The sequence below is a fragment of the Caulobacter sp. AVps16 genome (genome assembly GCF_058681455.1).
In genome coordinates this window covers 1,461,544-1,518,931 of the sequence record NZ_CM178739.1, presented here as the reverse complement: position 1 = coordinate 1,518,931, position 57,388 = coordinate 1,461,544, and the positions used below count along the sequence as shown (strand labels likewise).

Below are 57,388 nucleotides of genomic sequence, written 5' to 3'. Positions count from 1 at the left end.
GACTGACAGCGGACATTGGCCCCGCTGGACAGGGCCAGTTCGAAACCCCCGTCGATCCTGGCGATACGGTCGACGCCGGTCTCCAGCCGCAGCTCGCAGCGGGCGGCCTCCATCTCGGTCAGCAGCATGGTGACGATCTGCTTGGCCGAGCCGTCGCAGAAGAGCTGGCCCAGGGTCTTTTCGTGAAAGGCGATGGCGTGCTTCTGGACCAAGCTGATGAAGTCTTTCGGGGTGTACCGACGCAGGGCCGAGACGCAGAACTTCGGATTGGCCGACAGGAAGTTGGCCGGGGCGGTGTGGATATTGGTGAAATTGCAGCGTCCACCGCCGCTGATGCGGATCTTCTCGCCAGGAGCCTTGGCGTGATCGACCACCAGCACCGAGCGGCCACGCTTGCCCGCCTCGATCGCGCACATCATGCCGGCCGCGCCGGCCCCGATCACCAAGACATCGAACTGTTCCATCGCGTTCTTCCATAGGACGCGCTCTGCGAAGTCAATCATGCCCTTGAACCGGTGCCCGCCAGCCGCTACGACGCACGCCCCCCGCATCCGCAGATTGGCCCCGCCCATGACGTCCGTCGTCCCGCCGACGATCGGCATCGATTTTGGCACCACCAATACCGTCGTCTCGATGACGTACGGCGATGGCCCTGCACGCCTGGTCCGTTTTCCGACCACCGAGGGCGACCTGTTTGCCTTCCGGTCGGCCCTGAGCTTCCACAATCTCCAGGGACAGGGCGGCGAGGCCAACGAGCGGGTGGTCGAGGCCGGCCCCTGGGCGATCGAGGCCTATCTCGAGGATCCGCTGGAAACGCGGTTCATCCAGTCGTTCAAGAGCTTTGCGGCCAGCGCTGCCTTCACCGAGACCCGCATCCTCAACAAGCGCTACCTGTTCGAGGACCTGCTGGCCGCCTTTCTGTTGAAGGTGCGCGAGCATGCGGGCGAGGCCATGGCCGACCTGCCGCCCCGGGTTATCGTCGGACGACCGGTCACCTTTGCAGGCGGAAATCCTGATGAGGCCCTGGCCCTGCAGCGCTACGAGGCGGCCTTTGCGCGGCTGGGCTTCACTGACATCCGCTATGCCTATGAGCCCGTCGGCGCGGCCTTCTTTTTCGCTCGCCAGTTGAAACAGGACGCCACTGTGCTGGTCGCCGACTTCGGCGGCGGCACCAGCGACTTTTCTCTTGTCCGGTTCGAGCGCGAGTCCGACGGCACCCTACGCTCGACGCCACTCAGCCATTCCGGCGTCGGCGTGGCCGGCGACGCCTTCGACTACCGCATCATCGACCAGCTGGTTTCGCCGGCCCTGGGCAAGGGCTCACTCTATCGCGCCTTCGATAACCGCCTGCCGATCCCGCAGCGCTACTATACGGCCTTCGCCCGCTGGGATCAGCTGGCCCTGCTGCGGGCCTCGCGCGACATGCGCGACATCCGCTCCCTTGAAAAGACCGCCCTGGAGCCGGAAAAGATCAGTCGCCTGATCGAGGTGCTGGACGACAATCACGGCTACGCCCTCTACCGCGCTGTGTCGGGCCTGAAGGAAGCGCTTTCGGCCCATGACCGCGCGACCTTTCGCTTCGAGGCTGGCTCGATCCTGATCGAACAGGAGGTCGAGCGGGCAAGCTTCGAGGGCTGGATCGCCCCGGAACTGACGGCCATCGAAACCGCGGTGGACCAGGCCCTGGCCCGGGCCAATCTGCCGCCCCAGCAGGTCGACCGCGTCTTCCTGACCGGCGGCAGCTCGTTCGTGCCCGCCGTGCGCGAGATCTTCTATCGTCGCTTTGCAGCCGACCGGATCGAAAGCGGCGGCGAATTTGAGTCCATCGCTTCGGGCCTGGCCCTGATCGGCCGCGAAACCGACCTCGGCCTTTGGACCATGCAGGCCGCCGTCCACTCCGCTGCCTGATCTGCAGGGCCAAGGCCTCCGCCCCACTGCTCTACTTTGTCGCGTGGACCGAATCTCGCATTCGACCTAGCGTGAAGGTTAATCTTCTCGAAAGGCGAGCCGCGTCGCCGCAGCGACAGGCCTGCGACTTCGGTCAGGACGAACCCTTTGCCGATCTCCTACCTCTCGGCCGCGCAGATCGCAGCGCTCCCGACGACGATCATCGATGATCTGTCGACGACGAAGCTCGCGACGCTCAGCAGCACCCAGGTTGGGGCTATCAACGCCAGCGGCGTCGCCGTGCTCGATGCGACCCAGGTCGATGCCCTGTCGTCCACACAGGTCAAAGGCCTTTCGGCCAGCCAGATCCCCAGTTTCGGCGCGGGCGTAGCCTTCAATGCCGACCAGCTCGCGGCATTCAGTGGTGAACTGGTCGGAGCCATGACCTCGACCCAGTTGGCCGGGCTCGATGCGGCAAAGCTGGATGTCCTGACCTCAACCCAGATCGGCGCGCTCTCGGCCACGCGCTTCTCCGGACTGAACGCCACCCAGATCGCCTCGCTCGAGGTCACCCAGCTGACCGGCCTGACGGCCAGCCAGATGGCCGGCCTGTCGACGACCGATATTGGCGAGCTGGCTGCCAGCCAGATTGGCGGACTCGCGGCCAGCCAGATCGGGGCCCTGGAGGCAGCGGCCATCGCCGCCTTTGCCGCCGCCCAGCTGGCCGGCCTGTCGACCACCCAGATCGGCGGCATGACCGCCAGCCAGATCGGCGCCCTGAGCGCCACCCAGATGGATGTGCTGACGACCAGCCAGATCAGCGCCCTATCCTCCGCCCAGGTCGCCGGTCTGAGCGGAACCCAGGTCGCGAGCCTGTCGGACACCAAGGTCGGGGTCATGACCGCGACCCAGCTCAGCGGCCTGAATGCCACTGGTCTTTCGGCCCTGACCGCCACCCAGGTGGCCGGGTTCAGTGCTACCCAGATCAGCGGCCTGACGACCACCCAGATCGCAAGCCTTAGCACCACTGATTTTGCGGAGCTGACGACGACCCAGGTGGGCGGGCTGACGGCCTCGCAGCTCGGCGCGCTGTCGACCACCAATCTCAATGCTCTGACCAGCACCCAGATCGGGGCGCTGACCAGCACCCAGTTCGCCGGACTGACGGCGATCCAGATGGGCGGTCTTGGCACAAGCGACTTTGCGGAACTTTCGACGACGCAAATCGCCAATCTGACCGCCAGTCAGCTGGGCGGCATTTCAAGCAGCAATTTTTCTGGCCTGAACGCCACCGAGGTCCGGGGTCTTTCGACGACGCAGCTGGGCGGCCTGACGGCAAGTCAGCTGGGAGGCCTGAAGGTCACCGACATTGGCGAGTTCTCGGCCACCCAGATCGGAGGCCTGACAGCCTCGCAAATGGGTGCCCTGTCCGTGACCAGTCTGGCGGCGCTGGATACCACCCAGATCGGGGCGATCAGTCCTACGGCCATGCGCGGCCTCACGGCCTATCAGGTGCGTAGCCTGACCCTCGACGACTTCAACGGCCTGAACGGGACGCAGATCGGGGCCCTTAGCGCCGCCCAGGTCTCGGCCCTGTCGACCACCGTGATCGACGGCATGACCACGACCCAGATCAGCTATCTGACGCCGGACCAGATCCCTGGTCTGACCAGCACCCAGTTGGAATGGCTGTCGACAACCAGCATTGCCGCCATGAGCCCGCTCCAGGTGGGTGCCTTTACGCCAGACCAGCTGGATTACCTTTAGACTCGCCACCTCTTCCCCCCAGGGCCGAGGTGAGAAAGACCGTGAGGGCTTCGACGCGCGCCGGTCTGGGACCGCCAGGCGGCATGACCAGGTGAAGCGCGATGGGAGGCGGTGTCCAGTCCGGCATCACCGCCTCAAGCCGGCCATCGGCCAAGGCCGCGCGCGCGATGAAATCCGGAAGAACCGCCAGGCCCAGTCCCGCGAGCAGGGCGGGTAGAAGCGCGTCAGCATTGTTGACCCTGAGGGGGCCGGCCGGGCGAACGGACGCCTCCTGCCCTGCCCCATTGACGAACCGCCAGGTGTCAGGAGTCGGAAGATAGGCATAGCCCAGGCAGCAGTGCTCGGCGAGATGCCCGGGATGGCTTGGCCGCCCCCTCCGCGCCAGATAGCTCGGCGCGGCCACGACGAGGCGTTTCACCGGCCGCAAACGCCGGGCCACCATGGAAGAATCTGGCAGATCCGCGATCCGCAAGGCCGCATCGAAGCCCATGCCGATCAGGTCGACCATGGCGTCGCTGAGATGCAGGTCGACGGAAACCTCCGGATAGGCGGTCAGAAACTGCGGCAGGACCGGTGCCACCTCGGCAAGGCCGAATGACATGGGTACGGCCAGCCGCACGAGGCCTCGCGGCGCAGCCGACTGGGCCAGGGCGGCATTCTCAGCCGCTTCGCCCTGGAGCAGGACCCGGGTCGCCGGCTCGACCAGACCCTGACCTGCATCCGTCAGGGCCAGGCGGCGTGAGGTGCGATTGAACAAGCGGGCACCCAGCCGCGTTTCCAGACGGGTGACCGCTTTCGAGACCGTCGCCTTCGACAGGCCCAGGTCCTCAGCGGCCCCGGCAAAGGACCGCAGTTCCACCACCTTGGCAAAGATCGCCAAGCCTTCGAGGTCAGGCAGCTTGCTCATTTTGGAAACAATGGATTTCAATAGTTTCTATTTCGATCGCGATCCTGATCGCTATCTTCACCTCAAGCAAGGGGTGTCGATGGCGACACCCCGAGGTTCACAGAGGTTCAAGGTCATGATCGATCGCAGACCCTTCGACAGGCTTGGCGGAGCCGACCACGGCTGGCTCAAGGCCAAGCACCATTTTTCGTTCGCCAGCTATTACGACCCCCGCAACATGAACTGGGGGGCCCTGCGAGTGTGGAACGATGACGAAATCGCCCCCAACACCGGCTTCCCGCCCCATCCCCACGCCGACATGGAAATCATCACCTATGTCCGGAGCGGTGCGATCACCCACCAGGATAACCTTGGCAATAAGGGCCGCACCGAAGCAGGCGACGTTCAGGTCATGAGCGCCGGCACGGGGATCCGTCACTCCGAGTACAATCTGGAGAGCGACACCACCCGCATCTTCCAGATCTGGATCGAGCCCAACCGCACCGGCGGGGCCCCCTCCTGGGGGGCCAAGCCCTTCCCCAAGGGTGAGCGTTCCGGCCGGTTCGTGACTCTGGCCAGCGGGTTTGCCGAAGACAGCGACGTCCTGCCGATCCGCACGGATGCCAGGGTCCTCGGCGCGACCCTGAAAGCCGGCGAGAGCACGACCTACGACCTGGGCAAGACGCGTCATGCCTATCTGGTGCCGGCGGTCGGTTCGGTCGAGGTCAACGGCGTGCGGCTGGACGCCCGTGACGGTGCCGCCATCACCGGTGAGGACGCTATCACCGTCACCGCCCTGGACGATGCTGAACTGGTTCTGGTCGACGCCGCCTAGGGCGTCGCTTGCCTTCAATCCCAGGGCGAGACGGAACGCAAGGTTTCCCTCGCCCATTCCTCCCTCACCTTCCCCCCCAAGGAGGCCATCATGGCCAAGGTTCTGGTGCTCTACTATTCGTCCTACGGCCATATCGAAACCATGGCCCGGGCCGTGGCCGACGGGGCCCGCGAGGCCGGCGCAACGGTCGATATCAAGCGCGTGCCCGAAACCGCTCCGCTGGCGGTGGCTCAAAACGCCCACTTCAAGCTCGACCAGGACGCGCCGATCGCCACGGTCGCCGAGCTGGCGGACTATGACGCCATCATTATCGGGACTGGCACGCGCTTTGGCCGGATGTCATCTCAGATGGCGGCCTTCCTGGATCAGGCCGGTGGCCTTTGGGCCCGCGGTGCCCTTAACGGCAAGGTCGGTGGCGCCTTCACCTCGACGGCGACGCAGCATGGCGGTCAGGAAACCACCCTGTTCTCGATCCTCACCAACCTGCTGCACTTTGGCATGGTGATCGTGGGGCTCGACTATGGCTTTGCCGGCCAGATGACCCTCGACGAAGTCACCGGCGGCAGCCCCTACGGTGCCACGACCATCGCCGGCGGCGACGGCGCGCGTCAGCCCAGCGACAACGAGCTGGCCGGTGCCCGCTATCAGGGCCGCAGGATTGCCGAGACCGCGATCAAGCTGCACGGCTAGGCCGCGCCGCTTGCCCCTCCCCGCTGCCTGGCAGCCCGGAGGGGCAAGACCCTAGTGCGCCGGATCGAAGTCCGGGGCCTGGGCCTGGACATAGGACTCCCATTCGGCCCGCGAGTGGAAGTCGAGGCCTTTGTCCCAGGCCGCGCCCATATAGTAGACGAACGGCTTGCCGGGCTGGACCCGGATCAGGACCAGATAGTTGTCAAAGTCCTGCCGGACCTCAACGACCGTGGCCGGGTCGACCATAAGGGCGACACCCATCGTGCCCTTGTCGGGATCGGTCGGCTGCCAGTAGGACACGCGCCCCGGGGCCAGGTCCTTGACGAAGACGCCACTGCCGGTAGGTCCCTTGCGCTTTGCGATCCCTATGCCCACCACCAGCGGCTCAGCGGTATCCGAGCTGATGGTCGAGACCATCCGCGTGAAATTGGTTCCCATCGGCAGGGTGAAGGTCCGGGTCTCCCAGACCTTGCGGCCCACATCGACCGGCCATGGCGCATAGTCCACCTTGAACGCGGCGGTATCCGGCCCGTCCTTGAGGATCGCGTAGGACTTCCAGTTTCGCGATACCCACAGCTTGTTGTCCGCCCAGACGCCCAGGCCACCCGCCCCGCGCGAGGTGTCGACATTGTAGAAGTCCAGACCCTCTCCGTGGAAATCGTGCTGCTGGCCGGTCTTCAGCTGACGCGCCATGAAGGGCCAGCGCACGAACTTGCCCCAGGCGTCGATGCCGGAGGTCGATGGCGGCTCATAGGCCTGCAGGGCGGGACCATAGATGCGGTGGGCCGTACGGTCGTTCTCCCAGAGAATGTCGTCAAAGCGATAGGGGGCATAGACGACCGTCGCGCGAGGTTTCTGGCCCTCAGTGTCCGGCTTCTCCATCTTGGAGATCAGTTTCGGCGGGACCGGCACGCTCTGGGCTGCCGCCGCCAGCGGCAGTGCCAGCAGCCCGACCATCATCATACAGAGAGGTCTCGACATTTTTTGCTCCTTGAGCGGCGGGCGCGGGGTCATTGGACGTGATCGGCAAATCGCGCCAGCGCCGCCCTGGCACACTGATCGGCGATGTCATGGGGCGCGTCGGCGACAGCCAGGCCGCCCACCAGTCGGTCACCGACATGCAGGGGCAGAGAGCCGCCGTGCGCATTGAACCGCTCTGGCTCAGCGGCGATGCGGGCGCCAAAGGCCGGGTCTGTCTTTTCGCGCGGTTCCATCACGCTGCCGGGTGCGTCGAAAAAGGCGGCAGTTGCCGCCTTGCGCGGCGCGGCCACCGGCGGCTTGGGACTATCGGGGTGGCGAAGGATCACCAGGGCGACTCCTTTGGCGTCGGCCACGCTGGCGCTGGCGGGGTAGCCACGGGTCGCACAGATCTCGAGGGCCGCTTGAGCCAGATCGATCGCCAAAGGGAGGCTCAGGTCGGACGCCATCGGCTTTGCTACCGGTGTCATCGCGAGGGCGACTCCGAACGCGAACATGGCCAACATTACGCTTCCTCCCAGAAGTCTTACGGTCTGGATGCGCGAGTCCGCGCCGGATCGCCAGCAAAAAGGTTTGGAGCCGCCGCGGAGTCGTCCTGTAACGCGGCGGCTCCTCGTCCTTAGCGGCCGGCGACGATGGCCACGGTGATCGTCGAACCATTGGGGCCAGGAGCGGTCCAGCTATCGCCGACCTTCTTCTCGGCCGTCGGGCTGCAATTGGCCGCCATGCCGGCGGGCGGGGCCGGCTCGGTCTGGCTGAAGCAGGTGTTGCCGCCTTCGATCTTCCAGGTGCCCTTGGACGAGGCACCATCGGGAGTCTTGGTCACATAGGTCCCGTTGGCGTCAATGTGCATCTTGGCCACTGCGCCATTGGGATAGGTGATCGTGACGGTGTTTCCGTAGGCGCTGGCCATCGGATCGGCCAGGGCAGTGCCGCTGATCCCCAGGGCCAGAACGGCCGCCATCATCAAGGTCCGCATAGGTGTTTCTCCCACTGTGCATGCCCCGTCTGCGCGGGGATGCCGGAGCTTAACCATGACGCGCGGCAAATCGATAACAATGTTCGAAAACGACAAAGGGGCGGCCGCCTTTTCGACGACCGCCCCTGATTGCCCAGCCTTTAGAAGCCTATTTGTTGGCCAGGGCCGCCTGGGCGGCCGCAAGACGGGCGATCGGCACGCGATAGGGCGAGCACGACACATAATCGAGGCCAACGCTTTCGCAGAAGGTGATCGAGGCGGGGTCACCGCCGTGTTCTCCGCAGATGCCCAGCTTGACGTCCGGACGGGCCGCGCGGCCGCGTTCGGCAGCGATGCGGATCAGGTCGCCGACGCCTTCCTGGTCGAGGCTGACGAAGGGGTCCTTGTCGAAAATGCCCTTATCGATATAGGCGCCCAGGAACTTGCCGGCATCGTCGCGGCTGATGCCGAAAGTGGTCTGGGTCAGGTCGTTGGTGCCGAAGCTGAAGAACTCGGCATTGGCGGCCAGATCGCCGGCCCGCAGGGCGGCGCGGGGCAGCTCGATCATGGTGCCGACCGTGTACTCGATCGCGATGCCCTGCTCTTCCAGCACCGCCTTGGCCGTGCGGTCGGTCAGGTCGCGCAGGTACTTCATCTCTTCGCCCTTGGCGACCAGCGGGTGCATGATCTCGGGGATCGGAGCCGCCTTGCCGGACTTGACGATGTCGCAGGCCGCCTCGATGATGGCCCGGACCTGCATTTCGTAGATCTCGGGATAGGAGACGCCCAGGCGGCAGCCGCGATGGCCCAGCATGGGGTTGGTCTCATGCAGTTCCTTGGCGCGTCGCAGCAGCTTGCCGGCATCCAGGCCGGTGGCCTGCGCCACGGCGGCGACGTCTTCCTCGGTGTGCGGCAGGAACTCGTGCAGCGGCGGATCCAGCAGGCGGATCGTGACCGGCAGGCCCTCCATGATCGTGAACAGCTCGACGAAGTCCGCCTTCTGGAAAGGCGCGATCTTGGCCAGGGCCGCGCGGCGGCCCTTCTCGTCGTCGGCCAGGATCATTTCGCGCACGGCGGCGATCCGGGTGTCGTCGAAGAACATGTGCTCGGTACGGCAGAGACCGATGCCCTCCGCCCCGAAACCCCGGGCGGTCTTGGCGTCCAGCGGCGTCTCGGCATTGGCCCGGACCTTCAGGCGACGGACCTCGTCGGCCCAGCCCATCAGGGTGGCGAAGTCGCCGGTCAGTTCCGGTTCGATCATCTTGGGCGAGCCCATCAGGATCTCGCCGGTCGAGCCGTCGATGGTGATGATCTCGCCGGCCTTGAACTCACGACCGCGAACCCTGAACAGGCCTTCCTTGGGGAAGATCGACACGTCACCGGCCCCTGAAACGCAGGGCCGACCCATGCCGCGCGCCACAACGGCCGCGTGGCTGGTCATGCCGCCGCGGGCGGTGATGATGCCCCGCGCCGCATGCATGCCGTGAATGTCTTCCGGGCTGGTTTCTTCGCGCACCAGGATCACGGCTTCGCCGGCGGCAGAGGCCTTTTCGGCGGCGTCGCTGTCGAAGACGATCTTGCCGGTGGCCGCGCCGGGCGAGGCCGGCAGGCCGGTGGCGATCACGTCCCGCTGGGCCGAAGGATCGATGGTCGGGTGCAGCAACTGGTCGAGAGACGCCGGTTCAACCCGGTTGATTGCCTCGGTCTTGGAGATCACGCCCTCGGCAGCCATGTCGACGGCGATCTTCAGAGCCGCCTTGGCCGTGCGTTTGCCGTTGCGGGTCTGCAGCATGTAGAGCGTCCCCTGCTCTACCGTGAACTCGATGTCCTGCATGTCGCGATAGTGACGCTCGAGCGTCTCGACCACTGACTTGAACTGGGCGAACACCACCGGCATCGCCTCTTCCATCGACGGCACCGTGTCGCCCATCTCTTCGCGGGCGATCTTGGTCAGGGACTGCGGCGTGCGGATGCCCGCGACCACGTCCTCGCCCTGGGCATTGATCAGGAACTCGCCATAGAGGCGGTTGTCGCCATTGGAGGGATTGCGGGTAAAGGCGACACCGGTCGCCGAGGTCTCACCCATATTGCCGAACACCATCGACTGGATGTTCACGGCCGTACCCCAGGCTTCGGGGATGTCGTGCATGCGGCGATAGAACTTGGCCCGGTCGTTCATCCAGCTGGCGAAGACGGCACCGACGGCACCCCACAGCTGCTCCTGGGCATCCTGCGGGAACGGACGCCCCAGTTGCTCCAATACGGCGGCCTTGTAGTCCTTGATCACCCCGGCCCAGTCGTCAGCCGAAAGGCCGGTATCGACATGGATGTCCAGGCGATCCTTGTGATCGTCGAGGATCTCTTCGAACATGTGGTGCTCCAGATCGAGCACGACGTTCGAGTACATCTGGATGAAGCGGCGATAGCTGTCATAGGCAAAGCGGCGGTCGCCCGACAGGCGGGCCAGGCCTTCGACGGTCTCGTCGTTGAGGCCCAGGTTCAGGACGGTGTCCATCATGCCCGGCATCGAGGCCCGGGCGCCAGAGCGCACCGAAACCAGCAGAGGATTGGCGACATTGCCAAACAGCTTGCCGGTGATCTTCTCGATCGTGGCGAGGCCGTCGGAGACCTGCTGCGCCAGCTCGGCCGGATACTGCTTGCCGTTGGCATAGTAGTGCACGCAGGCCTCGGTCGTGACCGTGAAGCCAGGCGGCACGGGCAGGCCCAGGGACGACATCTCGGCCAGGTTGGCACCCTTGCCCCCCAGCAGATTCTTCATCGAGGCGTCGCCATCAGCGCCGCCCCCTCCGAACGAATAGACCCAACGTGACTTGGTCAGCGTCTCAACCGGCATAATCGAATTCACCCTGCGATAAGTGAAACAGGCCGCGACCTTCTGGGTGGTCGTCTTGCCTTGGGACATTGCGTGCAATGGTGATCCCGCACTGCAATATCCGGGGCGTTCACTAGCACTTTGGTCAAGAACGCGTCCACCGGCGCTTTGCGTTCCGGGATAAACTCCCGAAATTCGGCAAATATTTCCAATGACAACGTTGTCTTGACTGAGATTTCACGGAACGCGACGGAATCGTGATCCGGGAAACTCTCTCCGCATCCGAATAAATCCCGTCCTCCCGCGCATTTTCGGGAGGACGGTGAACTTTAACCCGCAACCAGCGAGAAGTCCGCGACCTGACCCATGGCGTCGCGCACGGCGGCCAGGGTCTTGAGTCGGTTGTCGCGCTCGGCGGCGACCTCGGAATTGACGAACACGCCGTCCAGGAAGGCGTCGACCGGACCCCGCAGGCCGGCCAGTTCGGTCATGGCCGCCGTGAAGTCTTCCCGGGCCAGGGCCTCGGCCAGGGGCTTTTCCAGCAGGCGCAGGGCATCATGCAACTGCACTTCCGGCGCCGAGGCGTCGTCCAGCAGGCCGCGTTCGCCCTCGGCCTTCCAGCCCTTCTTCTCCTCGGCCTTGAGGATGTTGGAGGCGCGCTTGTAGCCGGCCATCAGGGTCTTGCCGTCGTCGGTCTTCAGGAAGGCGTCCAGCGCCTCGACCCGGGCGACAATGCGCACGAGGTCGTCGTCGCCCAGAGCGAACACGGCGTCGACGAGGTCGTGGCGCTTGCCCTGGTCCTTCAGCGCAACCTTCAGACGGTCGGCGAAGAAGGCCAGAAGATCTACCTGGCCAAATTTCGCCAGCGACAGACGTAGGTTATTCTCCAGGATCGTCCGGATAACCCCCAACGCCGCCCGACGCAGCGCGTAGGGGTCCTTCGACCCCGTCGGCTTCTCGTCGATCGCGAAGAACCCGACCAGCGTGTCCAGCTTGTCGGCCAGGGCCACCGCCACGCTCAGAGGTGCGGTCGGGACGGCGTCGGCCGGGCCCTGCGGCTTGTAGTGGTCACGGATGGCGTCGGCGATCTCGGGGTCCATCTGGCCTTCGCGGGCGTAGTAGCCGCCCATCAGGCCCTGGAGTTCGGGGAACTCGCCGACCATCAGCGAGCTCAGATCTGCCTTGGCCAGGCGCGCGGCGGTGCCCGCTTTTTCCACATCGGCGCCGACCAGCGGCGCGATCTCGCGGGCCAGGGCCTCGATGCGCTTCACCCGCTCGGCCATGGTCCCGAGCTTGGCGTGGAAGGTGACGCCGTTCAGCTTCTCGAGCCATTCCTCGAAATTGCCGGCCTTGCGGTCCTCGTCCCAGAAGAAGCGGGCGTCGGACAGGCGGGCCGACAGCACCTTGGCATTGCCGGCGGCGATGACCTTGCCGCCGTCAGCGGCGGCGATATTGGCGATGGTGATGAAGTGCGGGGCCAGACCCTCACGGGCCGGATCGCGGACGGCGAAATACTTCTGGTGCGTCCGCATCGAGGTGCGGATCGCCTCGGCCGGCAGGTCCAGGAACGACGGATCCATGTCGCCCAGCACCGGCGTGGGCCATTCGGCCAGACCCGCGACCTCTTCCAGCAGGCCCAGGTCCTCGACCAGTTCCAGATTGCGGGCAAAGCACAGGGTCTTGCAGCCCTCGAGGATACGCGCCTTGCGCTCCTCGACGTCCAGCACGACGAAGTGGTCGTTCAGGCCCTTGGCGTATTCGTCGAAGTCGCGAACCCGGAACGGCTGGGCGTCGCCCATGAACCGGTGACCTTCGGAGATATCGCCGCTCTCGATGCCCTCGATGCTGAACGGCACGACCTCGCGGTCGAAGACGCACAGGATGCGCTTCAGCGGTCGCACCCAGCGCAGCTTGCAGGTGCCCCAGGTCATCGACTTGGGCCAGGCGAAGCCGCGCACGATGGCCTCGACCATCTCGGCGATGATTTCGGTCGTCGGGCGGCCGGTCTTCTCGATGAAGGCCATATAGACGCCGTCGCGTTCGACCAGCTGGTCCTGGGTCAGGCCCGCCTTGCGCAGGAAGCCTTCCATGGCCTGCGGCGGCGCGCCGACGCGCGGCCCCTTCAGCTCTTCCTTGCGGTCGGCCTGGGCGATCGGCAGGCCCTCGACCACCAGGGTCAGGCGGCGCGGACCGGCGAAGGTCTTCAGGGCCTCGGGCAGGAAGCCGGCGGCGGCCAGATGCTCGCGCGCCATGCGTTCCAGATCGCGCGCCGCATTGGCCTGCATGCGCGCCGGGATTTCTTCAGAGAACAGTTCGAGGAGAAGTTGGGGCATGTGACTTACGCGGCTTCCTGCTGCTTCACCCACTCAGAGGCGCACAACTTACAAAGGTCGCGGATGCGTCCGATGTAGCTGGCGCGCTCGGCGACGGCGATCGCGCCGCGGGCGTTCATCAGGTTGAAAAGGTGGCTGGCCTTGAGGACCATGTCGTAGGCGGGCAGGACAAGCGCCTTGCCCTGGTATTCCCGGGCCAGCATCAGCGGAACCTGACGCTCCATGTCCTCGAACTGGCCTTTCAGCACGGCCACGTCATAGCCGTGGAAATTGGCTTCCGAGTGCTGGCGCTCGTTCTCCAGGAACACGTCGCCATAGGTCATGGCCCCCAGCGGCGAGTCCGGGTCGTTGAACGGCAGATCATAGACGTTGTCGACGCCGAACACGTACATCGCCAGACGTTCCAGGCCATAGGTCAGCTCGCCGGCCACCGGCGAGACGTCCAGGCCACCGACCTGCTGGAAGTAGGTGTACTGGCTGACTTCCATGCCGTCGCACCAGACTTCCCAGCCCAGGCCCCAGGCACCGACGGTGGGGTTTTCCCAGTCGTCCTCGACGAAGCGGATGTCGTGCAGGCGCAGGTCCAGGCCGATGGCTTCCAGCGACCCCAGATAAAGGTCCTGCATGTTGGCCGGGTTGGGCTTCAGGATCACCTGGTACTGGTAATAGTGCTGCAGGCGGTTTGGGTTCTCGCCATAGCGGCCATCGCCTGGACGGCGCGAGGGCTGCACATAGGCGGCGTTCCAGGGCTTGGGACCGAGGGCCCGCAGCACCGTGGCCGGATGCAGGGTCCCTGCCCCCACCTCGATGTCGTGCGGCTGCAGGATCGCGCAGCCATGTTCGCTCCAATAGTTATGGAGCGTCAGGATCAGGGCTTGAAACGAGGTGGGCTTGGGGCGCGACATCAGTGTCCGAACAGGGCCAGAAAAAAGTCGGCGGACCATAGGTCCAGCGATGGATTGCGTTAAGGGATTAATTTGGCTCAGCCATTTGGAACCTTGCTAGATCGAGCCCTAAAGAACACCCTAAAAGTTGGCGCTGGAAAGGAACGAACAGCAAGCTGCCAGGCCGCTTTCCAAGCCTCCAACCAGGATGGATGCACTGAATTTCGGGGGCCTGACTACACCGTCCCCAACCTCCGTCCAACAGCCCCGTGATGCCTTTCTTGTGTTGCCGGGCCAAGCAGCACAGCCAACTGCCGCCCTGCTTGCGATGAAGCCACCCCCAGGGCGTATCGACTGAGCTCTACGGCAACTGGAAAAGGTAGGGCCTCGAAACAGGTTCTGGGGCGTTCGGGAGGCGGACTGACCACCAAGATCCGCGTGACAACGGCGCCCCTGCAAATGGGGATGGCCAGATTGTTCCGGACGTCGGACCATCCCGGCCCCTGCGGCGTAAGTTTCTGAAACGACTTCTCCGGTGTTCAACCGCATGATTTTCAAATTCGCCCCGATTGCGGCCTTCTTGATGCTGGCGGGACTCGCGGGCGCGCCGAGGGCCGCGCCAAGATGCGACGCGATCGCCAAACTGCATCATTCGATGTTTCAACAGATTGATCCGGCCACCGTCGAGGCTGCTCGCAAGCGCCTTAAGGCCGGAAGTGAGCCCGATCTCGGCGACGCTGATGTCGTGATCCGCTTCTTTGCTCCGCCAGGGTTCGGCGGGGACATTTCGACCTGGACGACGGCGCGGCGTGTTAACGGCACCTGGCATTTTGTGCGGGACGATTATTCCAGAATCCCGCATCCGCCGCCGCCACCGCCAGCGGACCTTACGGAGCCGATTTGGGACATGAGGCGGGGGGGTGGTCGGCCACAATTTCATCGCCTGCAGGGCCGGCTGGAGCCTGGTCTCGCCGCCGTGCTTGAAGCCGCGCTGGGTGACCCTTGCCTGTCCCGGGAACCTGACCTTGGACCTGCAGTGCTGCGACTTCGGAGCGGCAAGAAAGAACCCTGTTTCGACGGTGCGCCATTCTACCTGCAGATAGAAACGGCGCAGGGTGTCCGGACCATGGTCCACATCTGCCAGACACGCTGGCTGGCGGGATCCATCATGCGGGCGCTTGAGGTCCCGAAGGGGGTGCCGGACGAGGTCACGCGTTCAACCGAGTTTTCGCCGCCGGAATACTTCGATGAAGCCGGCCAGAGGGTCACAGATCCGTCCCAGATCCGGACGACGCCATTGCGCCTAAGGGTTTCAGGGGATTATGCCGGGCGGGCGATGACAATCATGATCGCAGAAAGACGGTTGTACGAGAGCGCCACTGACGCGAAGCCGACCTCGTCTGGCTGGTTACTCTATCCCCCCATCAATCCACCGCCGGGATCGATGCTGGTCACTATCGAAGGCTGCGATGCGCCGGCCGCCCTGGATGTCCCGGACGCTGACGCCATGATCGCCATCAACCAGTGCCGAGTAGAGTTGAACCGTGATGCCCAGCCTTGATCCATTCCCTGTCACCGGTCGGTGGTCCTCGGCCCTGACGCGGATTTGTCTCTCCACGGTGTTGGCCGTTCTCGTCGTCGGCCTGGGCGGCGCCCGAACCGGGGCTGAAGCGGCCACGCTGGAGCCGATGACCCTGCCCGGGATGTGCCTTTCCATGAGCGGTGAGGACGGCCAAGCGGAAAGCCGGGAATGCGACGGCGGTCCGACACAGGACCTGATCTTCCCGATGGGGACTGGCCCCATCGGGCATGCCGGTCGATGCCTCGCCCCGCGCGACGGCGGGCTCTATCCCGAACTGTTCGCGACGGACTGCAACGGCTCGCCCGGACAGACCTGGTCCATGGCCCCCGGTGGTGAAGTCCGCAACGCCGCCGGCCAGTGTCTGGCCGTGCTCGGGCTTTCCAGCCGTTCGGGTGAACGGATCTATGCCGGTTCCTGCTCCACCGTGTCGGGTCCGCAGCGCTGGCGCAAACAGGTCTCACCACCGCCATATCGCAACGCCGTCGGAGGTCTGGAAACCGCCGGACACAGCGGGGAGTGCCTAGCCTGGATCGAGGCTGGATCCTTTATCGGACTGGCCGCATGTGATGACAGCGCAAGTCAGCGATTCAGCCGTCGTCAGGACAGCTTCGGCCATTGGCGAAGCAAGGGCGGATGCCTGACAGGGTCGGGTCTCGGTGAGGTCCTGACGATCGGGGCATGCGGATCCGGTAGAGCGATGATGTGGCTGTTCAGGCCGGACGGTCGGCTTGTGGACGGCTTTGGGCAGTGCGCTGAAGCGCGTGACGAGCACGGGCGCATCGTCGTTCGCATGACCGCCTGCGGCACCGACCCCCGACAGGCCTGGTCACTCCGGACCAGCGGGTGATGGCATCAACCGGGATGTGACTCACCGGCTACCGCTGTTGGCCCTTTTGGACCTGAGGACGGCGACTGATCCAGTGATCGGCGAACAGGGATCCTACCGGGTCAGTCCCGGCGGCTACGAGGGAACCAGGATGCGCTTGCGTCGTCCAGCCAGTCCTGTAGGCCATCGGGGGCATTTGAGCGACACCAGGTTCCTTCTGGCGCATCATAGTTGGGTGGCCAGTAGGCGAAAGGCAGTCGATAACTCCCGCCCGCCTGATAGCCCGCATCGCTGATACTTACGATCAACAGCTTGTCGCGTGGCTCGACGATCTGGTTCACCGTCTGCACATAGTAGTTGGAGCCGGCGGGCAGGCCCTGTGGCTTCGGACGGATACAAAACGGTGTGTCCGTCAGGTTCTCGATGTAGATAACGACCGCCCACCCGTCACCGCCGTTGACCGTCGCATGCGCCGCGCTCTGCCGAAGGCCTCGGAATTCGCCATCCGAGGATGCAGCGTACCACATATTGGTGTCGATTGAGAAACCGCTGGTTGTACCCCTGTCGGCCATCCCCTTCCGGATCGCGTCGGCAGCGACGTTTTGGGCGGAGGCTGCCGAGGCGGCGGCCAGCGCCAGGCCGAGGCCGGTGACAGCCAGTCGGAGACAGTTGAACGATTTCACCGGAGAGTCCTTGTCCTTCCTGCGTGCCGTTTGGCTATGGCGGTGGTTCCACCAGTCCGGAGCGGCCGGCGCGGTGAGGCCCCAGTGTCGGTCTGCGGAGCCTCCGTTCGCATCCCCATTTGTACGGTCTTCATTGCTCTGCGGGCCGGCGGCGCTTCACCCGATCAGGTGAAGGGATGCGCGCCGTTTCCTGCTCGACCGTGGCGGGTCTGCAGGAATGGCACACACAGGTCTCATCTCCGACCCGGCGCTGAACCATCAGAGGCCTTGAAGCGGCTGGACCTAGCGGGGAGCGCCTGGCCGGGGAGGCCCGGATCAGCCTGCAATCGACCGATACTCTTGACGCTGGCTTGCGCGCAACAGGCTAAAGCCTGCTCCGGGCAACGCGATATATGGCCGGGTCAGAGCCGCTGAGGACGTGTATCTGGCAGGATCAGACGGGCGTGAAGCCGAACCTGTTCTGTGGCGTCGGATAGACGCAGCTGCTCAGTTCCAGGTCTCCCGTTCACAGTTTTGGCGGAACTGCGCCGAAGGCTGGCGCTCGGTTGGAGGGCGCCCCTTCCTGCCGGATTGGCCCAAGTCTGCAGTTGTGGGACTGGCTGCCCGCAAGCTAGGAAAAGCGACCGGGCCACGATCCCAGCCCCGTCAGAGTTAGACTAGATGAGCAAAGTGCCAGGGGCGGATGCCTTGTGTGCCGGGCGCTGGTGGCCTGATCGCCATCCAGACGACTTGTCCTTCCCGATGCAAGATCGAATGCTTGGAGAGCGCCTGCGGCATTGCTTGTCAGCAGCCGCCTGGCTTCGCGGATGACGACCGTTTCGGCAGCTCTCACCCAGATCGGCCTTTTGCTCTCGGACGGTTCGATCCTCGATGATGACGACGGATTCCTGGCCGCGATCAGGCCTTTGGATCGCGCGCACCTTGTCGAGCTGGCCCGCACAAGTCCGGGCGTCACATCTTATGAGGTCGTCGACAGCGGTGGCGGCGCAGCTGTCGTGGTCGCCGTGGGTTCGCTCGAACAGGCTCGGACCTGGCAGGTGCGCGACCTAGCGGTGTCGGCCTCCGCCTCAAAGTGCGCTGTCGCCGTTTGCCGTCTTTCGCAGCTGGGTGTGCAGCGACGGATCTACGCATTCGGAGAGGCCTTTGGTCTGTCGCCGGCGGTGATGCGAGTTCTGGTCGCGCTTTATGAAAACTGTGACGTCAAGGATGCCGCCGCCGCTGCGGGCGTCAGCTTCAATACGGCGCGGGGATATCTGAGCGAGGCGCGCGCCACGGTGTGGGCACCTAACCTGCCACGACTGATCACCTGGGCGGGAGTGGGATCCGTCGGCGCGGACTCAAGCGGTGAAAGTGATCACCCTGCCGCCGAGTTGTTTTCGTTATCCGAACGTCAGCGTCAGCTGGCCGGCTTGATTGCCGATGGATCCAGCCGCATCGCGGCCGCCCTGACCCTCGGCATATCCGATGCAGTCGCCAAAAAGGAGCTGGCCGCAGTCTACGCGGCGACTGGCGTAACGAACGCAACGGGGCTTGCCCGGATTTTTGCCGATCTGCGGGGCTTGGCGATCGTGACCCGGTCCCACAACGGGCCGTCGGAACCCCATCCGCCGCCGCCAAGCCGCAACCTGATTCTAACCGACAGCGATGGGCGCCGTATCGCTGTCAGTGACTATGGCCCGAGGGGCGGCAAGCCGATCCTGGTTCTGCACAACACGATGAACTGCCGGGGTGTCGACCGCTCTCTGGTCAGTGCCCTGCAAGCCAGTGGCTATCGTCCGATCTCCAATGATCGCCCAGGCTACGGGGACACCGACCCGCCACCTCAGCACTGCCATGGACAGGCTTATCTTGATGTCTGCGTGGAGGACATCGCCCTGATCTGCGAGGAAATGCGCTGGAGCCAGATTTCGGTCATTGCGCATGGGCCCGTCCACGTCGCGCTGGCCCTCTATCGTGCAAAACCTGATTTGATCGAGGGGATTGTCATAGACGCACCCGAGCCGGATTCTGCGTACGGCTCGGCTCCGGGCGGGATGCTCAGCGAACTGAAGAGGCAGTTCGCTCGGCGACCTTGGGCGGTCGCATCCGTGGTCAGGATTCTGAGCGCGCTGGCCAGCTTTGACCGCGTCTCATCATTCATGCGCGATTGGACCGCGAAAAGTCCCTCTGACCGTGCGGCGATGAGCGACCCTGCCCTGATGATGGATTTCTATCGGAAGCTCCTTCCATTCCGAAAGGGCAGGATCGACGGCTTTGTTCGCGAGCAGGTGTTCCAAGCGACTATGGGAAAGCCGTCGACCGTCCCGGGAACATCAAGCATCACACTCGTCATTGGCCAGACCGATTTCATGCACGATGCCGACGAAAACCTTGCTTACTGGAATGAGGTCCTGCCCGACGCGCGCCTTGTGAAGGTCAGCGATGCAGGGCGTTTCATTTCCTATTCCCATCCTGAGCGGCTGGTTTCAGAACTGGGGAGATTATCTTAGTTCACGGCCGCCAAGGCTTGGGCCACGTGGTCAAAGCCCTCGGCTGAAAGCGCCTTGAACGTCAAAGGGTCCAATGCCCACCAGCGGCCGTCTGATGAGCGACCAGCAAACCGAACCGAAGACAGACTGTCGCAAGTCCATGCCTGACCGGGTGCCTCGGAGGGTTCCCGCACGATCTTCGACCACTTCCGGTTTGGAAGCTGTTCTGCGCCTAGAAGGGCAATGGCCATGGCCTCAAGGCACCGCCGTTCCGAGGTCAGGTCCACACTGGCAATTGCCTTGTCGCCCATTTGCGGGCCGACGCTCCCATCGCTCAGCAGGGGAGCTGCGATCGAAGGCGCACCGACATATGCTCGCTTCCAGAGCACAGCCGAGACATCTGCTCCGTCCAGGTGCAGGGGCACAAGCGCGCTGAACTCCGTTACCTGGGCACTGCCCGATGGTAGCTTGACCAGCGTTACACCCCGGTTGCTCGCAAAGGCCACGGCCTGATCGCCGGCGAACGCCCACTCGGTGTCTGAGGGCAGATATCCTGCCTTTGGGTAGATCAGTCCGCCCGCCGTATCCTGAAGCCGCCACCCCAGTCCGGGCGCGCAGCGCAGGTAGGCGTCCGGCGCACCACCCCTGGAGACAATTTCACAGTCCTCAGTGAGCTGAAGTGTGTAGCCCTCGGGCGCGTAGGGCGCTCGGATTGTCTGGGCGACGCGAGGCTCTGCGACGGCTTGCAGCGAAAGGCTCAAGACAAGGCACGGCCCTAGCAGCCATGCACGCCATTCACTGCGGTCGAACTGACGATGGGGCCCGGTATCAGAATTCATCGCGCTCACCGCTAATCTCCATCTGTTTCTTGTCAGCGACCTCGCCAACATTGACCATCAAAAAATGGAGAGTTTCAGCATCGATGCTGTCATCTATCTTGACGATGAAACAGAGATAATTGTCCAAAATTGCCCAATAACCAAGCGATGCCCCACCGTTGTTTTCCAGCAATCGTAGCGCCGATGGACCGCCCAATTTGTCATTACCGATTTGAGCTACAGGGGACCATATCGTGCGAATATTGATCCCCAATAATGGCTTTGTTTCTCTATTTATAAAAACTTGCTGCCCGCGACCTTTCGTCGATGTTTTGAATGCCGCGCGTATGTTTTCATGATCATCGACATCGAATATGACGCCGCGTTCCTTCAGCTTGGCGCCGGCCGTATCAATTTGTGCGCTGGCTACGCTTGCCCATACCAATGCTATAGCGATCCCGCCAGCATAGGCATGTTGCAAGACTTTGGACGGTGCCTTTAGGCTCCCGCGCTCTGCAAAGATCGGCGAGGCTGCCCGCGCAAGGCGGCATAAGAAGCTGATCATGAGCTCACCTCCGGGGGCCTTGTTTGTGCGGCAGGGCCAAATGGGTGGTCATCCCCAAATGTAGGGGCCGGAGACAGTTTCACGTGACGTCAGGTATCCCCACACGGGCAAAAGTCCCGGGGTATCTGAGCTGACGGAAAGTTCCCCAATGCCGGTAGCCCTACAAATGGGGCTACCAGCCGGATCGACCCTGGCGAAAACTGGCGGATGAAAGCCGCGCGCCGTGGTCATGTTAGCCCTGGTTGCGGCCCCCTGGAGGGTGCTGAACACATGAAAATCATCCCTGGCCGGATGGGCTTTTTGGCCCTTGGTATGCTGGCGTCGGGAGCGGTCCTTTCTGCGTCATACGCCGCTGAGGTTCAGCGTGTGTTTCAACTCAAGGCCGACGGATTTGCGAGTGTTGCCAGTGAGTTGTCGCTAAGGCAGACCTTGGACAAAAAGGCTCGCGGCAATTGCCAGATGGCACTGGCCCGCGACGGCTACACACTTGGAGAGGTCAGTTGTTCCGTCGTGGAAAGCGGCCCTCTCAAAGCCAGGACCCAGGAGCGCGTGTGTAAAGCCACAGCCACCTGCACAGGCGAGTATGCACCGCCGGACTGGCACCCTGCCGAAGCGTCTCAGCGATAGAGCATAGCCGGCGATCAGCACCGGCCGCGTTCGATCCCTGTATGTCCTAGGATCCTCAGTCGATGTCATGGGCGGAACGAATGGTGTTTTCACATCGACACACTCTGAGCTGCATGGACCAGTAGTGCGCTGAAAGGCCGGGCCAACATGATGATACTCCGTCGGCTTCTTTCCCTCGTGATGGCGGCGGGATTGGTGTCCTTCTCGATGCCGATGATCGCGCACGCCGCAGACTGGAAGGCGGCCAGATGCGCGCCCTACGCTTCCGGCGGGCACAGTCTGAGCCTTGAGCGCAAACCCGCTCGCCCCGGCACTTCTTTGCGGGTCTCGGTCACACAGTCGGCCAGACCCGGCGTGGTCGAGCGTATTCCCGGTGTGTGCTTGACGCACTGGAAAGTGTCGGACCCTCGATCAGGCCGGTTCATCGCCAACAATTTGGCGCTCCTGGTTCGGCGTGGGGCCGTACCGGGACGGGTGGTGACGCTATCGGTTCGAGTGCGCGGCCTGACCACGCCGGTCGAGACTTCATTTAGGGTGGCTGAGGCTAATGAAGTCTCACTCGTTGGCTTCTACAGTCAGATCGAAGTGCGTGGATGCCAGACCGAAGCAGGGTCGGTGCCTGTGAACGTAGGCGAACTGTCCCTCGACGACGCCGGGCGCTTCAGTGTGACCTGGCAGCCGTTCGAGAGCTACAAGGACTACTGGGGCCACTACGCCTATGACCCGGCCACGGGAAGGATCGTGTTGAAGGTCGAGGGCGGTAACAGCCTGCCGGGCAATGGGCGTTGGGAAGGACGGGTGGCATTGACGGCCGATGGAGGCCTGATCTTTGATCAGGTGGCCTTCGGATCAGCCGACGGCGCGCCGTTCATCGGGTCGTGTCGTACCGAATTCAGGCGTCACGGCTGATGAGCGTGATGCCCGCGCCTTAGTATTTAACTTTGAAATTGCAGTATAAAACCGAACTGAAACTCCAACGCCTAAACATACGATACCCCCATTTTGCTATCTATAGCATAGCCGCTATCCACCCGAGGACCCGAGATGGTTTTGCGCATCACAACGCTGGCCTTGATCGCGTGGGGTACTGCGCTGGGGTGCGGGGTCGCGGCCGCCGCAGCGACGCCTTTGCAAGACGCCATCCGCGCCTTCGACACAGGGGATGCTGTAGCCCTCGTCGCGGCGCTGCATGATCCACAACTTTCGGTCAGCCTGGATGCAGAAACGGGGCGCTCGATCTATGCGGGGCTTGGCGAAGCCCTGCTGCGGGCGAGCCGGCCAGCCGAGGCCGCGACAGCCTATGCCAAGGCGCTCGAAGGTGTCGATGACGGCGACACTGATGCGGTTGAGGTGCGCCGCGCCTATGCCCACCTGATTTTCGACACCGATCGCCGTGAGGCTCTTCGCCAGCTGAGCATCGCCCTGGGCGCTCTCGAAGCAGCAGGTGTCTCTGAAGAAGACCGCGCCGAGTTGGGTCGTGATTTACGGGTGCGCGCCATACTTTCCGGCTTTCCCGCCGATTGGCGCCATGCTGGCTGGATTGCCCCGCTGAACGGGAGTGCAGCAGCCGCGGCAGCGCCGCGTGGGGGCGTAGCCAGTGCGGCTCCCGTCGAGAGCGCCTTCACCCTGGTGGACGTCTTCTACGCGACCACTCGAAAGGCCACTGGTTCGAAACTCCCCACCGCCTTCTACGGGGGGCAGCCGGGTCAGATCTCTTATGGCAAGGCAGTGGTCAGTGTACCGCGGGATCGTTCCCCCGGAGAGTTGCCGACTCCCCAGGCCTGGGCGTTCGAGTTTCGGCCTGATCCGGCCCGGCATTTCGTCCTCAATCGTGTGGAGCGATACGGAACCCGCCAGCAATTCTTCGACAACGTGACCGGCCGCGTGTCCAAGTCCCGTCTGCGCGAAGTGATGGTCTTCATCCACGGCTTCAATATGAGTTTTGAGAACGGTGCCGAGCGCACGGCGCAGCTTGCGGTCGACTTGGGCCTGGACGGCGCGCCCATTCTCTATTCCTGGCCCTCGAAGTCATCGCTGATGGGCTACATGTCCGACGCAGCCACGGCCGAGGATTCAACCCGTATCGCCGAACTGGCTCAGTTCCTCGCCGACGTTGCCACCCGCACCGGCGCGACACGGGTCAATGTCGTGGCCCACTCCATGGGTAATCGCTATCTCATACGGGCACTGAACAAGTTGGCCGCTGGGGGGGCGAAACAGGTTTTCGGCGAGGTGGTATTCGCGGCCCCCGATGTCGGCGTCGACGAATTCAAAGCCGTCTGGCCTACAATCCGTCAGGTCGCCCGCCGGACCACGGTCTATGCCTCCGGGCGCGACAAGGCCCTGGCCCTGTCGAGTCGTATCAACAACATGCCGCGGGCAGGAGACGCTCATGTCCCTCTGCTCCTCAGCGGTCTGCAAACGGTAGACACCACAGCCGCCAGCGGTGGCCTGCTGGGCCATGACGACTTTTCCGGCACGGCATTGGATGACTTCCGCGCCGTGATCTGGCTCAGTCTCGCGCCAGAGCAGCGGTGTGTCCTGAGCAGCGACGCGTCCAAATCGCTCTGGCGGTTCGCGGCCGGCTGCCCGGAGAGCGATTTCCGCCAGGCAACGACCCTGATCCGGACGACTGGCTCGGTAGCGACCGCCCAGGCCAAGGTTCAGCGCGCTCTGGTCCGTGCCGCCGGCGCAGAGGCCGAGCGCCTTCGCCGGGTGTTGGATTTGCTGAACGGCATCGACCCCGGCAGAAAGAGCCGGGGCCGGTGAGGACTCTCCCACAAAAGAGGAAGATATGGGCGAGCGGCGGGCTGCACGGCGCGTGCTGTTGCGCTTAGCGTCTCCGGCTGAAAAGCGACCCCGAAGAGAATCCACAGATGAGCCTGCTCAGGCTTTCCACCGCCACTCACTCAGCCGTAAAAACCCTCATCTATACAATGATTTATTCAATGCAACGCACCTAACGCTATCCCTATTTCCTCATGGGGCCGGCGTTCCATAGGGTCCGCCGAAAGGTGCTTCAAACGATGCTGACGTACTCGCCAAATGGTTAGTTGCCCCTTGGGGCCGAACGCTTGCCCGCATTGGACAGGGGCTTGCCAAACAGGGCTCGGTTCGCTGGCGTATCGGCGATGGGCGCATTGGAAATCACGTTCGGATCGCCGGCCTTCAAAGTCGCCTGGACCTCCGGTGACTGCGACGACATCGGCACGACGCCGGCGGTGTCGGTTCCCAGCATTGAGGCCGATGGCGGCAGCTCAGGGCCCGGCGTTACCGTCCCCGGTAGGGCGATTTCGGCCGGAAGGATCAAAGGGTTGACCGGCTGAGCGGGGGCGACCCGCTGAACGATCGGCTCAACGGGGGCATCGAGGGTCATGTCGGTGGTCTGGGCCAGGGCAGCGCCTGACAACAGGGCCGTGGCGACCGCGGTGGCTAACAGACGGGACGTCGTCATCAAGGATCTCCTCGTGTTCCAGGCCTGAACTACGCCCGGAACCGCCGTCGGTTGCCCGCCTTCACAGCCTCGTGACCCGGGCGAGCACGTCGGGTCACGGCGGGCGAGCCGGTGATGGGCGGGGAAGCCGTCCAGCCGGCAGGGTCACGGTTCCCGGTCCCCGCAGCCGAACCCGGTAAACCGCCATTTTTTGACGCACCCGGACGGTCGATTGCCTGCTTTTTGAGCGGCACACCCAATTCCTTTCCCAAACCTTGCCGCGCGACCGCCCCTGGCCGACCCCGACCGATAGCGTGAAGGACGCCGGGGAAAACGATGCAGCGCGTCAGGGCAGCGTCGGCGGTGATCATCCGGGCCAATGAGCCCGGTAACCAAGCAAGGGGAGCCCGCGATATCGGCGGGCCGGAGCAAGGCGGATGAAACTGATCATAGCGGTCGTCAAACCTTTCAAGCTCGACGAGGTCCGTGAGGCGCTTGTCGCCGCTGGCGTCGAGGGGCTGACGGTGTCGGAAGTCAAGGGTTACGGCCGCCAGAAGGGCCAGACCGAAATCTACCGGGGCGCGGAGTACCAAGTGAACTTCGTTCCCAAGGTGAAACTGGAAGCGGTCGTGGACGATGCGTCTGCGGCCAAAGCGGTCGAGGCCGTGAAGGCTGCGGCCGCCACAGGCAAGATCGGCGACGGCAAGATCTTCGTTCTGAACGTGGAAGACGCCGTACGCATCCGGACCGGTGAAACCGGCCCGGCCGCTCTTTAGTGCCATCGGGAACAGGGGATAACCGACGATGAAATTGACCTTCAAACCGCTGGCGGGGCTTATGCTCGCCGCGACACTGGCCGGAGCCCCGATGGGGGCCGTGGCTTTCGCCCAGGAGGCCGCGCCTGCGGCAGCCGCCGCCGCGCCGGCCGAGGCCGCCCCAGCACCCGAAGCCGCTGCAGCCGCCGCGCCCGCTGAAGCTGCGCCGGCCGCCGCGGCACCGACCCCCGACAAGGGCGACAATGCCTGGATGCTGACCTCGACGGTCCTGGTCCTGCTGATGATCCTGCCCGGTCTGGCCCTTTTCTACGGCGGTCTGGTTCGCTCGAAGAACATGCTGTCGGTGATGATGCAGGTCTCGACTGTCGCCATCATCGGTTTCGTCGCCTGGGTGCTGTGGGGCTACAGCTTCGCCTTCACCGACGGCGGCAGCTGGGACAGCTATGTCGGCGGCCTGAGCCGTCTGTTCCTCAAGGACGTGACCCCGGCCAGCAATGTCGCGACATTCTCCACCGGTGTCGTGATCCCGGAACTGACCTTCATCTCGTTCCAGGCGACCTTCGCTGCCATCACCGCCGCTCTGGTGATCGGCTCGCTGGTCGAGCGCATGAAGTTCGCCGCCATCGTCGCCTTCGCGGTGCTGTGGCCGCTGCTGTCCTACTATCCGATCGCCCACATGGTCTGGTGGTGGCCTGGTCCGGACGCCATCGCCGGTGATCCGACCGCCCCAATCAAGGCGGGCCTGATCTGGAGCTTCGGTGCCCTCGACTTCGCCGGCGGCACCGTGGTCCACATCAACGCCGGTATCGCGGCTCTGGTCGGTGCCATCATCCTGGGCAAGCGCCAGGGCTACGGAAAAGAACCTATGCCGCCGCACTCCCTGACCCTGACCCTCGTGGGTGCCGGTCTGCTGTGGGTGGGCTGGTTCGGCTTCAACGCCGGCTCCAACCTGGAGTCCAATGGCTACGCCTCGCTGGCGATGATCAACACCTTCGTCGCCACCGCTGCCGCCGGCCTCTCGTGGATCCTGGTGGAATGGGTCACCCGCAAGAAGCCTTCGGCCCTCGGCCTGGCTTCGGGCGTGGTTGCCGGCCTGGTCGCTGTCACCCCGGCTGCCGGTTTCGCCGGTCCGATGGGCGCGGTGATCCTGGGTCTGGTGGTCTCGCCGCTCTGCATCTTCTTCTGCTCGGTCGTGAAGAACGCGCTGAAGTATGACGACAGCCTGGACGCCTTCGGCATTCACGGCGTCGGCGGCATCGTCGGCGCTCTGGCCACCGGCCTGCTGGTCAACCCCGCCTGGGGCGGCGCCGGCATCGTCGACTACACCACCTGTGCCAAGGACGGCGACATCTCGACCTGCGATGCTCTGGCCTCGTACGAGCCGATCGCCCAACTGCTGATCCAGGCCAAGGCCGTGGGTGTGACGGTTCTCTGGTCGGCCATCGCCTCGGCCATCGTCTTCTTCGCGATCAAGCTCATCATTGGTCTCCGCGCTGCGCCGGACGCTGAAGAAGAAGGTCTGGACATCGCCGAACACGGCGAGCGCGCCTATCACAGCTAGGCTTCGGTCCAGCTGAAAAGGCGAAGGGCGCGGGGCCTGGCTCCGCGCCCTTTCTTTTATCTGCCAGGCCAGACGATCAGGGGGCCACGGGGATCCGGCGGGCTTTGAGGATCGGCACGGCCGGTTCCAGGATCTGCCCCTTCATGACCGGGTTCACCGCCACGCCCGGTGTCGGCAGGTTGATGATCTTATGGACCACGTCCATGCCTTCGACGACCTTGCCGAACGCGGCGAAGCCCGCATTGTCGCCTGGGGCGGCCGGATCGGCATCCAGATAGGGCGCGTCACCCACGCAGATGAAAAAATCAGAGGTTGCAGTGCCCGGGGCATTGCGAGCGATCGAGACGACGCCATCGGTGTGCTTGATGCCGGTCTGGGTCGTGGGCTCGTGGGCAATGGGCTTCAGAACCCGCGCCGGATCACCCTGCAACCCGCCCTGGATCAGGCCGTAATCAACCGGTCCAGGTGATCGTGACGCACGGAAGAAGGTGGCACCGTCATAGCGCTTCTGGTCGACATAGCGCAGGAAGTTAGCCGTCGTGATCGGGGCCTTGTCGACATAGAGCTCGATGACGATCACGCCCTGCCCCGTCTCCAGATTGACCCGGACGGTCGCAGGCGCGGTCGGTGCGGCGACCTGCGGGCCTTGGGCCAGGGCCGGTGCGGCGACCAGGGTCAGGGCTATGGCGATCAGATCGCGGCGATGCATGGACACTCCTCAGGGCAGGCAATCACGGAACCGACCAGCATTCCTTTTTGCTGGCAAGTGGATTGCCAATCGGAAAGGCCTATCGCATGCACCTTGCACACGCTTGATGAACGCCACCCGGGATTGCCGTGAAGATCGCATTTATTGATACCTCAGGCCTGACCTACACGCCGGAGACTCCCTTTCTGCAGCCGCTGGGCGGCACGCAGTCGGCGGCCTGTTTTCTGTCGAGTGCCCTGGCGGCTCAGGGCCACAAGGTCAGCCTGCTGTCCCCTGGCGCGCCCGAGGCCTTGGTGATGGGCGTGCGGTGCGCGGGTTTCGATTTTGGATCCGCCGCTGCCGAGCTGAACGATCATGACGCCGTCATCGTGCTGACGACACCGATCGCGGCTCGCCTGCGGCAGGCGGGCGTCACTGCGCCCCTGCTCAACTGGCAGCACAAGGCTGTCGGCAGCAATGGTGCGGCACCATTTGCTGAGCCGGACGAGCGTGCGGCCTGGACCTCGACCATCTTTGTCAGCGCCTATCAGCGCGACACTTTCGCCAGCAAATGGGGCATGACCGGCGAGGTTATCGGCAATGCGATAAACCCGACCCTGGCGCGTACCCTGCGAACAGCGCCCAGCTTCGTCGAGCGCGGCGAGGATCCGGTCCTGTTCTATGCCAGCGCCCCGGGCCGCGGTCTCGACTTCCTCCTGATGTCGTTCCCGACCATCCGGAAGGCCCTGCCCAACGTGCGTCTGAAGATCTTTTCCGACCAGGCGATGTACCAGATACGGCCAGAGAACGACGAATTCTCGGTCTATTACGAAGTGGCCCGCAGCCTCCCCGGCATCGACTATGTCGGCGGGGTCTCGCAATCGAGGCTGGCCGAAGAGATGCTATCGGCCGACATCTGGGCCTATCCGACAACCTTTATTGAGACGTCCTGTATCGTGATGATGGAGGGCGCAGCGGCGGGGTGCATGCTGGTGGGTTCGGACATCGGGGCCCTGCGCGAAACCTCCGGACGGTTCGGGCGGCTCGCGCCCCTGACAAACTCCCGATCCGGCTGGTCGGGAGCCTTTGCCCGCAACATCGTCCAGGAAGTCCAGCGCGCCCGGCAGGATCCGGCGGCCTACGGGCAATTCATCGACGACCAGATGGCCTGGTTCCGGACCCACTGTGACTGGAATCGTCGCGCTGAGCAGTGGTCCGCCTTGATCCAGGAACTGGCTCCAGTCTCGGCCAACCAGCGTCCCTAGGACAGCCCCCCTCCCAGCCGACAGCGCCTGATCCACCAGCCGGGCCGCAGGGTCTCCAGCCTTTCGGCGAGACCCTCGGCTTCGATATCGCTGGCGCAGAGCGCAAAACAGGTCGCACCCGATCCCGACATCCGGGCCATCAGGGTTTCGGGCTCGTCCCGCAGAACCTCCAGAACCTCACCGATCAGGGGCTCGAGCGCGATTGCCGGGGCTTCGAGGTCATTGCGGGTCGCAGCGACCAGCCACGCGGCAACTTCCTCGGCGCTCTCAAAGGCCTCTGGCATCCAGGGCCTTGCCTCCCCTTCCGGCGCGATGGCGGCATCATAGGCGCGATAGACCGCACCCGTCGGTGATGGCACCAGCGGATTGACCAGAACGGCATTCAGAGGCGGCAAGCCCGGCGCGGCTGTCAGACGCTCGCCTCGCCCCTCGGCCATGACCGGTCGCCCCCAGAGACAGGCCGCGCCGTCGGCTCCAAGGCTGGCCGCCATCGCTTCAAGAGCCGCGTCAGAGCATTGCGGGATCAGTGCGTCCCGCAACAGGCGCAGGGCGGCCCCGGCATCGCTCGAACCACCACCAAGGCCGGCTGCGATCGGCAGGCGCTTGTCGAGCATCAATCGGAAAGGTGGCAAGGGCCCCGCCGCAGCGGCATGAAAAACGCGCGCTGCCCTCAGGACCAGATTGTCCTCACCCGCAGGAATGGCTGCACCAAAGGGACCCGTCGTTTCGAAGCCAGGGGCGTCACTGGCCTGCAAGGACACCTCGTCGCCGAGGTCAGCAAAGACCATCAGGCTCGAGATCGGATGATAGCCCTCGGCATCCGGACCGCCGACGTGCAGGAACAGATTGACCTTGGCCGGAGCAAAGGCGGAAAGGCGCATGGAGTGCCCTCTAGTCGAACTCGGTAATGCCCGTGCGATAGCTCAGTTATGGGCGACGGTCGATGACACAGCCGGTCCGACGGGACCCAGGCCATCCTTCAGGCGGGCTTCGGCCTCGGCCTTCTGTCGGGCATCCGGCTCGAGGCTGAGAACCCGCTGCCACTGAAACTGGGCTTCGATCTGTCGGCCCGCGCGCCAGTAGGCGTCTCCGAGGTGACCATTCACGTCCGGATCACCCGGCTCCATCTCGACCGCACGTTCAAGTTTTTCAACGGCCAACTTGTAATCGCCCAGACGGTAGTAGGCCCAGCCCAGGGAATCGAGCATGGCCCCCGACTGTGGCCGGGCCTCAACGGCCTTCTGGACCATGGCCAGGGCCTCCTGCAGCCGCTGATTGCGGTCAATCCAGGAATAGCCGAGGAAATTCAGCAACTCCGGTTCATCCGGATTAAGCTTCAGGGCCGCGCCCAGGTCCCGCTCAGCTTCTGTCCAGCGCCCGGCCCGTTCCAGAGCGATCCCGCGCAGATAAAGTACCCGCCAGTCCGGGTTCCCGGCCTCCCGGACGATCAGGGGGTCCAGAACCTGAACCGACTCGTCCCACCGTTCGTTGGCCCGCAACAGATCGGCGAGCGCGATCTGGGCGGCCCGATCGTCTGGCGCGGCCTGAACCGCCTGGCGCGCCACGTCCAGCGCCCGCGTCTTGTCTCCGGCCTGCTGATAGGTCCAGGCCAGCTTGCTTCGGGCCACCACGGACTGGGGCGAACCAACGGCAATGTGGCCGTAGGCTTCAACGGCCCCGGCATGATCATCGGCCTGGTTCAGCAGGTCGCCGACCAGCAGCCAGGCGTCCTCCCTCTCAGGATCCAGACGGAGGGCCAGCCGCAGATAGGCCAGGGCGAACTGGCTCTGCCGTTCGCCGGCGAAGGTCGCAGCGCAGGCCACCAGAGTCTGGGCGGCACCCTGCCGAACGGTCGCAAGGGGTGGCGCGGCGCTACGAGCGACGGCCCGCGCCCGCGCCTGCTGCAAAGCGACATCCGTCGGGTCGGCGGACAGGGCCTGGTCATAAAGGGCTATGGCATCGGCATGCCGCTTTCGCCGCTCGAGAAAGGCCCCGTGATCCAGCACGAAGATGCCGGCTGTTGTCGATGACGATGTCAGGGCCTTGTAGTCGGTCTCAGCCTCGTCATAGCGTCGGGCGCGCTCGAACAGCCGCGCCTGGCCCAACTGACCGAAATACTGCACGAGGCGATCATTCTGCAGGCTTGGCTGAACGGCCGCGCCCTCGGCATCGCCGGCCGCGGCAGCCACCCAGGGACCCAGCAGAGCTGCAGCCTGGCGATGGGGAAACGCGATCGGCTCGGCCTTCAGAAGCGTCTGGGCCTCCTTCCCCTTGCCGGACGCCAGCAGGTCCACGACGCGGGTCAGCGAGGCCAAACGCTTGACCGCCTCGCTCACATCTTCGCCACGCGGTGCGACCTGAGCAGCCCGGGCGACCTCTCCCGACAGCAGGAGGGCCGTAAAGGTCCGCTCACTGACGACACCGGGATTGTCGCTCAAAACCCCGGCAACACCGAAATAGTCAGCCGCCTGGCTGGTGCGGCCGTCACGAAGCGCCGCCTGGCCAGCCAGGAACTGGCCATAGGCGGTACGGGCATCAAAGAACGAATAGCTGCCGGATACCGGCCCGCGCAGGGCAACGTTCGGGGTCGCCGCGCAGGCGGTCAGGGCGAGCAGTGACGCTGTCGCGAGAAGAATTCTGAAGTTCATCCAGGCACCCTGTTGGGTTTCGACGCGCGCCGCAAGCCTGCGACGCACGGCAGGAGAAGAGACTGCGCCCTCAACCGGCCCGGAAAAAGGCCTCCCGATCAGAACGACCGGGAGGCCCTGGCATCACATGTTGGGATAGTTGGGGCCGCCGCCGCCCTCAGGCGTGGTCCAGACGATGTTCTGCGACGGATCCTTGATGTCGCAGGTTTTGCAGTGGACGCAGTTCTGGGCATTGATCTGGAAGCGCGGGTCGGTGCCCTGCTCGTTGTACAGCACCTCATAGACGCCCGCCGGGCAGTAGAGCCGCGCCGGCTCGCCATACTTGGGCAGGTTCACCGAGATCGGGATCGATGGATCCTTCAGGGTCAAGTGGGCGGGCTGATCTTCCTCGTGGTTGGTCGCCGATAGGAAGACCGAGGACAGCTTGTCGAAGCTGATGACGCCGTCGGGCTTGGGATAGACGATCGGCTTGAAGTCCTTGGCCAGGCCCGTCGAGGCGGCATCGGTCTTGTCGTGCTTCATCGTGCCGAAGAACGAGAAGCCGCCCGTCAGATGGGTGACCCACATGTCGAACATGCCGACGGCCCCGCCCAGGAAGGTGCCCAGCTTGCCCAGCAACGGCTTGGCGTTGCGAACGACCTTGAGTTCCTTGGCGACCCAGCTCTTTTCAAAGGCGGTCTGGTATTCGACCAACTCGTCGCTGGCACGGCCGGCACCAAGGGCCTTGAAGGCCTGTTCGGCGGCCAGCATGCCGGTCTTCATGGCGTTATGGCTGCCCTTGATGCGGGGCACATTGACGAAGCCGGCCGAGCAGCCGATCAGCGCGCCGCCCGGGAAGGTCAGCTTCGGGATCGACTGATAGCCGCCCTCGGTAATGGCCCGCGCGCCGTAGGAAATGCGGCGGCCGCCTTCCAGGTGCGGCTTGACGGACGGATGGTGCTTGAAGCGCTGGAACTCGTCGAACGGCGACAGCCACGGGTTCTTGTAGTTCAGGTGCACCACATAGCCGATCGACACGTAGTTATCGCCGAAGTGGTACATGAAGCTGCCGCCGCCGGTCTTGTCGTCCAGCGGCCAGCCGGTGGTGTGCTCGGCCAGGCCGGGCTGGTGCTTCTCGGGCGGAACCTGCCAGAGCTCCTTGATGCCGATGCCGTACTTCTGCGGCGACTTGCCGGCCGACAGGTCGAACTTGGCGATCAGTTGCTTGGCCAGCGAACCCCGCACGCCCTCGGCGATGAAGACGTACTTGCCGTGCAGTTCCATACCGGGCTGGTAGTCGGGCTTGTGATGGCCGTCCTTGCCGATGCCGACAACACCGACCACGACACCCTTCAGGGAGCCGTCATCGTTCCAGACCATGTCCGAGGCGGCGAAGCCCGGATAGATCTCGACGCCGAGTTCCTCGGCCTTGCCCGCGAGCCAGCGGGTCAGATTACCCAGGGAGGCAATGTAGCAGCCGTCATTGTGCATGAAGGGCGGCAGGGCAAACATCGGCAGGGAGAGCTCGCCCTGCGGGCCCAGGATCAGGAAACGGTCCTTGGTGACCGGAGTTTCCAGCGGCGCGTCATCCTCACGCCAGTTCGGGAAGAGTTCGGTCAGCGCCTTGGGATCAATCACGGCGCCCGACAGGATATGCGCCCCGACTTCGGACCCCTTTTCCAGCAAGGCGACCGACACTTCGGTGCCCGCTTCGGCGGCAAGCTGTTTGAGGCGAATGGCGGCCGACAGGCCGGCGGGGCCGCCGCCGACGATGACGACGTCGTATTCCATCGACTCGCGTTCGAGGACTTCGCTCATGGGATCTCCCGCCCCGGGCCCGGCAGATTCTGGAATGGGACCCGTGTTTCTTGCTGTTGAGTCTGACCTTATCCGAACGTGACGCGGCGATGGTCAAGGAGAAAGCGGTGCGAATTGTTGCGTCGCAGCGTGGAGAGCCGACAAAGATCGCGCTAAGGAAGGGGCGATGAGCCCCGCCGTCGATCCTCGCGCCGTCGAAAGCCTGCTCGCCTTCTGGGCGGATGCGGGCGTCGACGCCACCTATTCAGAGGTGCCGATCGACCGCCTAGCCGAAGGCGCGGCCCTGTTGCGGGCCCGCAGCCAGCCCGGCCCCGCCGTTGTCGCGCCCCGCCCCGTCATGGTGGCCAGTTCCTCGACCAAGGTTTCAGAAGCCATCGCCGAGGCCCAGGCGGCAGCTGCGGCCTGTCAGGATCTGGACGCGCTCGCCGCCGCAATCTCCGCCTTTGACGGTTGCCCCCTCAAGACCCAGGGTGCCAGGCAGGCCGTAGTGTCCCGCGGCCCGGCCGACGCGCCCCTGATGATCATTGGCGAATGCCCCGGCCCCGATGAGGACGCCCAAGGCCAGCCCTTCGTCGGTCGCGCCGGCCAACTGCTCGACCGGATGCTCAAGGCGGCCGGCCTGACAGACCGGGTTTTCATCACCAACACCGTCTTCTGGCGCCCGCCGGGCAACCGCACCCCCACCCCGCAGGAACAGGCCATTTGCGCGCCGTTCCTGGAGCGCGCCATCGCGCTGGTGAATCCCAGAATGCTGCTCCTGGTCGGCGGTGCCTCCGCCAAGGCGCTGCTCCGGCGCGATGACGGGATTCTCACCCTGCGCGGCCGATGGTTCGAATGGACCTCCGCGGACGGCGGTCGGGAGTTGCCGGCCCTGCCAACCCTTCACCCGGCATTCCTGATCCGGCAGCCCGCCGCCAAGAAGAAAGCCTGGCAGGATCTGCTGACCCTGTCCGAAAGACTTGATCGCCCGGCCCGTCCAAACTAGGACTCTCGGCGACCAGTCGGAACGGGGACGCGCCACCTTCGGGGACGCGCGAATGGCATTGCAGCGCATCGCTCGACCTCTGGCCGTTGTCTCGGCCCTCCTGTTTTGCCTGTGCGCTGCCGTCAGCGTGCGGGCCTCCAGCCTTGAGCCCCTGTCCAAGGATGACGTCCGCTATTACCGCGCGGCTTTTTCGGCCACGGAACGCGGCGATTTCGACGCCGCCGAAGCAGCCTTCGCCAATACTCGCAACAAGAGCCTTGAAGGCCGCCTGGCCTATGCCAAGCTCATGCACCCGACGGCTCATACTGCAGAGTATGACGACCTGACGGCCTGGCTGAAGGCCTATGGCGACGAAGCCGGAGCCGACAAGGTCTATACCCTGGCCGTCAAGCGCAAGCCGGCCAAGGCAGCCGCGCCCCGCCCGCCGGCCCTGTTTGTGGCCTCAGACAAGGGCCCGCCGCCCGCCGACAAGGCCAGGGGGGCAAGGGAGGCCTATTATTCGGGCGACATCACCAAGGCCCTGGCCCTGGCCCAGATCAGTGGCGAACGCTGGATTGCGGGCCTGGCCTCCTACCGGCTTGGCCAGAATGACAGGGCCCAGGACTATTTCGACCAGGTGGCCCGTGATGAAAGCCAGGATGACTGGCTCCGCTCCGCCGGCGCGTTCTGGGCGGCGCGCGCTGCCACGGCCGCCGGCCGCACGAGCGATGCCCGCGACGCCCTGATTGAAGCGGCCCGCTCGCCCAATACCTTTTACGGCATGATCGCGGCCCGCCAGCTGACCCTGGCCGGCGTAGCTCTGCCGAACGACCCCGATGACCCGATCGCCGCCCTGATTAGCCGCTTCAGCTATGACGGGCCCGATGTTGCGTCCTTGAACCGGCTGCTGGCTGCCGACGATCGTGCCCGACGCGCTGCGGGCCTGGCCCAGATCGGCCGCTGGACCGAGGCCGGCCAGGAACTGAGAGCGGGTCTCTCCCTGGCGGAGACCGAGAAGGCCCGGGGTGACTGGATGAGCCTGACCCTGGCCCTCAACGCCCGTGCGCCGCTCAATGCCGGTCGCCCTGTCGCCCGCCTGGGCTCGGACGACTATCCCCTGCCCCCGCTGGAACCCAAGGGCGGGTTCACGATCCACAAGGCGATGGTCTATGCCCTAGTGCGTCAGGAAAGCCGCTTTGACCCCACAGCGGTGTCCGGGGCCGGCGCTGTCGGACTGATGCAACTCATGCCCATCGCTGCCGCACGAGCTGCGGGCGACGACAAGCTGCTCGAAGACAATACCCCGCTCTTTGACCCGGCTTTCAATCTGCGGGTCGGCCAGGACTATTTCACCTGGCTTATGGATCGCGGACTGCAGAGCAACGACATGCTGCGCGCCGTGGCGGCCTATAATGGCGGCCCCGGCACCCTGCTGAAGACCCAGGCCCAGCTTGGCGCGGATTGCGACAGCCTGCTGCTGATCGAAAGCCTGCCGGCCGTCGAGACCCGCAACTATGTCGAAAAGGTCGTCGCGTCCTACTGGGCTTATCGACGCCTGATGGGTGCCGAGACACGCACCCTGGATGCCGTCGCCCTGGGGGCCCGCGAGATCGATATCCGTCTGGATCTTTAGGTCACCAGGTCAGGCGACGCGCGCCAACCGCCTTGATCAGACGGGCGAAGTCCCGGTCTCCGGAACGAAAGCCGCCCCTGGCCTGATAGAGCCGCGCCGACAGCAGCAAGCCCTGCGGTGGCGTCAACGGTCTACGAAACCAGCTGACGCCCGGCCGAGTAAGGCTGACCGCCCGGTCCCAACCGGCATTGACCTGTTTCTCCACCACCTGACGCCATCCCTCGGGCAGCAGGGCGTCAGGCTCCAGAAGCATCAGCCATTCGCCACGCGGACGGTCACAGGCCTCTGCAAGCCCCAGGCCGAGATCATCCGCAGCTGACACGACCCGGGCCCCACAGTCCTCGGCAATTTCGAGCGTGCCATCGGTCGAACCGCCATCGGCCAGGACAACCTCACGCACCAGCCCATCCACAGCAGCAGCCACAAGACTCGTCAGGCATGGACCAATGAGACGGGCGCTGTCGCGGGTCGGAATGACGACGGTGATCATGTAGCCTGCTTCAGGGTCCGGAGTGATGAGGTCAAGTCTCGTTCTTGTTATGTTCCCAAAATGACGATAGACTTTGGCCATGGCCACGCCCGCCCATCTGAATCGTGTCGCCCTGCGTGGCCGTGGTGCCCGCTCGAATGCGACGGGGCGCTTCGAGACCTATCGTTCGGAATCCTTCGACGACGGCTGGACCGAAGCGGACGAAGCCGCGCGGCCCCTGACCACAATCATCCAGCCGATGAAGTCCAGGACCATCATCGCGCGAAATGACAGCCCAGACATCGGCTTCAACGCGTCGATCAATCCCTATCGCGGCTGCGAACATGGCTGCATCTACTGCTATGCCCGCCCCGCCCATGCCTATCTGGGGCTTTCGCCCGGACTGGATTTCGAGTCCCGCCTGTTCTTCAAGCCCGAGGCAGGACGGCTGCTGGAACGGGAGCTTTCTAAGCCTGGCTATAGACCTGAGGTCATCCATATCGGCGGCGACACCGATCCCTACCAGCCGAAGGAAAAGTCCCTGCGGGTCACCCGGGCGGTGATCGAGACCCTGGCGCGTTTCAGCCACCCTTTTACGATCATTACCAAGTCGGCCCTGATCACGCGCGACCTGGATGTTCTTGGCCCTCTGGGCAAGGCAGGCCTCGTCCGTGCAGCCGTCTCGGTCACCACCCTTGACCGCAAACTGGCCCGCAGCATGGAACCGCGCGCGGCCACGCCTGAGCGCCGTATCGATGCGATCCGGCAACTGGCGGCTGCGGGCGTCCCGGTCACCGTCATGTTCGCCCCGTCCATTCCCTCGCTGAACGATCATGAAATGGAGGCCGTGCTGCAGCGGGCCGCCGAGGCCGGTGCCACCTCCGCGGGTTATGTTGCCCTGCGTTTGCCGCTCGAGATCGGCGATCTCTTCCAGCAGTGGCTTCGTACCGATCACCCGGATCGTGCGAAACGGGTCATGTCCCTGGTCCGCCAGATGCGCGGGGGTGCGGTCAATAATTCTGAATGGGGCCAGCGCATGACCGGGCAAGGCCCGGTGGCGGAAGTGATGAACCAGCGCTTCCTGATCGCCAGACGGAAATCTGGACTCGATGCGCCGTCCCAGCGGATGGATGTCGGGTCTTTCAGGGTTCCCGCCAGGGCCGGCGATCAGCTGACCCTGTTCTGAACCCTGGCCCCTTCAGCCTGAGCTCAGCCGACCCGGGCCCGCAGCTTCAGCCAGCGGCGTACCGGCATGTCGTAGGTGCGCAGCGCCACCCAAGCCCCGGCAAGGATCAGGACCACGGCCAGGGCGACGAAGCCCTCCGGATAGCCCTTGCCACCCAGGGCGCGGAAGGCGCGCAGCAGCAACTCCCAGAGCACCCAGTGCAGGGCATAGAGCGGATAGGAGATCTCGCCGCTGACCCGACAGAGCGCCCCCCCTCGCCCCTGGGGATCGCGATGGCCCAGCAGCACGATCAGGGGAAAGACGATGGCGACGCAGACCAGGTCATAGGTCGCCGTATAGTCCAACGGTGGCATGGCCAGGACCGCCAGCAACACCAGGGCCAGCAGCCAGACCGGTGCTCCGATCCGCAAATAGGGCTGAATCCGATAGCAGGCCCAGCCCAGGGCGAAGGGGAAGATGGTCCGGATGACGCCGATCCAGTAGGTCGCTCGGTCCCAGCCGGTCTGAACCCCGCCCATGCCATAGGCAATGCCGATCAGGACAGCGCCGGAAACGACGATGACCAGCACCAGCCACAGCGTGGAAAGGCGGCGCGCCGGGAACCACAGGGCGCTGGCCAGCAGTTCAAGAAACAGCGACCAGGCCGGCGGGTTCAGGGGAAACAGCGGCGAGAAACTGTCCTCGTCCCCGACCCAGATCCGGGGCAGAACCAGCAGGCCCATCACCAGGCAGCCTAGGATGCCATCCCGGTGTCCGATCATCACCAGGGCACCTGCGACCATGGACAGGGCGATCAAGGGCCAGACCCGGATCAGGCGCGCCCGCATGAAACTGGGCCAGCTGATGTCTCGCGTCCCATAGGCATGGGCCAGGACGAAACCACTGAGGCAGAAGAAGAAGTCTACCGCCAGATAGCCATGGGCCATCAGCCAGGGGCGATAGGTCCAGCCCCCCAGATGGTAGAGAAGCACCCCCACCGCCGCGAGGCCGCGCAGGCCGTCCAGGGCCTCGTAGCGCCGCCCGACTTCGATTGCTGGCCCCAATATGCTCACCCCCGGTAACGGGACGCTTAGTGCCGCGCCGGGAACCGCCCGTCCAGCCTCAGGCCTTCTGCAACAGCAGGGCCTTGGTCAGGAATGCCCGGTCCTCCGCAATCACACGCAGGCCGACACCGCTGAACAGGGCGGCAAGGTCGGTCTGGGCGTAGGTCGAATAGTAGGGCTCGTGAAAATAGACCGGAAAGGCCTCCAGCAGGCGTGACAGATCGGGCTCATCCTTCGGCTGCACCGAATCGACAAAGACCAGAACACCGCCGGGCTTGAGCACCCGGGCGATGGCGGCGGCCACGACAGGCCGTACCCGCGGTGGCAGTTCGTGAAACAGGTAGACACAGCTCACGGCATCCAGAGACCCGTCGGCGAAGGGCATGGACTCGGCATTGGCCTGGACCATGCCGATGCCCGAGCGTGCCCGGGCCCGGTCCAGATAGGCCGGCGACAGGTCGAGTCCGGCCAGGGACGCGCGCGGGAAGGTTGCCTTCAGATCCTGCAGGAAGGATCCGGCTCCACAGGCTGCATCGACGATCCGAAGGTCGCGATGATCCCTGCCGCGCCAGTGCTTGGCCAGGAGCGACAGTCCTCTGCGGCGCATGGCGGCGGCCGTGCCGGCAAACAGCGCCTCGACCTGGGCGTCATAGCGCTCGGCACTTTCGGCGGTAAACCAGCCGCCCGACTGGAAGTGGAAGTTCTGCCGATAGTAATTCGGATAGGCCCCCGCCGTCGTTTCTGACCGGACCTCGACCCCATCGCCCCGCCGGCGACGCTGATCGACCGCCCGCGCATCGACCAGAAAGTCCAGGGTCCGCATAAGCGACTTTACCGGTCCGGTCGAAGCCCCTTCCAGGGCCGGGTAGAGGCCGGCGGCGACATCCCGGGCGTCCTTTTCAAAGGCTTCCAGATAGACCTGTCGCAGGCGGGCACCGGATACCGGCGGCCCCTCGGGCTGGAAGTTGCGCGCAGCCTCGCCGCGCGTCGGCTGGGTCAGGGCGCGGGCCAGGCCACCGGCGGCTGTCCACCACAGGGCCTTGGCTGCGGCCCTGGCACTTTGCCCAACGGCCTCTAGCGCGAAGGCCCGCCGCTGACGTCGTGCAATGGCTCGGTCGTCCATGGCTGCCTCATCGCGAGAAGATCCCGACCAGTTCAATATGGGGTGACCAGACGAACTGGTCCACTGGCAGCACCTTTTCCAGCCTGAACCCGGCATCGACCAGGAGCCGGGCGTCGCGGGCGAAGGTCGCGGGATTGCACGAGACGCTGATCACCCGGGAGACCTTGGAGTTGGCGATCTCGACGGTCTGCTCCAGGGCCCCCGCGCGCGGCGGATCGATCACCACCACGTCGGTCTTGGCCAGTTCCATGGTCAGAACCGGTCGACGGACGAGATCACGCGCCTCGGCGATGATCGGCTTCAGGCCCGGTGCACCGCCGATCGCGGCCTTCAGGGCAGCGACGGCGGGAGCAGCGGAATCGGCGGCATAGACAGCGGCAATCTCGGCCAGCCGGAACGTGAAGGTCCCTGCCCCGCAGTACAGATCCGCGATCTTCGTAGCGCCCTGAGCGGCCTCGACCGCAAAGGCGACCATGGCCTTCTCAGCCTGGGGCGACGCCTGCAGGAAACTGCCCGGCGACAGGGCGACGACGGCCGGACCGAGCTTCACCAGAGGCTGACGGGCCATGTAGACGACTTCGCCGGCCAGGGTGACGCGAGCAAAATCGCCGTCACTGGCCGCCATGGCCGCCACCATGCGGGCATCGGCCGACAGGCCCCCGCTCTTGGCCTCAACGCCGGTGATGTCGATATCGAGCCCTGTGGCCGTCAGGGTGACATGCAGGGTCGGTGCCGATTTCGGGTGTTCCAGGAAGGGCTGTGCCAGTCGCGCCAGGGCCGGAAAGGCGGCAACGAGGCGGGGATCAGCGACCGGACAGTCCTCGATCTTCACCAAATTCCAGGACCGGCGCTCCTTGAAGCCCAGCCGCACACCGCCCTTGCCGCCCCGGGCATGCAGGGCCACCCGGCGGCGCGATCCGGCAGGCGCGGCGAAGGTCGGCAGGATCTCGGTCTCTAGGCCCTCGTGTGAAAGCTGGACGCGGACCAGCTCAGACTTCCATGCCAGATAGGGCTGCTGGGCCCAGTGCTGGCTGGTGCAGCCCCCGCAGTCGCCGAAATGCCTGCAGGATGGCGCGATACGGTCGGGACTCGGTTCGAGAATGTCGATCAACTCGCCCCGCGATCCGTCGATCTTGACGGTGACGCGTTCGCCCGGGAGGGTCAGGGGGACGAACACCGGGCCCTGTCGGACGATACCGTCGCCCTGGGCACCGACGGCGTCGATGATCACTTCACGCATTCCAAATCCAATCTCGCGGTCGGGGCCTGCACAGCCCCACCAATCAGGCCCTTGGCCAAGGCGGCCCGGGGCGCTGGAACCCGGAGGTCCCGTCAAGGGTGTCCATACCCGCAAAAGGGTCGCTTGGCATGAACGAAGATGAATGACCCGCTCAAGGTCCGTTCATGTTCATCCCGGCATGTTTGGCCATAAGGTCATCGGAGCATCGTTCCGAGCCACCCCAAAATTGCCATTTGTCAGTTTGAGATACCGGTCATGACCAACAGGACGCCGACCATGAAGATCGCTCTTTGCGCCGCCCTCGCCGCCGTCACCGCCGGCGCGCTGGCCCCGACCCTTGCCAGCGCCCAGTCCTATGGCCAGCCCGGCTATCGTGACAGCAGCTATGACAGCAACGGCTACTACTATGACCCCTGCCGCCGCAGCACGACCCAGCGCGGTACCGGCGGCGCGGACTGGCCGGTGCAGGCCTTGGTGCCGCCATTGGCGGGAGCATCGCCGGCCGTGGTGCCAAGACCGAAGGGGCCGTCCTGGGCGGCCTGCTCGGCGCAGTGATCGGCTCCAATATCGGCAAGACCTCGGCGGCCTGCCGCTCCGGCACGAGCCTGCCGCCGCCGACCGTCAACAGCCGCTATGACAACAGCTATGACGCCCGGCCCTACGACGCCCGCTCCTATGACACAGGCTCGTACCAGGATCCGCGTTATGAAGACGCCCGTCGGGACGCGGAGCGCGACGCCTATCGCCGCAGCTCCGACACCTATCGGGTTGATCAGCGTTCGGCCGACATCAACGGCTGCACCCTGGCCGAAAGCCCGATCTATCTGCCCGATGGCCGCGTTCAGAAGCGTTTCGTTCGGGTCTGCCCGGACGCCAGCGGACGGTTCCAGGTCGTCGACTAGAGACCAAGCCCTCGGTTAATCTGCCAAGAGACGGCCGTCCGCTTTTAGCGGGCGGCCGTTTGGCTATTGGCGACGCGCCCAGATCAGGCCTTCGACCTGACCGTCACCGCCGGTGATCGGGCTCTCGGCCTGCCCCATGACGGACCAGCCGGACACCTCGAGGAAGCTGATGATCTCGCGATGGACGCGATCGATCGTCTCCGGATCCTTGACCAGCCCACCCTTGCCGACATGTTCTCTCCCCGCCTCGAACTGGGGCTTGATCAGGGCGACCAGATCCGTGCCTGGAACGGCCAGATCCAGCGCGGCCGGCAGGGCCTTGGTCATCGAGATGAAGCTGACGTCACTGACGATGAGTTCCGGATCCTCCGCGATCCAGCTGCTGTCCAGGAGTCGCGCATCCGTCCCCGAGAGGTCCACGACCCGTTCGTGCTCGACCAGACTGTGGTGAAGTTGGTCGCGGCCGACATCCACAGCATAGACCTTGGCTGCCCCCCGCGACAGCAGGACCTCGGTGAAGCCACCGGTGGAGGCCCCGACATCGATGGCGACCTTGCCCTCGACGACAATGGGCCAGAGATCCAGCGCATGGACCAGTTTCAGGGCCCCGCGTCCGACCCAGGGGTGGGCTGCCGAGGCACGGATCGATACATGCTCCTCGACCATTTCCGAGGGCTTGCGCACCAGCACGCCGTCGGCCTGCACGAGCCCGGCCTCAATGGCCTCACGGGCCTTGGCGCGGCTGTCAAACAGGCCGCGCTCCATCATCAGAACATCTACACGTCGACGGGTCATCCGCCGGCTCTATCACAGACTTGCGGTCGCGGTCGCTTCAGGATCAACTGAACGCCGATCACCGGCGCGCCAAGACGCCGGTCACCCGGGAGGACTTCCATGCACTTCAGTCGCCGTGGCCTTTTGGCCGCCTCGGCCGCCATCGCCGCCGCTCCGTCCGTCCAAGCCAAGCCCCGCGCCGCCGGCCAGCCGGCCTGGACTCCGGACGCCACGGAGATCGCCGGCCGTATCCGCCGCAAGGAGGTCAGCGTCGCCGAGGTGGTCGAGGCAGCCATTCGCAAGGCCGAGGCGCTGCAGCCCAAGGTCGGGGCCATTGTCACTTCCGACTTCGACCGGGCGATGGACAAGGCCAAGGGGGGGCAGCTCTCCGGCCCGTTCGCCGGCGTTCCATTCCTGATCAAGGACCTGGACGCCTATACCGGCCTGCCAACGCGCTATGGCTCGCGCAGTTCGATGGGCGCACGGCCAGAAAAAGCTCAGACCGCCTTTGTCGACGCCTATGACCGGGCAGGCCTGGTGGTGATCGGCAAGTCGACGACGCCGGAGTACGGCTTCCTGCCGACGACCGAGCCACTGGGCTTTCTGCCCACCCGCAATCCCTGGAACCTGAACCATTCCTCTGGCGGCTCATCCGGTGGTGCAGCGGCAGCCACCGCATCCGGCATCGTGCCCTTCGCCCATGCCAGCGATGGCGGCGGCTCAATCCGGATCCCGGCCTCCAATTGTGGTCTGTTTGGCCTGAAGCCGTCGCGCGGTCGGATGATCCAGGGCCGGCCGGGCGACCGCGGCATCGACCTGTCCGTAGCCCATTGCGTCAGCCACAGCGTGCGCGACTCGGCAGCCCTGTTCGCGGCCAGCGAGCGCACGGCGGCGGGTTCGCCCTTCGCACCGGTCGGGGTGGTCACCGATCCACTGAAGAAGCGCCTTAAGGTCGGCCTGATGATCGAGACCGGGACCGGCCAGAAGCCCGATGCCGAGGTCATTGCCGCCGTCGAAGGTGCCGCCAAGCTGATGGCCAGCCTCGGCCACCATGTCGAACCCACGCGCTGGCCGATGGACGGCGCCCAGTTCGGGCGGGACTTCACCGCCCTGTGGTCCACCGGTGCCGCCGAACTTGCCGCCGGTGTCAGCAAAGCCATGAAACGCAAGGCAGATAGCTCTGTGCTCGAGCCCTTCACCCTGGGCATGGCCGACCTGGTCGCGGGCCTGAAGCCAGGCGACATCGAAGCCGCCGTCGGCCGGCTGCAGGCCACGGCCAGGGCCTATGACACCTGGCTGACCCAGTACGACATCATCCTGTCGCCTGTCCTGGGCAGCCCGCCTGCCGAGCTCGGCTTCGTCAGCGGTGCGGTCACGTTCGAAACCCTGCAGGCCCGCCTGATGCACTATGTGGGCTATACGCCGGTGCACAATGTCGCCGGTGCTGCGGCGATGAGCGTGCCCCTGCACTGGACGGCGCAAGGTCTACCGGTCGGCGTGCACTTCGCCGCGCGCATGGGAGCCGAAAAGCTGCTGTTCCAGCTGGCCTATCAGCTGGAGGCGGCGCAGCCCTGGGCTCACCGCAAGCCGCCGACCTCGCTTTAGGTCACGAGGGCGAGTGGGGGCGTCACGCGCACCCGCTCGCCTTGTGCGCTTTCACATCACGAACAATCTCGGCGATGAGCGCGAAGTCCATCGCCTCCGGCTTGCGCCAGCGGATACAGCCCTTGCCGCAACTGGCCCCGACCAGGCGATCGCCAAAGCGCTCGATTGCCCCCTGCCCCGCATACAGGGCCACATACTGCTTCTGGCTGTTGAAGGCGATCCACGGCGACTTGGGGTCGCCATAGGCCGGCATGCCGAACGCCATGCGTTCATGCTCGGCCCCGAAGGCGTCGATGCAAAGCGCCCGCAACCGGTCCAGTGCCGGGCGGCGATCGGGTTCCACCTCCTCCAGGAAGTCATCCACGCTCGCTGCCTTCGACTGGACCATCGCCGCCTCCGGAGAGGGCTCTAGCCCTCGACAAACACCTTCTTGAGTTCGTTCTTCATGATCTTGCCGTTGGCGTTGCGCGGCAAGGTTTCGTGCCAGAACACCACCTTCACCGGCACCTTGAAGGCCGCCAGACGGTCGGCGACAAAGGCCCGCAATTCGGCCTCGCTGGCTACAGCACCGGGTTTCAGGGTCACGACTGCTGCAGGCTCTTCGCCCAGGGTCTTGTGCTCGATGCCGACCAGGGCTGCATCCATCACCGCCGGGTGGTCATAGAGGCAGTTCTCGACCTCGATGCAGTAAATGTTTTCACCGCCGCGGATCAGCATGTCCTTGGCGCGGTCGATGATGAAGCAGAAGCCTTCGGCGTCGAGACGCGCCAGGTCGCCGGTCTTCACCCATCCGTCGATGAAGGTCTGAGCGGTGGCTTCCGGCTTGTTCCAGTAGCCGCGCACCACCTGCGGGCCACGGCACCACAGTTCGCCGACCTCACCGATCGGCAGTTCCCGATGCGGCTCCTCGACAGACATGATCTTAAGGTCGGTGACCGGCACGGCCGGGCCGCAGCTGTCGGGACGGTTTTCATAGTCCTCGGCCGAGTTGCTGGTGGCCGTGGCCGAGGTCTCGGTCATGCCCCAGCCATTGCCCGGCGAGGCCTTGGGCCAGACTTCCTTGATCTTGCGCACCAGTTCCGGAGCCGAGGGCGCGCCGCCATAGGCCACGGCCTCGATCGACGACAGGTCGTACTTCTCGCGATTGGGGTGCTCGATGATCTGCCAGGCGATGGTCGGGACCCCGCCGATCTGGGTCAGACGCTCGTCCTCGATCAGCTGCATCGCCTTGTCCGGATCCCACTTGCGGATCATGGCCAGCTTGGCCCCGCCAAACAGCGAGGGATTCAGCACTGCGAAACAGCCGGTGGCGTGGAAGAAGGGTACCGAGATCAGCGAGCCGCGCTGGGGACCATTGGGATCCAGCTCGGGCGGAGCCTCGCCCCGGCGCAGGAAACTGCGGGCCCCTGCGGCCGCGGCGGCGAAGATATTGCTGTTGACGTTGCGGTGCGTGCCGATCGCGCCCTTGGGCTTGCCCGTGGTGCCCGAGGTATAGAAGATCGTCGCATCGTCATCGGCCGCCAGAGGCGTGGTCGACAGCGGCTTTTCCTCCAGGGCGGCCCAGTCGCTGGGACCGCCGATCACCGTCTCCAGACGGGTGACATAGGGGTGGGCGATCTCTTCCCGCGAGCGGCTGACATAGACCCGCTGCAGGTCGGGACAGTTGTGCAGGTGCTCGGCCAGGCGCTCATAGCGCTCGACATCGACCACCAGGGTCTTGGCCCCGGAGTCCAGCAGACCGTATTCCAGCTCTCCGCCGGTCCACCAGGCGTTCAGCGGCGTGACGATCGCCCCCAGGGACAGGCCGGCATAGAAGGCTACTGGCCATTCGGGCAGGTTGCGCATGACGATGGCGATGCGATCGCCCTTCTGAACGCCCTTGGCGGCCAGCTCGGCTGCGAACACGGTCACGGCACGATAAAAGGCCTCAAAGCTGACCCGCTCGTCCTCATGGACCATGAAGATCTTTTCGCCATGGGCCCGGCCCAGGACCAGGGTATCCCGCAGGGTCGGCGGCGCATTCTTCCAGGTCCGGGTCTTGATGCCGCGGATCTCGACCTCCTCCATCTCGCCCGCCGTCCCTGGCTGGGTGATCATGGCATAGGCCTGCTGAACCGACATTGCGGGCCACGGGATGGAAGCGGGGGTGGCCTGGGTCATCGTTACTCTCCCGGTATGGTCGCGCCTTATTCAATGAGCGCGTTCGCTAGCGAGAAAGCACAGCCGAGAGCTTGATGCAAACGTCCGTTTGACCCTAAGGGAACAATGATAAGTTATGGGGCCTGCCCTTGTGAATGCCCTCATGCCGACGGCATCGGGCACTCCGCTCGCAGGCCTGTGGCGGCACCTCAGACGAGCAGCCTGCCAGGCCGATGGGACGGGGTGGCCCCACTCGACGCCACCCCCATTCCCTGTAGACATGGGGAACTAGAGCCCCCTACCCCACCGACGCCAGACGGCTGAGCGCTGCCTCGAGCTTGGTCTTGGCGGCTTCCGCGTCGGCGAGGCGCTCGCGGTTTTCCTCGACCACCTCTTCCTTGGCGCGGGCCAGGAAGTCGGGGTTGTTCAGCTTCTTGTTGGTCTTGTCGATCTCGCTGACATGGCCGGCGATTTCCTTGGTCAGGCGCGCCTTTTCGGCCGCCAGATCGATGAACTCGGCGATGGCCAGGGCACCGGTCGCCTCTCCTAGCACGAAGGGCACGGCGCCGGTCGGCGGGGCCTCGGCCTCGCGGGCGCTGTCGAGTCGCGCCAGGGTCAGCAGCAGGTCGCGGTGCTGGGCCAGGCGGGCCTTGGTCTCGGCGCTGGCGCCGATCAGGGTCAGAGGCGGCTTGGCACCCGGCGGCACGTTCATCTCGGCGCGGACCGAACGGATCTCGCTGACGGTTTCGACAAGCCAGCCGATCTCGGCCTCGGCCTCGGCATCGATCCAGCTGTCCGGCAGATCGGGCCACGCCTCGACGATCAGCATGCCCTTGCGCGGCGCGCCGAATTCGGCGGTCTTCTCCCACAGCTCCTCGGTGATGAACGGCATCACCGGGTGCAACAGCTTGAGGATCACATCCAGGGCCCAGGCGGCCGTGGCGCGGGTCTCGGCCTTGGCGGCAGCATCGTCGCCGTTCAGGACCGGCTTGGCCAGTTCCAGATACCAGTCGCAGAAGACGTTCCAGATGAACTTGTAGAGCGCGCTGGCCGCCGCATCGAACGACGGCGCTTCCAGGGCGCGGGTGACCTCGGCGGCGGTCTTGACCGTTTCGCCACGGATCCACTTGTTGATCGGCTGCTGAACGGTGGCGGGATCAAAGCCCTCGACCCGGACGCACTCGTTCATCTGGGCAAAGCGCGAGGCGTTCCACAGCTTGGTACCGAAGTTGCGATAGCCCTCGATGCGCTGCTTGCTGAGCTTGATGTCGCGCGCCTGGCCCGACATCGCCGTCATGGTGAAGCGCACCGCGTCGCAGCCCAGCTCGTCGATCAGGACGAGCGGGTCCAGTACATTGCCCTTGGACTTGCTCATCTTGGCACCCTTCTCGTCACGGACGAGGGCGTTGATGAACACCTGCTTGAACGGCACTTCACCCATGAAGTGGATGCCCATCATCATCATCCGGGCGACCCAGAAGAAGATGATGTCAAAGCCGGTGACCAGGGTGCTGGTCGGGTAGAAGCGCGCGACGTCGCTGGTCTTTTCCGGCCAGCCCAGGGTCGAGAACGGCCACAGGGCGGAGGAGAACCAGGTGTCGAGGACGTCTTCGTCGCGCTTGAGTTCCGTGGGCGAACCATAGTGCGCCGTGGCCGCGGCGATCGCTTCTTCCTCGGTCTCTTCGACGAAGATGTGGCCGTCAGGCCCAAACCACGCCGGGATGCGGTGACCCCACCAGAGCTGACGCGAGACGCACCAGGGCTCGATGTTGCGCAGCCATTCGAAATAGGTCTTTTCCCAGTGCCTGGGCTCGAAAACCGTGTCGCCGTTCTCGACGGCCTGAAGGGCCGGCTGGGCCAGGGTCTTGGCATCGACATACCACTGGTCGGTCAGGAAGGGCTCGATGACCACGCCGGAACGGTCGCCATGCGGGACCATGTGCTTGGTCTTCTCAATCTCCTTGAGCCAGCCCTCTTCCTCGGCGCGGGCGACGATGGCCTTGCGCGCGGCGAAGCGGTCCAGACCGACATAGTCGGCCGGGACGGAGTCATTGAGCTTGGCCTCGACGGTCAGGATATTGATGACTTCAAGCCCGGCCCGCTTGCCGACGCCGAAGTCGTTGAAGTCGTGGGCCGGGGTGATCTTGACCGCGCCCGAGCCCTTGGTCGGGTCGGCATAGTCATCGGCGACGATCGGGATGCGACGGCCGACGATCGGCAGGGTCACAAACTTGCCGACCAGATCCTTGTAGCGCACATCGCTGGGATGAACCGCGACGCCGGTGTCGCCCAGCATGGTCTCCGGCCGGGTCGTGGCGACCACGATATAGTCGCGGGTCTCAAACTCGGTGGCCTTGCCCTCGTCGTCGAAGGCGATGGGGTGCTGATAGGTGACGCCGTCGGCGAGGGGATAGGCGAAGTGCCAATAGGCCCCGTCGACCTCCTTCTGCTCGACCTCGAGGTCTGAGATGGCGGTCTGGAACTGCGGGTCCCAGTTGACCAGACGCTTGTCACGATAGAGCAGCCCCTGCTTGTAGAGCTGGACGAACACCTTGCGGACGGCGGCCGACAGGCCCTCGTCCAGGGTGAAGCGCTCACGCGACCAGTCGCAGCTGGCCCCCAGGCGGCGCAGCTGGTTGGTGATGGCCCCGCCGCTCTCGGCCTTCCATTCCCAGACCTTGTCGACAAAGGCCTCGCGGCCCATGTCACGGCGACCGACATTGCCGGCGGCAGCCAGCTGGCGCTCGACGACCATCTGGGTGGCGATACCCGCGTGGTCGGTGCCCGGCAGCCACAGGGCGGCCTTGCCGCGCATGCGATGGAAGCGGGTCAGCACGTCCTGAAGGGTATTGTTCAGCGCGTGACCGATGTGCAGCGAGCCCGTCACGTTCGGCGGAGGGATGACGATCACGAACGGCTCGGCGTTCGGGTCCTCGCTCGGCTTGAAGGCCCCGGAGGCCTCCCAGGCGGCGTACAGGCGGGGTTCAACGGCTTTGGGATCGAAGGTCTTGTCAAGCATGGCGGTGCGGGTATGCCATCTGCGGCCGCCGCGCGAAACCGGGCGACCTGGATTCAAAGAGAATTTGAACGGAAAAAGGCGGCCGCCGCAGCGACCGCCTCTTCAGGTTTCGAGGTCCGCGCCTGACCAAGGCCAGCGCAAGACCCGAAATTATACGCCGCGACCGCGGGCGATGCGGTGAACTTCTTCCTCGACCTTGGCCTCGACGATGCGCGGCAGGTTCTGGTCGAGCCATTCCTTGAGCAGCGGGCGCAGAAGTTCGCGCACCACATCCTCGAGGGTCCGGGCATCCTTGGGCATCAGCAGGGCCGAGCTCAGGCTGCCAAAGGCGCTGGCGGCCAGACCGGCGGCGTGATCGCCTACCAGGTTGTCGGCCACTTCGTCGCGATTGAAGGCCGGCGAAGGCGCCGGCGGCGTATAGGCAGGAGCCGGTTCGGGCTCCGGCGCGGCCGGCGAATAGACATCAAGATCGCCGACGCTCTCAAGCGGCTCTGGCTCCGGCTCAGGCGAGATCGGATCCGTCAGCTCAAGCACGTCGTCCTCAACCGGAGCTTCATAGACAGGCTCGGGCGCAGGCGGAGGCGCGGGGGCCGCCTCGGGCTCCGCCGGGGCATCATCTTCGGAGATGATGCGCCGGATGGAGGCGAGGATCTCCTCCATGGTCGGTTCTTGAGAGCTCTGGTCGGACATGTGCGGGGGCCGTCGGAAAGAGGTACGAATCCTTGCGCACCCAAAGGGCGCTTAGACCCGATGGTGCAGACTTGAGCGCCTTAAGCAAGCGCAAGGATCGCAGGTGGGCGAAATCGACGCGGTGAAATCTATTTGGAAGCCGGTTTGGTGGAGGGTCCACCCACCTTGTCAATTACCTGAACGACAGGCTCCCAGGGCACCCAACCCAGGGCATGATTGACCCGGTTGTAGGAGGCCTTGGGGTCATAGCGCGCAACGTCGGGAGCAAGCGCGGCGATATCGAGCGCGCCCATCGCCTGCAGGACCGAAGCGCTGGCGACGTATTCGTCACGACGGGCCGAAACCAGGGCCAGTTCAGCGGACCGCAGTTCCTGCTGGGCGTTCAGGACATCCAGGGTCGTGCGGAGGCCCACCTGCTGCTCCTGGCGCACGCCTTCAAAGGCGATGCGCGCTGCCCGGACCTGCTCCTCGTTGGAGACCAGGTTCGATCGCGAGGCCAGAAGATTGCTCCAGGCATTGGACACCGACTGCAAGGCCGATCGCTTGGCACCTTCCACAGCATTGTGGGCTGCGGTTTCCCGCTCGACGGCAGCACGGACCTGGGACGAGATCAGGCCACCGGTAAACAGCGGAACCGAAGCGGTAACTGCACCCGAGAGGGAGCGGTCATAGTCGGCGAACTGGTCGCCGCGACCATTTACTTCACTGGAGTCATAGCCGAGCGAGGCACGGGCCGAGACGGTCGGGCGGCGCGCAGCGCGGGCCGAGGCGACGCGGGCCGCGGCGGCGCGCTCATTGAACCGCGCGGCGGCAACCTGCGGATTGTTGTTCTCGGCTGCGTCAAAGGCTTGTTCGACGGTCGGCGGCAGCAGGCCGGCTAGCGAGGGCTCAGCCACCAGATCCGTAGGATTCTGGCCGACGATCGCGGCATACGACGCGCGGCTGAATGAAAGTTGGGCCTGAGCCGAGCTCAGGGCCGCCTGGGCTGCAGCGCGACGAGCCTGGGACTGGGCGACGTCGGTGCGTGTGATTTCCCCGACCTCGAAGCGGGCCTTGGATTCGTCGAGTTGTCGGTCGAGGACGGCGACATTCTCCTGGGAGATGCGCAGGCGCTCCTGGTCGCGACGAACATCGACATAGGCCTGGATCACATTGATCAGGACATTCTGTTCGACATTTCGCAGGCCTTCGCGGGCGGCCAGGACGTCGGCTTCCGCCGCCGTCAGATTGGCACTGGCCTTGCCGCCCGTGAACAGTGGCTGGCTGATTGAAAGGGTCGCGCCGCTGGCCGACGTCTCGACGCGCGTGCCGCCGAAGGGATCGCGTTGAGACCCAGTGACATCCGCCGACAGGCTGGCCGAAGGACGGAAAGCCGTCTTGGCCTGGACAACGCTCTCATCGGTGGCGCGCTGGGACGCGCGCTGCTGCTGCAGCGTGGGGTTGGTCTGGTAGGCCAGGGCAATCGCATCGGTCAGGGTCTCGGCCTGAACGGCGGACCCAAAGCCGGCCATCAGGCCCAAGCTGCAAGCGGCGGCCAACAATCCGGCCCGACGGCTATTCGACATCTAGTTCAATCCCCAAGACCGGCGAGGCTTGCGCCCGCACTTCTATATGAGCGCGTGTAGGGCCGAGCGCCACAGGCCGCCAGTTAAGCTTTTTTCACGCTTGCGTTGCGCGGATGTTTCGAGAGCGAAAAACCTTGAGTCACAGACAGCCCTAGAAGGCGAAACCCGGCTCTGCGCCGAAGCCCGCAAGGACCGGCGGCGTCGAGTCAAAAACCGTTCGGCGACCGACACCATCTTCTGCGCGCACATAGATGGTGGCCCGCCCCACGGGCCCCGCGCGTTCGACGACGCCCAGCCGGCCACCAATTGCCAAGGCCTTGGTCCAGGCGACCGGCGCAGCGCCCACGGCACCTTCGGAAATGATCACGTCATAGCCCGCTCCGGCGGGGCTCGTGAGATCCTCGCCGTCGAGGCGCGTCACCGTCAGCCCCATGGCTTCCAGAACCGCCGCCGCATAGGGGGCTGCGATGGCGAGTGCTGTCTCGCCGGCGCGCGGCTTGAGATATTGCAGAAGCTTCCCGACGTCGCGCGGGCGCAGTAGCCAGCGGCCAAGCGCATATTCGACCTCGGCGTCGGCATAGGCCAGATAGGCCTTGCTGGCAGGAACCACAGCCTCGCGGGCCACCACGCGCAGAGCATCCTGCAGAGGCAGGTCGGTGACGTCGGCGGTGCGGATCTGGCTTTCCACCATGTTCAGCCGCGCGGCGGCGAAATCGGTGCTCATGGAATCCCTCGGTCGGACTTGACGTTCGAGCGGGTTATAGGTCCGCCCCTCCCCTCAAGGCAATGCGAAGGGTTGATTAGGGGTGCCGCAACAGCCCGCGACCTTTTGGTCGGCCCAGAATTTAAGGCCCGATTAACCATAATCGCGCATTTTCGGCCTGTCTTCATTGAAGACACCCCACCATCACTGACTTTCCACAGCCCGGCCGCAAGCCGGGCTGTTTTTTTGTTCGAAGGCGCTTGCGCCGAGTCAACGAGGCGGCTATCACCCGGCCTCTTCCTGAGGCGACCTGTTCCGCGGTAGCTCAGTGGTAGAGCAGCCGGCTGTTAACCGGCTGGTCGTAGGTTCGAATCCTACCCGCGGAGCCACCTCTCCCCCCGAGGCCCTTATGGGTAAGGGATCTTGGAGGAGTGGAGATGAGAGCGCCCTACATTGCGCCCCACATCGTAACCCAATTATAGCGGCCGAAAATTCGGGACCAGGCGAACGCCATTCGCTTCGCCGGCGTGGTTTCGATCCGACGCCGACTCGACAGTCCCTCAATGTTCTGCTTCTGTTCGCGGCCTCATGGGTGGCCGCAATCCAGATCGCATTTCCGTTAGCGAACTTCGCCCGGCCTTCGAGACCGTGGAGCGGATGGCAAAGGCCGGCTGGAAACTTCGCTCTCGCTGCGACACCTGTCGCCTTGAGCTTGAGGTCGATTGGCGCGTCGTCATCACGGTCCTGGGGCCGCGCTATTCGCTTTGGAATAGGAAGGCGCGGTGTCGGAAGGTCATGTGTCGCGGGCATGTGATCTTTCTAGCCCGACACCACCCTCGCGCCGGTTTCGAACCGCTGAGCGCGCCCGACAAGCCCGAGCCGAGGCCGACGTTCTATGAGCGGGCGAACGGTCACAAGCCCGGCGAAGCCCCTCCCCTTCAGCTTCGGCCCGACAGGCTTCCCTAGGGGGTCACATCGACCGCTTATTTGATCGCCACCACAGTGTCGTAGCCACCCACCCGGTCGAGGCCAGGGTGGCTGTCGATTCCGGTATAGCTGAGTGAGGCGTTCTCGTAGCGGCGGAACGCGAAGACCGCTTCATTCATTCGCTCGGTGTTGAAGACACGTAGATCCACCAGCATCTGGAAGTCTGCGACGGTCAGGCCGGTCACCGTCTGGAACAGGTCCGGCTCGATCAGAGTGATGACCTCTTTCAGGTTGTTCTCGCGAAAGTCGGTCAGATACATGAATGCCGGGATGCGGGTGGCGAACTTGATCAGTTTCTCCTGAACCTTCTTCCGCAACGACTTGTATTCCTTCTCCTCAGCGGTCAGCTCGCGCTTCTCCTTTTCCGAAAGATCGCCCTCCCGAGACTTCTGCTTCAGGTCTTTCACAGCTTCGGACTTGGCGATGATGGTCTCGATGATGTTGTCACCCAAACTCCGCCAGCCCTCGATACGCTCCACAGCCGCCATGGCTTCTTCGCTGTCGAGGACCCGGCGCAGGGTATCGTTGTCAACATTGACCAACAGGGCCGATTCCCACTTGCGGGCCAGAAGCGTGCCCGTGGTCCCGGCCATAGCGATATCCAGGATTTCGCCGGCATCGACTGGCTTCATGACAGCGCCGTCGTAGGCCAGCACCGGCAGGAAGGAAATCAGGTCCGCGACCGCCTGTTCCGGGTTCGCCGCCCCTGGCGAGAGGCCGATGCCATAAGATGACAGCTGGCGCAGCGCCCGCGTCGGGGCGAAGTCGAACACGAAACACACCGGCTTGACGACCTGTTCGCGGTTAGGATCGTCGCCGTCCGGGTTCTTGATAGACCACGGCGACTGGACCCGAAACGCTGCCTGAAAATAAGTTTCGGGCGATTTCAGGTTCCGAAGCATCAGGATTGATGACCACTGGGGGACGGTGACGCCGGTCGTCAGCTTTCCGCACGACAGGGTGATGGTCTGGGTCTTGAAACCCTCACCGATAGCCGCGCGCACCGGCGGGACAGCGTCCAGCCCGATGCCCGCGTTTGCGCCTGCCACCATGACGACGCGGTAGTCATGCCAGAAGACGTTCTGAGGTTCGGCCAATAGGTTCCTCATCGCCTCGCAGGCAGCGACATTGGGCAGGAACCAGAAGGCGTGGTTCAGCCAAGGCAGCAACTGGCTGTCGGCATAGGGCCACGGCGGCCGAGCTCCGGACTTCAGCGCGTCGCCGGGCGCATGCTCACCGCGAATGACCTGAAGCCATTTCTGCACGTCATCCTTGTGGGTGAAGGTCGCTGCTGCGCCTGTTCCGGTCGCGGCGAAGAAGGCGTTCAGATCGAACTCATCAAACTCGCCCCCGCTGGCGATAGCCAACAGCTCCGCCGGCATCTGATAGGTGAGCAACCTCATCTCGGGCAGGGCGGCGTAGGGATTCCGCACTCCCGGGTGCTCCACCGTAAACGCGGCCTTGGCGCGCTGCTCATCGGTATAGGTCCAGTTGAAAATCTGTTCCTCGATGAACTCGCCGGTCGCCAGCGCCTTGAACGGCGTGCCCGACAGATAAACATAGGCGCGGGTGGTAATGGGCAGAAACTCGGCCTCGGCCTCGGACAAGATCCCCAAGTCCTCGTTCACCTGCTCTAGATCGGCGGTGTATTCGACCTTCGACGCTCGAGCGTCCGTTTCGCCCTCAAACAGCTCCTTGGCAGTGTCACGCCAAGCCCCGAAATGGTATTCGTCGAAGACCACGAGGTCCCAGTTCGTCGTGTGCAACCACTCGTTCTTGGGCTTGATCGCGCCGGTTCCGGCTTCTCGTCCCAAAAGGTCCTGGAAGCTCCCGAAATAGACCAGCGGCTGATCGTGGTCGGCATCCCGTGGATCGCGCCCGGAGGCGCGGGACAGATACTGCCAACCCTCGAAATCGATGTGGCTTTCCAGATCGGCCTGCCAGGCGTCCTCGACCGCAGGCTTGAAGGTGACGACCAACACCCGTTTGGCCTCGAGCTTGCGGGCCAGCTGGTACGCGGTGAAGGTCTTTCCGAACCGCATCTTGGCGTTCCACAGGAAACGCGGAACGGCCGCCTCATCATCGGCCCAGCGAGACTGGAAATAGGCATAAGTGGCATCCACGGCCGCCAGCTGCTCGGCGCGCGGGGGAAAGCGCTGGTCGCGGGCCCCAGTGACGATCTGGCCCGTACGTAGCTGATGCAGGGCTACGCGCACGTCGGCGGCGGTGCATCGCATCCATTCCAGCTTCGGATTCTCATGGCCCCGAGCAATCAGGGCGTTGCGGAGGGCATGGTCCGAGATGATTGAGCCGTCGTCGCGTGTGGCTGGTTCGTCCAGTTCGATGCGCGGCGTGATGCCAGCTGTTTTGGTTTGTTCTGAGATCCGCTGCCTTACATCACGTGTAGTCTGGCCGATCTTCAGAAGACCCGCGTGCGACGGCGCGTCGATAGAATAGGCATAGAGGCGCGGATTGACATCTGCCCTTGGCGGCAGGATGTCCTCGATCGGCCGGCTCAATCCGCCGTCTCCATGGGGCGGATCATGCTCTCGATGTAAGCCTGTTCGTCAGCCGTGATTCCGTACTTTTCGTAGAGCGCAGCGTCGGTCCAGGTGCGGTCCCAAGACTGTTGAGGAACCCAATGATAGACGCCTCTCATGGCATCTTGACTGATCTTCCGAAGCGACACGATGAAGCGCAAAAAGCGTGTCTGGAGATAGCTGACTGCGCTATCTGCCGCCTCTTCGGATTCAAGAGGCCCCATGACAATCCAAGTCTGAGTGCACACTGAGTTCGGTTCGGCCGTACCCGGCTTGCTGAGCACGATGTCCGGAATGACATGACCGCCACTGCTTCCTGGGCCGGCTTTCGGCGCGAGGACCTTCCAGCTGTCGATGAGGTGTGTGTTCTTCGTTATTGCAGACCGCAGCATCGAGCCGCTGCGGCGGCCGGCGTTGGAACTCGCATAGACCTTGACCTCTCCATCCCCCGGTTCACCCTTGCGGAAGGCAGAGAAGTTGGTGGCGAGCCCGAAGGGAGTGTCGCCAGTTAGTAGGTCCGCGAAGCTCGGCTCATTCAGTGCAAGCACCTTCTTCAATATCGTCGCAGCGCGTTCGTCTCGGATAAAAACGTCATGTTCGTCGAGCCTCCGGTTGGTCGGCCCGATGTACTCATCCCGAATGAGGGTGACCGAACAGTCGCCCTCGTAATCCCGGCCGCGCAAGAAGAAGCAGACACCGCTCTTAAGATCCACTCCTGGAAAGACCTGACCTGAGTTCGGGTAGTCCACCAGGTGGCTGATGTGGCGGTCCGCCAGCATTGTCCGGCGAAAATCCTCCATGCCCCGTCCGCCGGCCATCCAACGCGAGGGAATGACCATGCTGAGGAAGCGTGGCTCAAGCTTGACAGCCTGTTCGACGAACAGGTGATAGATCGCGGAGTCGTTGGTTCCGCCGCCGCCGCCCGCCATCTGATAAGGCGGATTGCCGATGATCACGTCGAACTGCATTTCGGCTCCGAACATTTCGGCGAGACGAACCCCGGGGTCGTCCGTGTGGA

Annotated in this window: 46 protein-coding genes, 1 tRNA gene and 1 pseudogene (2 of these 48 running past the window's edge); 19 read left to right on the top strand and 29 right to left on the bottom strand. The window is 64.6% G+C overall.

Features of this window, described 5'->3' with window-relative positions:
• Positions 1-464, bottom strand: partial view of a BaiN/RdsA family NAD(P)/FAD-dependent oxidoreductase gene (locus tag ACW17U_RS07415; protein ID WP_492055410.1) — the 5' portion only. Its footprint begins 718 nt before the window's first position; only the first 464 of its 1,182 coding nucleotides appear in the window; it begins with the start codon at positions 462-464; its stop codon lies off the left edge, out of view.
• Between the two features lie 106 nt (positions 465-570).
• Between ACW17U_RS07415 and ACW17U_RS07410 the strand changes: the two genes are divergently transcribed.
• Positions 571-1,908 (top strand): Hsp70 family protein, encoded by a 1,338-nt coding sequence (locus ACW17U_RS07410; RefSeq protein ID WP_492055409.1) that lies wholly within the window; start codon positions 571-573, stop codon positions 1,906-1,908.
• A gap of 147 nt (positions 1,909-2,055) precedes the next feature.
• Positions 2,056-3,654 carry an autotransporter outer membrane beta-barrel domain-containing protein gene (locus ACW17U_RS07405; protein ID WP_492055408.1) on the top strand — a complete coding sequence of 533 codons (1,599 nt, stop codon included), beginning with the start codon at positions 2,056-2,058 and terminating at the stop codon, positions 3,652-3,654.
• Here the strand turns inward: ACW17U_RS07405 and ACW17U_RS07400 are convergent.
• Entirely contained in the window at positions 3,626-4,561 is a 936-nt protein-coding gene (locus tag ACW17U_RS07400) for a LysR family transcriptional regulator (protein ID WP_492055407.1), read from the bottom strand. The genes ACW17U_RS07405 and ACW17U_RS07400 overlap by 29 nt on opposite strands.
• Positions 4,562-4,676: 115 nt before the next feature.
• On the opposite strand from ACW17U_RS07400, the gene ACW17U_RS07395 reads away from it, so the two are divergent.
• Together ACW17U_RS07395 and wrbA are read left to right on the top strand one after the other, a co-directional pair.
• Positions 4,677-5,375 carry a pirin family protein gene (locus ACW17U_RS07395; protein ID WP_492055406.1) on the top strand — a complete coding sequence of 233 codons (699 nt, stop codon included), beginning with the start codon at positions 4,677-4,679 and terminating at the stop codon, positions 5,373-5,375.
• A 90-nt stretch (positions 5,376-5,465) separates the two neighbouring features.
• Entirely contained in the window at positions 5,466-6,065 is a 600-nt protein-coding gene (gene wrbA / locus ACW17U_RS07390; RefSeq protein WP_492055405.1) for an NAD(P)H:quinone oxidoreductase, read from the top strand.
• A 51-nt stretch (positions 6,066-6,116) separates the two neighbouring features.
• On the opposite strand, the gene ACW17U_RS07385 is transcribed toward wrbA, so the two are convergent.
• The 6 genes and pseudogenes from ACW17U_RS07385 to ACW17U_RS07360 form a co-directional block, all read right to left on the bottom strand.
• Positions 6,117-7,046 (bottom strand): DUF4861 family protein, encoded by a 930-nt coding sequence (locus ACW17U_RS07385; RefSeq protein ID WP_492055404.1) that lies wholly within the window; start codon positions 7,044-7,046, stop codon positions 6,117-6,119.
• Positions 7,047-7,075: 29 nt separating this feature from the next.
• Positions 7,076-7,513, bottom strand: a complete 438-nt coding sequence (locus ACW17U_RS07380; protein WP_492055403.1) for a heme-binding protein — start codon at positions 7,511-7,513, stop codon at positions 7,076-7,078.
• A 152-nt stretch (positions 7,514-7,665) separates the two neighbouring features.
• Positions 7,666-8,007 (bottom strand): annotated as a pseudogene (locus ACW17U_RS07375) (hypothetical protein); the annotation flags it as partial.
• A 163-nt stretch (positions 8,008-8,170) separates the two neighbouring features.
• Positions 8,171-10,855 carry a pyruvate, phosphate dikinase gene (ppdK, locus tag ACW17U_RS07370; RefSeq protein ID WP_492055402.1) on the bottom strand — a complete coding sequence of 895 codons (2,685 nt, stop codon included), beginning with the start codon at positions 10,853-10,855 and terminating at the stop codon, positions 8,171-8,173.
• Between the two features lie 308 nt (positions 10,856-11,163).
• A complete protein-coding gene (gene glyS / locus ACW17U_RS07365; protein WP_492055401.1) occupies positions 11,164-13,167 on the bottom strand; it encodes a glycine--tRNA ligase subunit beta in 2,004 nt (667 codons plus the stop codon).
• A gap of 5 nt (positions 13,168-13,172) precedes the next feature.
• On the bottom strand, positions 13,173-14,072 hold the full coding sequence (locus tag ACW17U_RS07360) for a glycine--tRNA ligase subunit alpha (RefSeq protein WP_492055400.1): 900 nt from the start codon (positions 14,070-14,072) through the stop codon (positions 13,173-13,175).
• Positions 14,073-14,586: 514 nt separating this feature from the next.
• Here ACW17U_RS07360 and ACW17U_RS07355 point away from each other — a divergent pair.
• Together ACW17U_RS07355 and ACW17U_RS07350 are read left to right on the top strand one after the other, a co-directional pair.
• Complete coding sequence (locus tag ACW17U_RS07355) at positions 14,587-15,612, top strand: hypothetical protein (RefSeq protein ID WP_492055399.1); 1,026 nt, start codon at positions 14,587-14,589, stop codon at positions 15,610-15,612.
• A 58-nt stretch (positions 15,613-15,670) separates the two neighbouring features.
• Positions 15,671-16,480: a ricin-type beta-trefoil lectin domain protein gene (locus ACW17U_RS07350; protein ID WP_492055398.1), complete on the top strand. Its 810-nt coding sequence runs from the start codon at positions 15,671-15,673 to the stop codon at positions 16,478-16,480.
• Positions 16,481-16,581: 101 nt separating this feature from the next.
• On the opposite strand, the gene ACW17U_RS07345 is transcribed toward ACW17U_RS07350, so the two are convergent.
• Positions 16,582-17,142, bottom strand: coding sequence for a hypothetical protein (locus tag ACW17U_RS07345; RefSeq protein WP_492055397.1), 561 nt, complete (start codon positions 17,140-17,142; stop codon positions 16,582-16,584).
• Between the two features lie 806 nt (positions 17,143-17,948).
• Here ACW17U_RS07345 and ACW17U_RS07340 point away from each other — a divergent pair.
• Positions 17,949-19,631, top strand: coding sequence for a bifunctional helix-turn-helix transcriptional regulator/alpha/beta hydrolase (locus tag ACW17U_RS07340; protein ID WP_492055396.1), 1,683 nt, complete (start codon positions 17,949-17,951; stop codon positions 19,629-19,631).
• Here the strand turns inward: ACW17U_RS07340 and ACW17U_RS07335 are convergent.
• Together ACW17U_RS07335 and ACW17U_RS07330 are read right to left on the bottom strand one after the other, a co-directional pair.
• Positions 19,628-20,458 carry a hypothetical protein gene (locus ACW17U_RS07335; RefSeq protein ID WP_492055395.1) on the bottom strand — a complete coding sequence of 277 codons (831 nt, stop codon included), beginning with the start codon at positions 20,456-20,458 and terminating at the stop codon, positions 19,628-19,630. The genes ACW17U_RS07340 and ACW17U_RS07335 overlap by 4 nt on opposite strands.
• Positions 20,439-20,993 (bottom strand): hypothetical protein, encoded by a 555-nt coding sequence (locus tag ACW17U_RS07330; protein WP_166504202.1) that lies wholly within the window; start codon positions 20,991-20,993, stop codon positions 20,439-20,441. The genes ACW17U_RS07335 and ACW17U_RS07330 overlap by 20 nt, the downstream gene beginning before the upstream one ends.
• A gap of 774 nt (positions 20,994-21,767) precedes the next feature.
• Here ACW17U_RS07330 and ACW17U_RS07325 point away from each other — a divergent pair.
• Both ACW17U_RS07325 and ACW17U_RS07320 read left to right on the top strand, forming a co-directional pair.
• A complete protein-coding gene (locus ACW17U_RS07325) occupies positions 21,768-22,529 on the top strand; it encodes a hypothetical protein (RefSeq protein WP_492055394.1) in 762 nt (253 codons plus the stop codon).
• Positions 22,530-22,664: 135 nt separating this feature from the next.
• Entirely contained in the window at positions 22,665-24,389 is a 1,725-nt protein-coding gene (locus tag ACW17U_RS07320) for an alpha/beta hydrolase (protein ID WP_492055393.1), read from the top strand.
• Between the two features lie 280 nt (positions 24,390-24,669).
• Here ACW17U_RS07320 and ACW17U_RS07315 read toward each other — a convergent pair whose 3' ends face one another.
• Positions 24,670-25,074, bottom strand: coding sequence for a hypothetical protein (locus ACW17U_RS07315; RefSeq protein ID WP_492055392.1), 405 nt, complete (start codon positions 25,072-25,074; stop codon positions 24,670-24,672).
• A gap of 416 nt (positions 25,075-25,490) precedes the next feature.
• On the opposite strand from ACW17U_RS07315, the gene ACW17U_RS07310 reads away from it, so the two are divergent.
• Together ACW17U_RS07310 and ACW17U_RS07305 are read left to right on the top strand one after the other, a co-directional pair.
• Positions 25,491-25,829, top strand: coding sequence for a P-II family nitrogen regulator (locus tag ACW17U_RS07310; RefSeq protein ID WP_062146628.1), 339 nt, complete (start codon positions 25,491-25,493; stop codon positions 25,827-25,829).
• Positions 25,830-25,857: 28 nt separating this feature from the next.
• The gene (locus tag ACW17U_RS07305) at positions 25,858-27,390 is read left to right on the top strand and encodes an ammonium transporter (RefSeq protein WP_492055391.1); all 1,533 of its coding nucleotides are present in this window, start codon (positions 25,858-25,860) and stop codon (positions 27,388-27,390) included.
• Positions 27,391-27,466: 76 nt separating this feature from the next.
• Here the strand turns inward: ACW17U_RS07305 and ACW17U_RS07300 are convergent, their stop codons facing one another.
• The gene (locus ACW17U_RS07300) at positions 27,467-28,099 is read right to left on the bottom strand and encodes a peptidylprolyl isomerase (RefSeq protein WP_492055390.1); all 633 of its coding nucleotides are present in this window, start codon (positions 28,097-28,099) and stop codon (positions 27,467-27,469) included.
• Between the two features lie 128 nt (positions 28,100-28,227).
• On the opposite strand from ACW17U_RS07300, the gene ACW17U_RS07295 reads away from it, so the two are divergent.
• Complete coding sequence (locus ACW17U_RS07295; protein ID WP_492055389.1) at positions 28,228-29,343, top strand: glycosyltransferase family 4 protein; 1,116 nt, start codon at positions 28,228-28,230, stop codon at positions 29,341-29,343.
• Here ACW17U_RS07295 and ACW17U_RS07290 read toward each other — a convergent pair.
• From ACW17U_RS07290 to ACW17U_RS07280, 3 genes are all read right to left on the bottom strand, one after another.
• Entirely contained in the window at positions 29,340-30,224 is an 885-nt protein-coding gene (locus tag ACW17U_RS07290) for a 4-(cytidine 5'-diphospho)-2-C-methyl-D-erythritol kinase (protein WP_492055388.1), read from the bottom strand. The genes ACW17U_RS07295 and ACW17U_RS07290 overlap by 4 nt on opposite strands.
• Positions 30,225-30,266: 42 nt before the next feature.
• Positions 30,267-31,991 carry a tetratricopeptide repeat protein gene (locus ACW17U_RS07285; protein WP_492055387.1) on the bottom strand — a complete coding sequence of 575 codons (1,725 nt, stop codon included), beginning with the start codon at positions 31,989-31,991 and terminating at the stop codon, positions 30,267-30,269.
• A gap of 123 nt (positions 31,992-32,114) precedes the next feature.
• The gene (locus ACW17U_RS07280; protein ID WP_492055386.1) at positions 32,115-33,788 is read right to left on the bottom strand and encodes an electron transfer flavoprotein-ubiquinone oxidoreductase; all 1,674 of its coding nucleotides are present in this window, start codon (positions 33,786-33,788) and stop codon (positions 32,115-32,117) included.
• Between the two features lie 166 nt (positions 33,789-33,954).
• Here ACW17U_RS07280 and ACW17U_RS07275 point away from each other — a divergent pair, with 166 nt between their 5' ends.
• Positions 33,955-34,773 carry a uracil-DNA glycosylase gene (locus ACW17U_RS07275; protein ID WP_492055385.1) on the top strand — a complete coding sequence of 273 codons (819 nt, stop codon included), beginning with the start codon at positions 33,955-33,957 and terminating at the stop codon, positions 34,771-34,773.
• A 52-nt stretch (positions 34,774-34,825) separates the two neighbouring features.
• Positions 34,826-36,385 (top strand): lytic transglycosylase domain-containing protein, encoded by a 1,560-nt coding sequence (locus tag ACW17U_RS07270; protein ID WP_492055384.1) that lies wholly within the window; start codon positions 34,826-34,828, stop codon positions 36,383-36,385.
• Position 36,386: 1 nt separating this feature from the next.
• On the opposite strand, the gene ACW17U_RS07265 is transcribed toward ACW17U_RS07270, so the two are convergent.
• Positions 36,387-36,875: a glycosyltransferase gene (locus ACW17U_RS07265; protein ID WP_492055383.1), complete on the bottom strand. Its 489-nt coding sequence runs from the start codon at positions 36,873-36,875 to the stop codon at positions 36,387-36,389.
• Positions 36,876-36,954: 79 nt separating this feature from the next.
• Here ACW17U_RS07265 and ACW17U_RS07260 point away from each other — a divergent pair, with 79 nt between their 5' ends.
• Complete coding sequence (locus tag ACW17U_RS07260) at positions 36,955-38,040, top strand: PA0069 family radical SAM protein (RefSeq protein WP_492055382.1); 1,086 nt, start codon at positions 36,955-36,957, stop codon at positions 38,038-38,040.
• A 23-nt stretch (positions 38,041-38,063) separates the two neighbouring features.
• Here the strand turns inward: ACW17U_RS07260 and ACW17U_RS07255 are convergent, their stop codons facing one another.
• From ACW17U_RS07255 to ACW17U_RS07245, 3 genes are read right to left on the bottom strand one after another with little or no spacing between them, the layout of a single operon-like run.
• The gene (locus tag ACW17U_RS07255; RefSeq protein ID WP_492055381.1) at positions 38,064-39,083 is read right to left on the bottom strand and encodes an acyltransferase family protein; all 1,020 of its coding nucleotides are present in this window, start codon (positions 39,081-39,083) and stop codon (positions 38,064-38,066) included.
• Between the two features lie 58 nt (positions 39,084-39,141).
• Complete coding sequence (locus ACW17U_RS07250) at positions 39,142-40,206, bottom strand: class I SAM-dependent methyltransferase (protein ID WP_492055380.1); 1,065 nt, start codon at positions 40,204-40,206, stop codon at positions 39,142-39,144.
• A gap of 7 nt (positions 40,207-40,213) precedes the next feature.
• Entirely contained in the window at positions 40,214-41,446 is a 1,233-nt protein-coding gene (locus ACW17U_RS07245; protein WP_492055379.1) for a class I SAM-dependent RNA methyltransferase, read from the bottom strand.
• 255 nt (positions 41,447-41,701) lie between these two features.
• Between ACW17U_RS07245 and ACW17U_RS07240 the strand changes: the two genes are divergently transcribed.
• Positions 41,702-42,001 carry a hypothetical protein gene (locus ACW17U_RS07240; RefSeq protein ID WP_492055378.1) on the top strand — a complete coding sequence of 100 codons (300 nt, stop codon included), beginning with the start codon at positions 41,702-41,704 and terminating at the stop codon, positions 41,999-42,001.
• Positions 41,902-42,348 carry a hypothetical protein gene (locus ACW17U_RS07235; protein ID WP_492055706.1) on the top strand — a complete coding sequence of 149 codons (447 nt, stop codon included), beginning with the start codon at positions 41,902-41,904 and terminating at the stop codon, positions 42,346-42,348. Before ACW17U_RS07240 ends, ACW17U_RS07235 begins: the two co-directional genes overlap by 100 nt.
• A 63-nt stretch (positions 42,349-42,411) precedes the next feature.
• Here ACW17U_RS07235 and ACW17U_RS07230 read toward each other — a convergent pair whose 3' ends face one another.
• On the bottom strand, positions 42,412-43,143 hold the full coding sequence (locus ACW17U_RS07230; RefSeq protein ID WP_492055377.1) for a TlyA family RNA methyltransferase: 732 nt from the start codon (positions 43,141-43,143) through the stop codon (positions 42,412-42,414).
• A gap of 99 nt (positions 43,144-43,242) precedes the next feature.
• On the opposite strand from ACW17U_RS07230, the gene ACW17U_RS07225 reads away from it, so the two are divergent.
• Positions 43,243-44,727 carry an amidase gene (locus ACW17U_RS07225; RefSeq protein WP_492055376.1) on the top strand — a complete coding sequence of 495 codons (1,485 nt, stop codon included), beginning with the start codon at positions 43,243-43,245 and terminating at the stop codon, positions 44,725-44,727.
• A gap of 22 nt (positions 44,728-44,749) precedes the next feature.
• On the opposite strand, the gene ACW17U_RS07220 is transcribed toward ACW17U_RS07225, so the two are convergent.
• The 6 genes from ACW17U_RS07220 to ACW17U_RS07195 form a co-directional block, all read right to left on the bottom strand.
• The gene (locus ACW17U_RS07220) at positions 44,750-45,115 is read right to left on the bottom strand and encodes an iron chaperone (RefSeq protein ID WP_492055375.1); all 366 of its coding nucleotides are present in this window, start codon (positions 45,113-45,115) and stop codon (positions 44,750-44,752) included.
• Between the two features lie 20 nt (positions 45,116-45,135).
• Positions 45,136-46,887 carry a class I adenylate-forming enzyme family protein gene (locus ACW17U_RS07215; protein WP_492055374.1) on the bottom strand — a complete coding sequence of 584 codons (1,752 nt, stop codon included), beginning with the start codon at positions 46,885-46,887 and terminating at the stop codon, positions 45,136-45,138.
• 277 nt (positions 46,888-47,164) lie between these two features.
• Entirely contained in the window at positions 47,165-49,885 is a 2,721-nt protein-coding gene (locus ACW17U_RS07210) for a valine--tRNA ligase (RefSeq protein WP_492055373.1), read from the bottom strand.
• 150 nt (positions 49,886-50,035) lie between these two features.
• Positions 50,036-50,575 (bottom strand): pole-organizing protein PopZ, encoded by a 540-nt coding sequence (gene popZ, locus ACW17U_RS07205; protein ID WP_062146666.1) that lies wholly within the window; start codon positions 50,573-50,575, stop codon positions 50,036-50,038.
• 128 nt (positions 50,576-50,703) lie between these two features.
• The gene (locus ACW17U_RS07200; protein WP_062146668.1) at positions 50,704-52,140 is read right to left on the bottom strand and encodes a TolC family outer membrane protein; all 1,437 of its coding nucleotides are present in this window, start codon (positions 52,138-52,140) and stop codon (positions 50,704-50,706) included.
• 151 nt (positions 52,141-52,291) lie between these two features.
• Positions 52,292-52,864 (bottom strand): protein-L-isoaspartate O-methyltransferase family protein, encoded by a 573-nt coding sequence (locus tag ACW17U_RS07195; protein ID WP_492055372.1) that lies wholly within the window; start codon positions 52,862-52,864, stop codon positions 52,292-52,294.
• Between the two features lie 293 nt (positions 52,865-53,157).
• On the opposite strand from ACW17U_RS07195, the gene ACW17U_RS07190 reads away from it, so the two are divergent.
• A tRNA-Asn gene (locus ACW17U_RS07190) sits at positions 53,158-53,232 on the top strand.
• A gap of 594 nt (positions 53,233-53,826) precedes the next feature.
• On the opposite strand, the gene ACW17U_RS07185 is transcribed toward ACW17U_RS07190, so the two are convergent.
• Positions 53,827-56,349: a DEAD/DEAH box helicase family protein gene (locus ACW17U_RS07185; protein WP_492055371.1), complete on the bottom strand. Its 2,523-nt coding sequence runs from the start codon at positions 56,347-56,349 to the stop codon at positions 53,827-53,829.
• Positions 56,346-57,388, bottom strand: partial view of an Eco57I restriction-modification methylase domain-containing protein gene (locus ACW17U_RS07180; RefSeq protein ID WP_492055370.1) — the 3' portion only. The gene runs 544 nt beyond the window's last position; only the last 1,043 of its 1,587 coding nucleotides appear in the window; the start codon falls outside the window, past its right edge; its stop codon occupies positions 56,346-56,348. Before ACW17U_RS07180 ends, ACW17U_RS07185 begins: the two co-directional genes overlap by 4 nt.

Excerpts from the sequence above, each read along its gene's own strand:
- ACW17U_RS07410 (WP_492055409.1), top strand. The coding sequence starts at position 571 with ATGACGTCCGTCGTCCCGCCGACGATCGGCATCGATTTTGGCACCACC.
- ACW17U_RS07400 (WP_492055407.1), bottom strand. The coding sequence starts at position 4,561 with ATGAGCAAGCTGCCTGACCTCGAAGGCTTGGCGATCTTTGCCAAGGTG.
- ACW17U_RS07395 (WP_492055406.1), top strand. The coding sequence starts at position 4,677 with ATGATCGATCGCAGACCCTTCGACAGGCTTGGCGGAGCCGACCACGGC.
- wrbA (WP_492055405.1), top strand. The coding sequence starts at position 5,466 with ATGGCCAAGGTTCTGGTGCTCTACTATTCGTCCTACGGCCATATCGAA.
- ACW17U_RS07385 (WP_492055404.1), bottom strand. The coding sequence starts at position 7,046 with ATGTCGAGACCTCTCTGTATGATGATGGTCGGGCTGCTGGCACTGCCG.
- ACW17U_RS07380 (WP_492055403.1), bottom strand. The coding sequence starts at position 7,513 with ATGACACCGGTAGCAAAGCCGATGGCGTCCGACCTGAGCCTCCCTTTG.
- ppdK (WP_492055402.1), bottom strand. The coding sequence starts at position 10,855 with ATGCCGGTTGAGACGCTGACCAAGTCACGTTGGGTCTATTCGTTCGGA.
- glyS (WP_492055401.1), bottom strand. The coding sequence starts at position 13,167 with ATGCCCCAACTTCTCCTCGAACTGTTCTCTGAAGAAATCCCGGCGCGC.
- ACW17U_RS07360 (WP_492055400.1), bottom strand. The coding sequence starts at position 14,072 with ATGTCGCGCCCCAAGCCCACCTCGTTTCAAGCCCTGATCCTGACGCTC.
- ACW17U_RS07340 (WP_492055396.1), top strand. The coding sequence starts at position 17,949 with ATGACGACCGTTTCGGCAGCTCTCACCCAGATCGGCCTTTTGCTCTCG.
- ACW17U_RS07330 (WP_166504202.1), bottom strand. The coding sequence starts at position 20,993 with ATGATCAGCTTCTTATGCCGCCTTGCGCGGGCAGCCTCGCCGATCTTT.
- ACW17U_RS07325 (WP_492055394.1), top strand. The coding sequence starts at position 21,768 with ATGATGATACTCCGTCGGCTTCTTTCCCTCGTGATGGCGGCGGGATTG.
- ACW17U_RS07320 (WP_492055393.1), top strand. The coding sequence starts at position 22,665 with ATGGTTTTGCGCATCACAACGCTGGCCTTGATCGCGTGGGGTACTGCG.
- ACW17U_RS07315 (WP_492055392.1), bottom strand. The coding sequence starts at position 25,074 with ATGACGACGTCCCGTCTGTTAGCCACCGCGGTCGCCACGGCCCTGTTG.
- ACW17U_RS07310 (WP_062146628.1), top strand. The coding sequence starts at position 25,491 with ATGAAACTGATCATAGCGGTCGTCAAACCTTTCAAGCTCGACGAGGTC.
- ACW17U_RS07305 (WP_492055391.1), top strand. The coding sequence starts at position 25,858 with ATGAAATTGACCTTCAAACCGCTGGCGGGGCTTATGCTCGCCGCGACA.
- ACW17U_RS07300 (WP_492055390.1), bottom strand. The coding sequence starts at position 28,099 with ATGCATCGCCGCGATCTGATCGCCATAGCCCTGACCCTGGTCGCCGCA.
- ACW17U_RS07290 (WP_492055388.1), bottom strand. The coding sequence starts at position 30,224 with ATGCGCCTTTCCGCCTTTGCTCCGGCCAAGGTCAATCTGTTCCTGCAC.
- ACW17U_RS07285 (WP_492055387.1), bottom strand. The coding sequence starts at position 31,991 with ATGAACTTCAGAATTCTTCTCGCGACAGCGTCACTGCTCGCCCTGACC.
- ACW17U_RS07280 (WP_492055386.1), bottom strand. The coding sequence starts at position 33,788 with ATGAGCGAAGTCCTCGAACGCGAGTCGATGGAATACGACGTCGTCATC.
- ACW17U_RS07275 (WP_492055385.1), top strand. The coding sequence starts at position 33,955 with ATGAGCCCCGCCGTCGATCCTCGCGCCGTCGAAAGCCTGCTCGCCTTC.
- ACW17U_RS07270 (WP_492055384.1), top strand. The coding sequence starts at position 34,826 with ATGGCATTGCAGCGCATCGCTCGACCTCTGGCCGTTGTCTCGGCCCTC.
- ACW17U_RS07265 (WP_492055383.1), bottom strand. The coding sequence starts at position 36,875 with ATGATCACCGTCGTCATTCCGACCCGCGACAGCGCCCGTCTCATTGGT.
- ACW17U_RS07260 (WP_492055382.1), top strand. The coding sequence starts at position 36,955 with ATGGCCACGCCCGCCCATCTGAATCGTGTCGCCCTGCGTGGCCGTGGT.
- ACW17U_RS07250 (WP_492055380.1), bottom strand. The coding sequence starts at position 40,206 with ATGGACGACCGAGCCATTGCACGACGTCAGCGGCGGGCCTTCGCGCTA.
- ACW17U_RS07245 (WP_492055379.1), bottom strand. The coding sequence starts at position 41,446 with ATGCGTGAAGTGATCATCGACGCCGTCGGTGCCCAGGGCGACGGTATC.
- ACW17U_RS07240 (WP_492055378.1), top strand. The coding sequence starts at position 41,702 with ATGACCAACAGGACGCCGACCATGAAGATCGCTCTTTGCGCCGCCCTC.
- ACW17U_RS07230 (WP_492055377.1), bottom strand. The coding sequence starts at position 43,143 with ATGACCCGTCGACGTGTAGATGTTCTGATGATGGAGCGCGGCCTGTTT.
- ACW17U_RS07225 (WP_492055376.1), top strand. The coding sequence starts at position 43,243 with ATGCACTTCAGTCGCCGTGGCCTTTTGGCCGCCTCGGCCGCCATCGCC.
- ACW17U_RS07220 (WP_492055375.1), bottom strand. The coding sequence starts at position 45,115 with ATGGTCCAGTCGAAGGCAGCGAGCGTGGATGACTTCCTGGAGGAGGTG.
- ACW17U_RS07215 (WP_492055374.1), bottom strand. The coding sequence starts at position 46,887 with ATGACCCAGGCCACCCCCGCTTCCATCCCGTGGCCCGCAATGTCGGTT.
- ACW17U_RS07210 (WP_492055373.1), bottom strand. The coding sequence starts at position 49,885 with ATGCTTGACAAGACCTTCGATCCCAAAGCCGTTGAACCCCGCCTGTAC.
- popZ (WP_062146666.1), bottom strand. The coding sequence starts at position 50,575 with ATGTCCGACCAGAGCTCTCAAGAACCGACCATGGAGGAGATCCTCGCC.
- ACW17U_RS07200 (WP_062146668.1), bottom strand. The coding sequence starts at position 52,140 with ATGTCGAATAGCCGTCGGGCCGGATTGTTGGCCGCCGCTTGCAGCTTG.
- ACW17U_RS07195 (WP_492055372.1), bottom strand. The coding sequence starts at position 52,864 with ATGAGCACCGATTTCGCCGCCGCGCGGCTGAACATGGTGGAAAGCCAG.